The sequence below is a fragment of the Candidatus Margulisiibacteriota bacterium genome (assembly GCA_041650855.1).
In the GTDB taxonomy this organism is placed as follows: Bacteria; Margulisbacteria; WOR-1; order O2-12-FULL-45-9; family XYB2-FULL-48-7; genus JALOPZ01.
Map to the genome: position 1 here is coordinate 1 of JBAZKJ010000003.1, position 47,922 is coordinate 47,922.

45 protein-coding genes, 2 tRNA genes, 2 rRNA genes and 1 pseudogene are annotated in these 47,922 nt (G+C 58.5%); 34 read left to right on the forward strand and 16 right to left on the reverse strand.

From position 1 onward, the window contains the following. Window positions 1-112 (forward strand): 5S ribosomal RNA (rrf, locus tag WC529_08265); the annotation flags it as partial. A gap of 10 nt (window positions 113-122) precedes the next feature. Here rrf and WC529_08270 read toward each other — a convergent pair. Next, the gene (locus WC529_08270; protein MFA5114273.1) at window positions 123-2,738 is read right to left on the reverse strand and encodes a hypothetical protein; all 2,616 of its coding nucleotides are present in this window, start codon (window positions 2,736-2,738) and stop codon (window positions 123-125) included. A gap of 115 nt (window positions 2,739-2,853) precedes the next feature. On the opposite strand from WC529_08270, the gene WC529_08275 reads away from it, so the two are divergent. The 5 genes from WC529_08275 to WC529_08295 all read left to right on the forward strand — a co-directional run bounded on the left by WC529_08275 (window position 2,854) and on the right by WC529_08295 (window position 9,865). Then, window positions 2,854-4,224: a hypothetical protein gene (locus WC529_08275; GenBank protein ID MFA5114274.1), complete on the forward strand. Its 1,371-nt coding sequence runs from the start codon at window positions 2,854-2,856 to the stop codon at window positions 4,222-4,224. A 73-nt stretch (window positions 4,225-4,297) separates the two neighbouring features. Beyond that, window positions 4,298-5,614 (forward strand): hypothetical protein, encoded by a 1,317-nt coding sequence (locus WC529_08280; GenBank protein ID MFA5114275.1) that lies wholly within the window; start codon window positions 4,298-4,300, stop codon window positions 5,612-5,614. 65 nt (window positions 5,615-5,679) lie between these two features. After that, window positions 5,680-8,331, forward strand: coding sequence for a hypothetical protein (locus WC529_08285; GenBank protein MFA5114276.1), 2,652 nt, complete (start codon window positions 5,680-5,682; stop codon window positions 8,329-8,331). A gap of 80 nt (window positions 8,332-8,411) precedes the next feature. Beyond that, a complete protein-coding gene (locus tag WC529_08290) occupies window positions 8,412-9,761 on the forward strand; it encodes a TrpB-like pyridoxal phosphate-dependent enzyme (GenBank protein ID MFA5114277.1) in 1,350 nt (449 codons plus the stop codon). Between the two features lie 31 nt (window positions 9,762-9,792). After that, a tRNA-Ile gene (locus WC529_08295) sits at window positions 9,793-9,865 on the forward strand. Between the two features lie 3 nt (window positions 9,866-9,868). Here WC529_08295 and WC529_08300 read toward each other — a convergent pair. Together WC529_08300 and WC529_08305 are read right to left on the reverse strand one after the other, a co-directional pair. Then, complete coding sequence (locus WC529_08300; protein MFA5114278.1) at window positions 9,869-11,443, reverse strand: GAF domain-containing protein; 1,575 nt, start codon at window positions 11,441-11,443, stop codon at window positions 9,869-9,871. Window positions 11,444-11,450: 7 nt separating this feature from the next. Next, a complete protein-coding gene (locus tag WC529_08305) occupies window positions 11,451-13,010 on the reverse strand; it encodes a GAF domain-containing protein (GenBank protein ID MFA5114279.1) in 1,560 nt (519 codons plus the stop codon). 80 nt (window positions 13,011-13,090) lie between these two features. Between WC529_08305 and WC529_08310 the strand changes: the two genes are divergently transcribed. The 3 genes from WC529_08310 (at window position 13,091) to WC529_08320 (ending at window position 14,829) form a co-directional block, all read left to right on the forward strand. Next, window positions 13,091-13,163, forward strand: a tRNA-Ala gene (locus WC529_08310). A 48-nt stretch (window positions 13,164-13,211) separates the two neighbouring features. Next, a complete protein-coding gene (locus WC529_08315; protein MFA5114280.1) occupies window positions 13,212-13,838 on the forward strand; it encodes a DUF47 family protein in 627 nt (208 codons plus the stop codon). Between the two features lie 4 nt (window positions 13,839-13,842). Next, on the forward strand, window positions 13,843-14,829 hold the full coding sequence (locus WC529_08320; protein ID MFA5114281.1) for an inorganic phosphate transporter: 987 nt from the start codon (window positions 13,843-13,845) through the stop codon (window positions 14,827-14,829). Between the two features lie 12 nt (window positions 14,830-14,841). Here WC529_08320 and WC529_08325 read toward each other — a convergent pair. The 4 genes and pseudogenes from WC529_08325 to WC529_08340 form a co-directional block, all read right to left on the reverse strand. Further along, window positions 14,842-15,444, reverse strand: a pseudogene (locus WC529_08325) (DUF4130 domain-containing protein). Beyond that, window positions 15,432-16,601 carry a putative DNA modification/repair radical SAM protein gene (locus WC529_08330; protein ID MFA5114282.1) on the reverse strand — a complete coding sequence of 390 codons (1,170 nt, stop codon included), beginning with the start codon at window positions 16,599-16,601 and terminating at the stop codon, window positions 15,432-15,434. The pseudogene WC529_08325 and the gene WC529_08330 overlap by 13 nt, the downstream one beginning before the upstream one ends. A 7-nt stretch (window positions 16,602-16,608) precedes the next feature. Further along, on the reverse strand, window positions 16,609-17,196 hold the full coding sequence (gene lexA, locus WC529_08335; GenBank protein ID MFA5114283.1) for a transcriptional repressor LexA: 588 nt from the start codon (window positions 17,194-17,196) through the stop codon (window positions 16,609-16,611). Window positions 17,197-17,264: 68 nt separating this feature from the next. Continuing rightward, a complete protein-coding gene (locus WC529_08340; GenBank protein ID MFA5114284.1) occupies window positions 17,265-17,528 on the reverse strand; it encodes a hypothetical protein in 264 nt (87 codons plus the stop codon). 296 nt (window positions 17,529-17,824) lie between these two features. On the opposite strand from WC529_08340, the gene WC529_08345 reads away from it, so the two are divergent. After that, window positions 17,825-19,321 (forward strand): 16S ribosomal RNA (locus tag WC529_08345). Window positions 19,322-19,442: 121 nt separating this feature from the next. Here WC529_08345 and WC529_08350 read toward each other — a convergent pair. Then, on the reverse strand, window positions 19,443-20,204 hold the full coding sequence (locus tag WC529_08350; GenBank protein ID MFA5114285.1) for a nitrilase-related carbon-nitrogen hydrolase: 762 nt from the start codon (window positions 20,202-20,204) through the stop codon (window positions 19,443-19,445). A 57-nt stretch (window positions 20,205-20,261) separates the two neighbouring features. Here WC529_08350 and WC529_08355 point away from each other — a divergent pair, with 57 nt between their 5' ends. The 4 genes from WC529_08355 to WC529_08370 are packed head-to-tail and all read left to right on the forward strand — an operon-like array spanning window position 20,262 to window position 24,242. Then, window positions 20,262-21,083 carry a M23 family metallopeptidase gene (locus tag WC529_08355; GenBank protein MFA5114286.1) on the forward strand — a complete coding sequence of 274 codons (822 nt, stop codon included), beginning with the start codon at window positions 20,262-20,264 and terminating at the stop codon, window positions 21,081-21,083. Then, a complete protein-coding gene (locus WC529_08360; GenBank protein MFA5114287.1) occupies window positions 21,073-22,041 on the forward strand; it encodes a thiamine phosphate synthase in 969 nt (322 codons plus the stop codon). Before WC529_08355 ends, WC529_08360 begins: the two co-directional genes overlap by 11 nt. Window positions 22,042-22,088: 47 nt before the next feature. After that, a complete protein-coding gene (locus WC529_08365; protein ID MFA5114288.1) occupies window positions 22,089-23,147 on the forward strand; it encodes a 3-isopropylmalate dehydrogenase in 1,059 nt (352 codons plus the stop codon). Window positions 23,148-23,189: 42 nt separating this feature from the next. Further along, a complete protein-coding gene (locus WC529_08370; protein ID MFA5114289.1) occupies window positions 23,190-24,242 on the forward strand; it encodes a hypothetical protein in 1,053 nt (350 codons plus the stop codon). Here WC529_08370 and leuD read toward each other — a convergent pair. The 3 genes from leuD to rlmN are packed head-to-tail and all read right to left on the reverse strand — an operon-like array spanning window position 24,222 to window position 26,895. Then, window positions 24,222-24,707 carry a 3-isopropylmalate dehydratase small subunit gene (gene leuD / locus WC529_08375; protein ID MFA5114290.1) on the reverse strand — a complete coding sequence of 162 codons (486 nt, stop codon included), beginning with the start codon at window positions 24,705-24,707 and terminating at the stop codon, window positions 24,222-24,224. The genes WC529_08370 and leuD overlap by 21 nt on opposite strands. Further along, window positions 24,708-25,967 carry a 3-isopropylmalate dehydratase large subunit gene (leuC, locus tag WC529_08380; GenBank protein ID MFA5114291.1) on the reverse strand — a complete coding sequence of 420 codons (1,260 nt, stop codon included), beginning with the start codon at window positions 25,965-25,967 and terminating at the stop codon, window positions 24,708-24,710. It lies immediately after the preceding gene. Window positions 25,968-25,971: 4 nt separating this feature from the next. Continuing rightward, window positions 25,972-26,895, reverse strand: a complete 924-nt coding sequence (gene rlmN / locus WC529_08385; GenBank protein MFA5114292.1) for a 23S rRNA (adenine(2503)-C(2))-methyltransferase RlmN — start codon at window positions 26,893-26,895, stop codon at window positions 25,972-25,974. A 42-nt stretch (window positions 26,896-26,937) separates the two neighbouring features. Between rlmN and WC529_08390 the strand changes: the two genes are divergently transcribed. Continuing rightward, window positions 26,938-27,456 carry a TIGR00725 family protein gene (locus tag WC529_08390; GenBank protein ID MFA5114293.1) on the forward strand — a complete coding sequence of 173 codons (519 nt, stop codon included), beginning with the start codon at window positions 26,938-26,940 and terminating at the stop codon, window positions 27,454-27,456. Next, window positions 27,456-28,727 carry a phosphomethylpyrimidine synthase ThiC gene (thiC, locus tag WC529_08395; protein ID MFA5114294.1) on the forward strand — a complete coding sequence of 424 codons (1,272 nt, stop codon included), beginning with the start codon at window positions 27,456-27,458 and terminating at the stop codon, window positions 28,725-28,727. Before WC529_08390 ends, thiC begins: the two co-directional genes overlap by 1 nt. Here the strand turns inward: thiC and WC529_08400 are convergent, their stop codons facing one another. From WC529_08400 to WC529_08410, 3 genes are all read right to left on the reverse strand, one after another. Beyond that, window positions 28,728-29,747: a hypothetical protein gene (locus WC529_08400; protein MFA5114295.1), complete on the reverse strand. Its 1,020-nt coding sequence runs from the start codon at window positions 29,745-29,747 to the stop codon at window positions 28,728-28,730. It lies immediately after the preceding gene. 75 nt (window positions 29,748-29,822) lie between these two features. Continuing rightward, complete coding sequence (locus WC529_08405; GenBank protein MFA5114296.1) at window positions 29,823-30,119, reverse strand: 3D domain-containing protein; 297 nt, start codon at window positions 30,117-30,119, stop codon at window positions 29,823-29,825. Window positions 30,120-30,292: 173 nt separating this feature from the next. Further along, the gene (locus WC529_08410; protein MFA5114297.1) at window positions 30,293-31,546 is read right to left on the reverse strand and encodes a hypothetical protein; all 1,254 of its coding nucleotides are present in this window, start codon (window positions 31,544-31,546) and stop codon (window positions 30,293-30,295) included. 81 nt (window positions 31,547-31,627) lie between these two features. Between WC529_08410 and WC529_08415 the strand changes: the two genes are divergently transcribed. The 15 genes from WC529_08415 to WC529_08485 are packed head-to-tail and all read left to right on the forward strand — an operon-like array spanning window position 31,628 to window position 44,633. Then, window positions 31,628-32,239 (forward strand): hypothetical protein, encoded by a 612-nt coding sequence (locus tag WC529_08415; protein ID MFA5114298.1) that lies wholly within the window; start codon window positions 31,628-31,630, stop codon window positions 32,237-32,239. A 21-nt stretch (window positions 32,240-32,260) separates the two neighbouring features. After that, complete coding sequence (gene thiL / locus WC529_08420) at window positions 32,261-33,190, forward strand: thiamine-phosphate kinase (protein MFA5114299.1); 930 nt, start codon at window positions 32,261-32,263, stop codon at window positions 33,188-33,190. Then, window positions 33,187-34,290 carry a M20/M25/M40 family metallo-hydrolase gene (locus tag WC529_08425; GenBank protein MFA5114300.1) on the forward strand — a complete coding sequence of 368 codons (1,104 nt, stop codon included), beginning with the start codon at window positions 33,187-33,189 and terminating at the stop codon, window positions 34,288-34,290. Before thiL ends, WC529_08425 begins: the two co-directional genes overlap by 4 nt. Further along, a complete protein-coding gene (locus WC529_08430) occupies window positions 34,283-34,828 on the forward strand; it encodes an NUDIX hydrolase (GenBank protein ID MFA5114301.1) in 546 nt (181 codons plus the stop codon). The genes WC529_08425 and WC529_08430 overlap by 8 nt, the downstream gene beginning before the upstream one ends. Continuing rightward, window positions 34,829-35,704: a site-specific tyrosine recombinase XerD gene (xerD, locus tag WC529_08435; protein MFA5114302.1), complete on the forward strand. Its 876-nt coding sequence runs from the start codon at window positions 34,829-34,831 to the stop codon at window positions 35,702-35,704. Between the two features lie 14 nt (window positions 35,705-35,718). After that, window positions 35,719-36,303 carry a site-2 protease family protein gene (locus WC529_08440; protein ID MFA5114303.1) on the forward strand — a complete coding sequence of 195 codons (585 nt, stop codon included), beginning with the start codon at window positions 35,719-35,721 and terminating at the stop codon, window positions 36,301-36,303. Beyond that, window positions 36,303-37,439, forward strand: a complete 1,137-nt coding sequence (locus WC529_08445; protein ID MFA5114304.1) for a folylpolyglutamate synthase/dihydrofolate synthase family protein — start codon at window positions 36,303-36,305, stop codon at window positions 37,437-37,439. Before WC529_08440 ends, WC529_08445 begins: the two co-directional genes overlap by 1 nt. Window positions 37,440-37,454: 15 nt before the next feature. Then, complete coding sequence (locus WC529_08450; GenBank protein ID MFA5114305.1) at window positions 37,455-38,078, forward strand: SPOR domain-containing protein; 624 nt, start codon at window positions 37,455-37,457, stop codon at window positions 38,076-38,078. A gap of 21 nt (window positions 38,079-38,099) precedes the next feature. Further along, complete coding sequence (locus tag WC529_08455; protein ID MFA5114306.1) at window positions 38,100-39,143, forward strand: rod shape-determining protein; 1,044 nt, start codon at window positions 38,100-38,102, stop codon at window positions 39,141-39,143. Continuing rightward, window positions 39,140-39,952: a rod shape-determining protein MreC gene (gene mreC, locus WC529_08460; protein MFA5114307.1), complete on the forward strand. Its 813-nt coding sequence runs from the start codon at window positions 39,140-39,142 to the stop codon at window positions 39,950-39,952. Before WC529_08455 ends, mreC begins: the two co-directional genes overlap by 4 nt. A gap of 1 nt (window position 39,953) precedes the next feature. Beyond that, window positions 39,954-40,433, forward strand: coding sequence for a hypothetical protein (locus WC529_08465; protein ID MFA5114308.1), 480 nt, complete (start codon window positions 39,954-39,956; stop codon window positions 40,431-40,433). Further along, window positions 40,420-42,165 (forward strand): penicillin-binding protein 2, encoded by a 1,746-nt coding sequence (gene mrdA, locus WC529_08470; GenBank protein MFA5114309.1) that lies wholly within the window; start codon window positions 40,420-40,422, stop codon window positions 42,163-42,165. The genes WC529_08465 and mrdA overlap by 14 nt, the downstream gene beginning before the upstream one ends. Window positions 42,166-42,186: 21 nt before the next feature. Beyond that, the gene (locus tag WC529_08475; protein MFA5114310.1) at window positions 42,187-42,912 is read left to right on the forward strand and encodes a 50S ribosomal protein L25; all 726 of its coding nucleotides are present in this window, start codon (window positions 42,187-42,189) and stop codon (window positions 42,910-42,912) included. Between the two features lie 36 nt (window positions 42,913-42,948). Further along, window positions 42,949-44,238, forward strand: coding sequence for a hypothetical protein (locus tag WC529_08480; protein MFA5114311.1), 1,290 nt, complete (start codon window positions 42,949-42,951; stop codon window positions 44,236-44,238). A gap of 14 nt (window positions 44,239-44,252) precedes the next feature. After that, on the forward strand, window positions 44,253-44,633 hold the full coding sequence (locus WC529_08485) for an EscU/YscU/HrcU family type III secretion system export apparatus switch protein (GenBank protein MFA5114312.1): 381 nt from the start codon (window positions 44,253-44,255) through the stop codon (window positions 44,631-44,633). On the opposite strand, the gene WC529_08490 is transcribed toward WC529_08485, so the two are convergent. Together WC529_08490 and WC529_08495 are read right to left on the reverse strand one after the other, a co-directional pair. Next, window positions 44,630-45,151, reverse strand: coding sequence for a peptidylprolyl isomerase (locus tag WC529_08490; protein ID MFA5114313.1), 522 nt, complete (start codon window positions 45,149-45,151; stop codon window positions 44,630-44,632). The genes WC529_08485 and WC529_08490 overlap by 4 nt on opposite strands. An 80-nt stretch (window positions 45,152-45,231) precedes the next feature. Continuing rightward, the gene (locus WC529_08495; GenBank protein MFA5114314.1) at window positions 45,232-45,933 is read right to left on the reverse strand and encodes an SIMPL domain-containing protein; all 702 of its coding nucleotides are present in this window, start codon (window positions 45,931-45,933) and stop codon (window positions 45,232-45,234) included. 45 nt (window positions 45,934-45,978) lie between these two features. Between WC529_08495 and WC529_08500 the strand changes: the two genes are divergently transcribed. The 3 genes from WC529_08500 to WC529_08510 all read left to right on the forward strand — a co-directional run. Then, window positions 45,979-46,599: an NAD(P)H-hydrate epimerase gene (locus WC529_08500; GenBank protein MFA5114315.1), complete on the forward strand. Its 621-nt coding sequence runs from the start codon at window positions 45,979-45,981 to the stop codon at window positions 46,597-46,599. Window positions 46,600-46,634: 35 nt separating this feature from the next. After that, window positions 46,635-47,453: a hypothetical protein gene (locus WC529_08505; GenBank protein ID MFA5114316.1), complete on the forward strand. Its 819-nt coding sequence runs from the start codon at window positions 46,635-46,637 to the stop codon at window positions 47,451-47,453. An 83-nt stretch (window positions 47,454-47,536) separates the two neighbouring features. After that, window positions 47,537-47,922, forward strand: a 386-nt coding sequence (locus WC529_08510; protein MFA5114317.1) for a hypothetical protein, incomplete at its 3' end; no start/stop codon positions are given.

The window sequence follows — 47,922 nt, forward strand, 5'->3', positions numbered from 1 at the left end:
GGCCATACCGGAGGTGTCCCACCCGTTCCCATTCCGAACACGGTAGTGAAATCCTCCTGGGTCGATGGTACTTCCTTGCTTCGCTTGGAGGGAGAGTAGATCGCCGCCGGGTTTTTTATTGGCTAAATAGGGCCCGTCTTCGTGAATTGCGTGCCGGTCGCCGCGGCAGTACTCCCCAGGATATTAAAATAGGGATTATTGGGCGCGATCCGGACGCCGCCGCCGATGATCAATTCCCCCCGGACCGGATCAAAAGACAAAGCAGGATTCTCGGCTGCCGCCGGCTCGATCTGGTCCGGTATGCCGTTATCATTGCTGTCGGCGTGGAGCGAGTAGGCGGCGGCGCCGGCGGCTTGGGTCGGTTTGTAGACCGCGCCGGCGACCCGGGCGTACTGTGCTTCCGCTTTCTGCCGGAAAGCCTCCCGCACGCTATTATTGACATTGCCGCCGGTCAGGAACGCGTCCAGGCCTTGAAAGACCAGATAGGCGTCGGCCGAGGTTTGCGAATGCGAGCCGGTCGGGCTGTAGACCGAGCCGAACTGGGCGTTGATGAACGGCGTATCCTGGACGCTGAAACAGTGGATCGGCAGATAACCGACCGTTGTTCCCAGTGCCGCTTGTTCCGGCACGATCTGTTCTTCCATGTAGCGGTTACGCGGTCCGGAATGATAGGCGTGCGTCTGGAAAGCGACGATATTTTCCTCTTTGGCCGCCAGATGGCGGCCGACGGCCAGCGAAGCGTCATCGGTCGTCGAGAAAACCTCGATGGTCATCTGGAAGGGGATCCCGTTCTGCCGGTATTCGGCGCGTTGCTCCGCGGGCAGGTCGTTGTAGGCCTGGCGGGCCTCGCCGGTTAAAAGCTCCGGGCTGATGCGGCGCTCCACGCTGATCCGGAGCAGGGCGGGATCGCTCTCGTCCGGATAGGCGATGCCGGTCACGGAATATCCCTGGTCGCGCAAAGTCGCCAGCGGGCCGACCGGGCCGCCGATAAAACGGTCGCCCAGGCGGATGAAACGGAGCAATTCGCGCGGCGTCAGGTTGCGGCGCAAATAAGCCTGCGCGTCGGTTTCGCTTAATCCCTTCAGGTCCTTCTTGAGCTGGGCGGCACGCGCTGCGCCCTCCGGGGTGCTGGTCGCGAACACGTATTCCGGATGCTCGGTAAAACGGCTGATCAACCGGCCGGTTTCCGGCTGTTCGTCAAAGGAGCCGGGTGAATGGAAGCCGACGCCGGCGTCCCGGTCCGGCGCGACCGCGTAATAGCCGGTCAGCGGCTCTCCGGCGGCCAGGGTTGTTTGGAAGCGGCCGTAGAAATCGGCCGCGGAGGCCGGTTGGACGACCGCCTGGCCGACATTGCCGCTCAGGACCAGCTTGATCTGGCTCTGGCTGGTCGCCACTCCCCGGCCGCGCGAAGCGTCAAAGACCAGCGTTAACTTTTCTGTTTGCGTGCTGACCGAACGGGCGAAAACGTCAGCGCCGCGCACCGTTACCGCCCAGGAGCGGGTGGCCGGATCGTAATTGATGTCGGCCAGTACCCCCCGGTCTCCCAGCATAACCGTGACCGGCCGCCGGGTAACGCGCAGGGTCACGGACGAAGTCGGTGACAATTCGAGCTGGGCGGGCAGGGTGCCGATCGGCGCGTTGGACTGCCAGAGATAGCTTTCCAGTTGAGCGAAAAACGGTTGGTCTGCCGGTGCGGCGCCGGCCTTCTGGGCCAGAACCTGGCTGACCAGGAACGATCCTTTTTCGAACAACCGCCCGTTCTCCAGCGCTTCTTCGATAAAATTGATCCCGCTGACCGACGGATCGGCCGTTAGGCAGCGCCGGTAGAGCTCTTCGTAAAAGGGGAGCTGGCCGCGTTGCGCGTTCAAGCGGGCGTATTGGCCGCCCGGCACGATCCCGGTTTCCCGGGCAAAGCCGTCGTAGAGCGCCAGCGCGGCGCTGAAGTGGCCGGTGTTGATCGCCTGGGCGGCGTCGAGTTCGGTCAGGTACCATTGGGCGGCGGTAACGACGTCGGCGGGAAAACCGTTCTGCGGGTCGGCCGCCATTTGCAGGACCGAGCGATAACGGGCCAGCTCGGCGGCCGGGAGCGTGCCGTTCGGCAAGGTCTCCATGACCAGGGTGCGGAGCGGCGCGATCAGCTGGTATAACCGGAAAGGATCGCTCCCGCCGTTCTCCTGGAAGAGGTATTTACACGCTTCGGCCAGGTCGATCAGGCCGTTGCGGTCGAAATCGTACTTTTCCTGGTAGCCGCTCTCGGCCCCGCCGATCGCCCCGTCGCCGTTCTCGTCAACGGCGTTGAGCCGCTCGAAATAACCCTCGGTCGCCACTACGCTGCTCAGCTGCAGCCGGAACATCTGGAGATAATTCTCCCGTCCCTGGCCGCGGAAATAGCGGTAGCAGAAACGGCTGGCGCCGAGCGAGCCGGCCTGGTCGAGAATGATCCGGAGATATTCGGGGTTTTCCGGCAGGCATTTTTCCAGCAGAGCGGTCAGTGCGCCGTTGCGGCCGGCGCCGTCGCTCAGCGAATCGGCGTAGTTCACGACGGCGGTGGCGTAATCGATCGCCTGGTCCAGATCGCCGGCGAGCTTATGCTTGAGGAAGGTTTGCGCCTGCTGGTTGAACCCGTTCCGGTCCAGATACGCCCGGAATTCGGTGGGCGAAGCGTTAGGGCGCAGGCCGTTGCCGGCCGCTGACGCGCCGGATATCGTTTGATTATTGACGGGTAAAACGGAGCTCATCAGATGGCCCTCCCTTGCATATATATCGTGCCTGGCGGGCGGTAACTTGTGCCGGTAATTCGCCTGAAATTTTACCGCAAATATGCCGAGAATAATGAGCAGGGATATGGGAAATATGACTTTACCACCGATCACCATTAAAGGAAGAGTGGAGCTCGATCCAAATCCTTATGAAACGGCGCTTGACCGCCCCGTTGCCAAGCAGAACGACAGTACGCCGACGGAGGTCCGCCTGGACGGCCAAAAACCGGGTAAAACGCTGAAGCTCAGCCACGCCGATATCGGACGAAAACTGACGATCACCGGCACCCCGGGCCGCGAACTGGTCGTTTCCGTCGACAATGACCAATTCTACGCCACTCATCTTTTGACCATTCCTCAGAACGGTAAGCTGGAAATCGCCTTCGGCGAGATCATGCAGTATATCCCGATCGGACAGAAAGTCGAGGTCTCATTTTACGACGGGAATAAAACCGTGCTGGCATTCCGGGCGCAGCGCCTGGTCGCCGATTTTCTCCCCGATCCCAATAAACTGGAACGGGAGATCACCCCGTTTTACCAGGAGGTCGCAGCCGACTTGCGGGCCGGTAAGCCGTTGGTGATGGAGGCGCATGTCGTCCTTTGGGACTGGACTTTTACCGGCGCGGGCAAGGGCTCCAGTTGGGCCAACGGACGCAAACCGGAGACCAATCTTTACTGGGGGGCCGGCTACGGCCTTTACACCATGCTGAAAAAGGACAAGCAGTGGGAGCTGGTCAAGGATGAGCCGAGGCAGGCCGTTTTCCGCCGGGCAATCAAGCCGTCCGGCCAGTGGAAAAATCTCGGCGTGACCGAACCGTTCACCGCTTACGTCGTCCTGGACATGCACTATGCCAACGAGATCGTCGGCGGTTATCGCGCGTTTGCCGAAGACCTGGTCGGCAGCGAACCAGAGCCGATCGCCTTGCCTGACGGCAGCATGATCGAAGCGGGCGGGCAGAGCCGGGTGATCGGCCTGATCGGGCACCTGGATCTCGACGGGGGGAGGGTGGTCAAGCAGACGGTCAGCGCGCCGCCGGCGCAGAAAAAGGCGGTCTTCATGACCACCTGTCTCAGCGCCCAGCAGTTCGCCGACAGCGTCGTGACCGACAACGTTTATCCGCTGCTGTTCAACACGCAGTACATCGCCCCCGAAGGCTACACCTTCCTGCCGCTTTTCCAGGGGGTCGCCGAAGGGCGGTCGGCCAAGGAGATACTGAACGCCGCCCGCAGCGGCTATCAGCATTACCACCAGGACGTTGCGATCCCGGCGAACTTCTTCGTCAACGCCGCGCGCGGCCTGACCAAATACCTGTATGTTTACGAGGGCGACAGTGACGGCGATCAGGTCCAGGACCGGATCGATCCCGAGCCGTTCCATAAGAACAAGTCCGAATGGGCGGGCAAACGCCTGATCATTTACCCCTCGACCGGCGAACGGATCGAGATCAATACCTCTCCTTATTAACCCGATTGATTGAAATTTGCCCTGGCAACGCCCGAAACACTTGGGGACAGTTATGGGCGATATTATTAACAACTTGCCAGCGGTCGGACAATCGGGCAATAAGCCGGGGCCAGGCAAACCAAAGCTTGACGCTGATCTTGACGGTATTAAACTCTCCGGCCTGATCAAGGTCGATAATTCCGACCTGCGCCGCCAGCTCAACCTGTCCGGCCCTCCCGGTCAGGAGATCGTGGTCCTGATCGAGAACAACCAGTTGGACAAGGCGGTGCATTTCCGGCTTCCCACCAGCGGCCGCCTAACGGTCAATTTCGCCCAGATCATGCAGCACATTCCGCTTGGCACCAGGACGAAATTGTTTTTTTACGCTAATTTCCATCAATTCAAAAGTTTGACGGTTGAACGGAGCGCCATGGATTTGCCGGCCGATCCGGGAAAGGTCCGGCGCGATATCACGCCGCTGTATGAAGAGATAGCCGCCGACCTGAACAGCGGTAAACCGCTGGTGATCGCTACCCACGTTATTCTCTGGGATTGGTCGTTCACCGGCGCCGGCCGCGGCACGCAGTGGGCGATCGGCGATAAAGCGGACACCAACATCTACTGGGGGGCCAGGTACGGGGTTTACACGATGTTCAGGAAAGATCACGACTGGCAGCTGGTCGGAGAGAGCGACGGGCAGGCTGTCTTTAAGAGGAGTTTGAAGCCGAGTTTGGAATGGCGGACGCTCGGCGTGAACAAACCTTTTGACGTTTACGCCGTTTTCCATGTTCACCACGCGGCTGAACTCCGTGAAGGATACGCGGCCTATGCCAGGGACCTCTTCGGAACGGAGGCGGAAGCGATCACGCTGAATGACGGCACGGTCATTACCGCCGGCGGGCAGAGCCGGATCGTCGGTCTGATCGGCCACATGGACCGGCGGAGGGGGGAGGAAGCGATCCTGACGGAGCGCAGAGTCCCGTTGACCATGAAAAAAGGGACTTTCATGACGACCTGCCTGAGTGCGGAAAGCTTTGCCGATCTGGTAGTGGATAATGACATTTTTGGCCTGCTGTTCAACACCCAGTACATTGCCGCGGAAGGTTACACTTTCCCGCCGTTCTTTGATGCCACTGGCCAGGCGGCGCCCGGGAAAAAACTGGTCGCGGAGGCCCGTGCCGGCTACCAGCAATACCATCGCCAAACCGCGATCCCGGCCCGTTTTTTTGTCAATTCGTCGACCAGTTTAAACGAGCATTTATTCCCCTACGAAGGGGACCAGGATAATGATGGGTTGTCAAACCGGATCGATCCTGAACCATACGATGTTAATAAATACGATAAGAACGGCGAAAATATGATGATATTCTACACAGATGGTTCCCGGCTGGAGATCGCCCCGCAACCGTAGTCTTTTCCCCTAAAACAACGCAAGAAAGAGCCCTTCCAACCCGATAGTAATGTTAAGAGAGACCTATGAGCTCCACTGCAATTAACAAGACCAATGCCAGTGTGCCCCAACAGGCGGATGCCGTTCGGAAAGGCGTTTTGCCGCAGGGGGCATCGCTGCAATATTTTACCCGCTATTTGAAAGCTTACGGCGTCGATGGCAGTGTGACCGGCTTTGTTAACCAACTGCCGGAAGGCCAGGATTCCGAGCCTTATTTTGACGCGGTGATCGACGCCGCTACTTCAAGCCGAAAAGGCGATCCGGCCGAATTGCTGACCAGTGCGTTGCGGGCGACCAAGAATCTCTCATTGCTCCGTTACGCGTACGACCGGTTGAGCGACCAGGCGGCATACCGGCAAAAGTTCCAGGATGTTTTTGGTTTCTTCCCGATCAGCCAGACCGATCATTTCCGGCAGGCCGGCCTGACCGATACCGATCAGAACGGCGTGATCAGCCGCGACGAGCCGGGCTACAATCCAGGCGTCGACCGGAACCGCGATAATGTCCTGGATATCTCCGAACTCTTTGCCTCCCAGGGGGCGCTTAATGATCCGGCCTCTTTTGCCGCCGCGGTCAATCCGCAGCGGAGCGCGATCATGACCGGCCTCAGCCGGAGTTACGATGTTGCCGGGGAAGGGGTTAGGTACCGGAACATGCTGGTGCTGGTCGCGAACGGCAATTATCCGGAGCCGGTCAGGGAGAACGCGCAGTGGCTGATCGCCGAATACGACGCGGAGATCGCGATCGACAACGGCGATTTTACCGGCGCGCTGGCGATCTACCGGAATTATGCCGAAGAGACCGGCCAGGAGCCGGCCGGATATTATCGGGCGCTGGCGGACAATGAGCAGCAGCTCGGTTTCCTGCAATCGTACTATGCCTATGCCCAGGAACACGGCCAATCGAGTTGGGCCGGGGGGGAGATGGGCGGCGTAGAGTTCATATTGGGGACGGTTTACAATGGGAAGTTATTCGAGCTGGCAAATTTCAATCCGCTCGCGAAAGGTTTCTTGGACCAGCCGGGGACGCCGGCCGAGTATCGGCAGTATTTCTGGCACGAGGGGAGACAGGCCCACGTGAGCGGGTTATCTTCGACCGACTTGACCCCGAGCTCGGTCGTGCAGTTTACCATTGACCAATTGCCGAGCAATATTACCGTGAACGGCATCTCGATCTATCAATTGAACGGTTCCGATCCCAATCAGACGATGAGCGTCCGTTACAACTTGACGGAGCAGGCCTGGACGGTGACTTTGCCGGCGGCTGACCTCTACGCCCGGCCGAATGCCGGAACAGCAGAAGTGAAGTTCGGTTGGGGGGGTGGGCAATCAGTAGCAGTAGCTAACCTAACCTTAGAGTATCCGGACGGGGCGGCTCCTAGCCAGCCGGGCACCTTGCAGAACTGGTATGAAGATAACGCTTTCCCTGCCTTAAGGAACGGAGAGCCGATCAGCTGGAATTTTGTCGTCGCGCCCGATGGCGACGACCTTACCTCTTTTGAGGCCTTAAGCGATTTCCGGACGTCCGGAGTCTCTACGGGGTTGATCCTGCAGCGGTTTTTCCAGCATCCGGAGTTTGTCATTGATCCAAACTCTCCCCGCGGCCGGCAGATCGTCAGCGACTTAAGGGCCAAACGTAACGATCCCGACGCGGTTGAGGATTACGTGGATACGCAATTGACCGATCAAGAAAGGCTCCGTTTCCTCCGCCTGGGCGACCAGTTCATCGGCGGCGGGATGAGCGCACTCCAGTATCTGGAGGCGGAGGGTTTTACCTACGATCAGTCCGACATCCAATATCCGTCGGAAGATGACCCATGCCTGGTCAGGATCACGGCGACCAAGTACATCCCGATCGGCGAGCTGGAAGGCCCGATGAAAGAGTTCTTTGCGCAAAATCCGGAGCTGGCAGAGCAATATCCCGACGGCGTACCGGTCAGGATGACGGTCGAGTTCTATTCCACCACGAGAGATGCGGACCTGGCGGTGGGCAGACACCTGGCGGCGCGGGAAAATACCGCGTTCCAAACTCATGCTTATAAAAGCGACCTGAACAACCAGCACGACATTGACGCCGGTACGATCCCTAATGAGCCGGAACAAGAAACGGTCGGTTTTGTCCGCGGCGGCTGCCATGCCGGGATGTTCCCGATCAGCGATACCGCTCAATTCGGCGGCGGGATCTATTACGCGCCGTTGATCGATGCCCCTTACACGGGAACGGCCCACTTCCTGATCCCGGAAAGAGAAGTTTTGGCGATGGCGCGCGGGACAGATCCATATCAAGCAGCGGCCCAGGCCTACGAGACGGTGGGTTCGACCGGCCAGTACGGCCGCAACGATCCGAACCGGGTCTACACCGAAGTTACGGACAGGAACGGTTCCGCTTACCAGCGCTTCAGCGCCGATAATTCCGTGATCGCCACTTTAACCGCCGGGCGGCGGACAGTTTATAACCAATTGGACGGCAACGTCTACCTTGTCAGCCTGACAGACCAGTCTGACCGGGTCACGATCAACCCCGGGAATCCTTTCTACGGCTATTTTCTCAATCAGCTCGGAGCGGCTGGTGAGCGACCGGCAGCTGAACCGCAGACGACGGTTGCCCGGGATTCCCGGCCACAGGCGACCCCGGCGGTCGCCACGGTCAGCACCCCGACCGTTAACGCCGTATTTTAAGCGCCGGCCAATTCGGTTATTGTTAATACCCCCGGTTTTTGCTAAAATCAGTCTATCTTTCCCTAATTGGAGGAATGACTATGACCGACCGCAAGATATTGCTCAGCGAAAAGGAAATGCCCCAGAAATGGTACAACATCGCTCCGGACCTGAAGACGCCGCTCGCCCCGCCGCTGCACCCGGCCACGCATAAGCCGCTCGGCCCCGAGGACCTGGCGCCGCTCTTCCCGATGGGCCTGATCGCCCAGGAGATGTGTCTCGACCCGATGATCGAGATCCCGAACGAGATCGTCGATGTCCTGAAACTGTGGCGGCCGACGCCGCTGGTCCGCGCCCTGAGCCTGGAAAAAGCGCTCAAGACCAAAGCGCGCATTTATTACAAGAACGAAAGCGTCTCGCCGGCCGGTTCGCACAAGCCGAACACCTCGGTCGCTCAGGTCTATTACAACAAGCAGGAAGGGGTCAAGCGGATCGCCACCGAGACCGGGGCGGGGCAGTGGGGCTCGGCCCTCGCTTTTGCCTGCTCTTTGTTCGGCCTGGAATGCCAGGTCTACATGGTCCGCGTCAGCTTCGACCAGAAGCCGTACCGGAAGCTGTTGATGCAAACCTGGGGCGGCAAAGTTGACGCTTCCCCGAGCAAGTTGACCAAATACGGCCGGGCGGTGCTGGAAAAGGATCCGGGCAATCCCGGCAGCCTCGGACTGGCGATCTCGGAAGCGGTCGAGGACGCGGTCGGCCGCGACGACACCAAGTATTCGCTCGGTTCGGTCTTGAACCATGTGCTGCTCCACCAGACGATCATCGGCCTGGAAGCGATCGAGCAGTTGAAGCTGATCGGCGAAAAGAACCCGGACGTGGTGATCGGCTGCGTCGGCGGCGGCAGCAACTTTGCCGGCCTGGCGTTCCCGTTCCTCAAGGACAAGCTAAAGGGGAAAACGAACCCCAAAGTGCTCGCCGTCGAGCCGATGTCGTGCCCGACGCTGACCAAAGGGCTTTACGAGTACGATTTCGGCGACATGGCCGGCATGACCCCGCTGGTCAAAATGTACACCCTCGGCCACGATTTCATGCCGCCGGCGATCCACGCCGGCGGTTTGCGCTACCACGGCATGGCGCCGCTGGTCAGCAATTTGGCCAAGGACAAGGTGATCGAGGCGCGCGCTTACCACCAGAACGAGTGCTTTGCCTCGGCCGTCTTGTTCGCCCGGACCGAGGGGATCGTCCCCGCGCCGGAAAGCTCGCACGCCATCCACTGCGCGATCGACGAGGCGAAGAAGGCGAAAGAGGGCGAGGTCATCATCTTTAACTTAAGCGGCCACGGCCACTTTGACATGGCTTCCTACGATAAGTTCTTCTCCGGCCAGCTGGAGGATTACGAGTACCCCATGGAGCTGATCAAGGAAGCGTTGAAGAAGGTCCCCAAAGTCTGATAGAATAGAAAATCCCAAAGTTCGCTGCCGAGGGCGGTTAGCTCAGTTGGTAGAGCACGCGACTGATAATCGCGAGGTGGCTGGTTCGATCCCAGCACCGCCCATTCTTATTTCGCCTGTTTCCGGAACCGCTCGATTTCTTTTTCCAGCTCGGCCATTCTTATCTCGCGGCCTTCGATCGCTTTGCAGAAATCTTCCAGCTCTTTGACTTTTTTATTCAGCTCCGTTTCGGCCTGCGCGCGGCTGGTGACGTCGATGACCGTGATCAATTCGGCTTTTTTCCCTGCCCAGCTGGTCTCAACGATATTAAGCACGCCGGTCCCGGTCCGGCCGTTAGCTAATTTGATCGCGATCTCCGGCAGGTGCTTGTCGGCCAGGGGCGGAACAAAGAGCTGGCCGAGGAAATCTTCCCTTTGCCGGCCCAGCAGCTTTTCGCCCTGAGCGTTGATAAAACAAACTTTTTTCTCCTGGTCCAGGACGAGCAAGCCGATCGGGCTTTTTTCCACGATGTTGTAAAAAGCTTCACGGCTGGCAAGCAGGGCGGTTTCCGCATTCCGGCGCTGTAGAATAACAGCCGCCCCTTTGACAAAAGCTTCGATTGCCGGACCGTTCTTTAATGTTGCGCCGTTGGGCAAGAGGATCGCTACGTCGCCCAGTAATTTTCCCTGCCAGGTGATACCGATGACATAAAGCGCCCCGATGTTCAGCAGTTTTTTAATAGAGAGCCAGACCGGCGGCGGGATATCGACGGAAAGCTCCTCGATGCCGCCGGTGATTTCCGTCAACTTGCCGGCCTTCAGTATCTCTAGAATTTCTTCCTTGCCTTGGAACGGCATTTTATAGGGATCTCGGCCGAACAGATCGATGGCCGGCTGGAGCGACTTGCCCAGACCGACGATTGACCGGGCGAACAGACAACCGGAAGCTTCATCGTATTCAGCGGTCCCGATGATCGAGTCACGGATGAATTGTCTGAGATTGTTGGCGATAAAAGCGAATAGATCGGCCTCCGTGGGCAGATCCATCAGCTGTTCGGCGGTGCGGGAGAGGAACAGCAGCCGTTGTTCCGATTCTTTCAGCTCGCCTTCGATCCGTTCATGAGCGTTCAAGGCGGTTTGCAGTTCCCCGGTCCGCTTCGTAACCTGTTGTTCGAGGGTGGAGGCCAAGAGAAGATTCTCCAGCAGCAGCCGGCTCTCATTGGCAAAGGTGTTCATTAATTTGAGATCGGCCGGAGCGATCTTCTCCTTTTGCGAAATAAATACGGCTATCCCTTCTACTTGCCCGTTGATGATCAGGGGCATACTGGCGATCTGTTTGAGCTTCAGGAAAAATTGCACGGCCTGAAACGCCGGTTTAGGCAGGATATTTTCAATCGCCGAATCAATATCAGAGATTGATAAAACCCGGCCCTCAACGATCGTTCTAATGTATTTATTAATATCGGGCTTATGCTTGAACGAGAAAAGGTCTCGACCGGCGACCAGTTCGCCGGCTTTGATCGCTGATCTTAGCAAAGGTTTGTTCATGCCCCCCATTGCCCGGAAATGGAAGTAACCGGTTTCCCGGTCAAGTAGGGACAAAAGAACGAGCGGAACGTTGCACAGGTCGGTGGCATCGTCGACGAGCTGCTGTAATTGCCGCAGAACAGACTGATCCTTTGTTTCGCCCGTGAAAAATATCATGCCGTTATTATTCCGCCTGTTTCCGGAGCCGCTCGATCTCTTTCTCCAAGCTGGCCATTTTTATCTCGCGGCCTTCGATCGCTTTGCAGAAATCTTCCAGCTCTTTGACTTTTTTATTTAGTTCCGTTTCGGCCTGCGCGCGGCTGGTGACGTCGCTGATCGCGATCAATTCGGCCTGTTTCCCTTCCCAACCGGTCTCAACGATATTGAGCGTGCCGATGCCGGTCGAGCCGTTGTCCAGCTTGATCGCGATCTCCGGCAGGTGCTTGTCGGCCAGGGGCGGGACAAAAAGCTGGCCGAGGAAATCTTCCCTTTTCCGGCCCAGCAGCTTTTCGCCCTGAGCGTTGATAAAACGGACTTTTTTCTCCTGGTCCAGGACGAGCAAACCGATCGGGCTTTTTTCCACGATGTTGTAAAAAGCTTCGCGGCCGGCAATCAGCGATTCTTCCGCTTTTTTGCGCTGCAGGACGACCGCTGCCTGTTTCACGAACGCTTCGATGACCGGCGCGTTCTTCAGCTCCGCGTCCCGGGGCAGCAGGATCAGCACGTCGCCCAGTAATTTGCCCTGCCAGGTCAAGCCGATCGCGTGGACCGACCCGATATTGATCAGGTTTTTGATAGTGTTCCAGACCATGGGCGGGATATCGACCGAGAGCTTGGTCATGCCATCTTCGACCTCGACCAGTTTGCCGGTCAGCAACATTTGCCGGGTGGCTTCATCCCCTTTATAGGCCATTTTGCTGGGGTCGCTGCCGAGCAGATTGATGACCGGCTGCAGGTACTTGCCCAGCCCGGCGATGGAGCGGGCGAACAGGCACTGCGACTCGGGATCGTATTCCGCGACCCCGACGATCGCTTCGCCGGCCAACTGTTTGATATTCTCAACGATATAGGCGAACGGATCGGCCTCCGCCGGCAAATTCAACAGCTGCTCGGCGGTGCGGGAAAGGAACCGCAGCCGCTGTTCCGATTCTTTCAGCGCGCTTTCGGTCCGCTCATGGGCGGCCAAAGTGGCTTGCAGTTCCCGGGTCCGTTCCGCGACCTTTTGTTCGAGAGTGGAGGCCAAGAGAAGATTCTCCAGCAGCAGGCGGATCTCGTTCGCAAAAGCGTTCATCAGTTTCAGGTCCTGGGGCGTGATCTCCTTCTGTGAAATAAAACCGGCCATGCCCGCCATTTGCCCGTTAACAACGATCGGCAGGCTGGCGATCTGTTTGATCTTCAGGAAAAATTGGGCGGCCTCGATGGCCGGTCGGGGCAGGAGGTTCTCGGTCGCCGAGTAAATGTCGGTGATCATCAGGGTCTGGCGCTCAACGATCTTTTTCACGTAAGCGTTAACGTCGGCCGTATGCTGGTAGGTCAGAAGCTTGCGCCCGGCGATCAGTTCGCCAGCCTTGATCGCGGTTTGGATGAACGGGTTGCTAATGCCGCCCAGCGCCCGGAAATGGAAATAACCGGATTCTTTGTCGAATAATGAGATGAGGACGAGCGGAACGTGGCATAAGTCGGTGGCGTCATCGACGATCTGCTGTAACTGCCGCAAGACCAACTGGTTCATTGTCTCGCTCATGAAGCATATCATAGCAATTGCCTGGGGGGAGAACAAGCTTGTTTGTGGCCGGCCCCGGATGCTACAATGATGAGGAGCGGGGGGCCGTAGCTCAGCTGGGAGAGCGCTAGATTTGCATTCTAGAGGTCAGGGGTTCGATCCCCCTCGGCTCCATATCTCGACTTCGCTCGATATAAATAGGCCTAAAGAAAGGAATAAACAATGATCTTGCAGATCTTCCCCAAGAAAGTCGATTTTTTCGCCCTGTTTGAAAAACAAGCCGCCTGCGCGGCCGAGGCCGCGCGGTATTTTAAGGAAGTCGTCTCGGCCGGCGTTATGGGGGAGACCGAGGTGCAAACGATCCACGCGATCGAGCAGCGGGCCGACGACGCCGCCCACGCCATCATCAACCAGCTGAACAAGACTTTTATCACCCCGTTCGACCGGGAAGACATCCATTCGCTGGCGATCGAGCTCGACGACGTGGTCGACATGCTTTACACCATCGTCAGCCGCCTCAAGGTCTATAAGTTGGACGGAGTTAATCCCAATCTGGTGAAGTTCGCGGCGGTGATCGAGGAGTCGGTCGTGGCGGTGGAAAAAGCGATCAGGGGGATGCGCGACCTCAAGCACCTGCAGGCGGTATCCGAGACCTGCGTCGAGATCAACCGGCTGGAGAACATCGGCGACGCGATGCGCGACGATATGCTGACCGACCTTTTTGAGAACGAAAAGGACTTTATCGCCGTCCTGAAGTGGAAAGAGATCTACCAGGAGTCGGAGACGGTCCTGGACATTTGCGAAGACGTTGCCCACATGGTCCAATCGCTGCTTTTAAAGCAGGCTTAAGATCATGACACTGGCCATCATCCTGCTTATCGCCCTGGCGCTGCTCTTTGATTTTCTCAACGGCTTCCACGATTCGGCCAATTCGATTGCCACGATCGTCTCGACCCGGGTCCTGTCGCCGCGGCGAGCGGTGGTCTGGGCCGCTTTTTTTAATTTTCTGGCTTTCTTCTTTTTCGGCCTGCACGTGGCCGACACGATCGGCAAGGGGATCATCGACATCAACATCATCGATAAGCAGATCATTTTCGGCACGCTGATGGGCGCCTGCGGCTGGAACATCATCACCTGGTATTTTGGCCTGCCGACCAGCTCGTCGCACGCCCTGATCGGCGGCATGATCGGCGCCGCGCTGGTCAAGTCCGGCCCGCAAGCCCTGGTCTGGCAGGGGATCACCAAAGCGGTAGCCTTTATCTTTATCTCGCCGGTCGTCGGTTTGATCCTCGGTTCGTTGCTGGGAGGGATCGTCTACTGGCTGTTCCGGGACAGTTCCCCGTTCAAGGTCGACCATCTATTCCGTAAAGGACAGCTGGTCTCGGCCGCGCTGTACAGCATGGGGCACGGCAGCAATGACGCGCAGAAGACGATGGGGGTCATTGCCAGCTTGCTGTTCAGCGCCGGCTTGCTTGGCGGCCGATATCACATCCCGGGCTGGGTAGTGATCGCCTGCTATGCCGCGATCTCTTTCGGCACGATGTTCGGCGGCTGGCGGATCGTCAAGACGATGGGGCAGAAGATCTCCAAGCTGAAACCGGTCGACGGATTTTGCGCCGAGACCGGGGCGGCAATAACGCTCTTTTTCTCTTCAGCGATGGGTATCCCGGTCAGCACCACGCACACGATCACCGGGGCGATTATGGGGGTCGGCTCGATCAAGCGCTTCAGCGCGGTCAAGTGGGACATGGCCGGGAAGATCGCCTGGGCCTGGGTCATCACCATCCCGGCGGCGGCCGCCATTTCCGCCGTTTCTTATTTCCTCGTCAAACTCCTGTAATTCCGTCACATAGTGCCAGTATTTCTGCGGGATCATCCTTTTCAGATATTTGATGTTCCTTCTTTCCGGTATGTATTGGGAACGATAGAACGCCAGCCAATAGCGCTCGAAATCGTCTTTGGCTGTGGGCAATTCGACTTCCCGGGGCTTTGCCTTCTCCCGGAAGATCTCTTTATTGCGGCCGATATACACTTCATCGTTAAAGACGATCATGATGTTGTAGCGCGGGAAGCGCTTCATGAAGTGAAGCATGATCAGCTCCGCCGTTTGGTGCTCAATGGCGAACTCGCCGTACAGGACGCGGTGCTGGTCAATGGGTTGCAAACGCAGAAAAGCAGTCGCCCGGTATTTTTCAAAAGCGACTGCCCGGGCTAACTTCAGGAACTTCCTGGCTTCGTTGGAAACCTTGCAAAGCACGTAGCTAACGCCTTTCTCTTTGGCTTGCTTGATCGCCTGATCGATCACGGCATATTTGGCCGGGTCCCGGTGGAGGAGGGCATAAGCGACCTCCCGCCGGAACATCTCCTTTGCCTCCGGGTCGCTGCCCAGGCCGGAAACCCGCGAATAAACTTCGCGGTTTCCTCCAGCCACTTCGATCAATTTCAATTGTTCCATAGTTCGAGCTGTTTTACGGGCATGATGCTGCTAATGCTTCCTTGCTTGCGACCGTTGAGCAAGATGAATGGTTTGGCCCGTTTGACGACGACGCCGACGTTCTTCAGCTCGTTAATGTCAGTGAAACGATGTTCTTTGCGGACGCGCCAGATCCGTTTGGCGGCTGTTGGCCCAATGCCGGGGATCCGGAGGAGCGCCTTGAACGACGCGGTGTTAACTTCGATCGGGAACTGTTCGCGGTTCTGCAGCGCGGCGACCAGCTTTGGGTCAAGCTCAAGGCTTAAGTTCGCGTCCTGCTGGAGCACCAGGTCTTCCAGTTTGAACTCGTAAAAGCGCATTAGCCAGTCGGCCTGGTATAGTCGGTGCTCACGGACCAAAGGGACTCGGGAACTGAGGGACTGGGAACTAGGGACTGGGGGGACAAACGCACTGAAGTACGCTCTTTTTAGCCCCTTAGTCTTATACAGCCAATTGGTCGTTTTCAGGAGCTCCAGGTCGGTTTCGCCGGCGGCGCCGACGACGAACTGGGTAGTCTGCCCGGCTTTAAGCCGTCCTTGCTGGATCTGCTTCTGGATCGCGTCGATCGGCGCGATCAGGTCGAGCATAAAATTCTTTTCGCCGGCGATCAGCTTTAACCGGTCCGGGTTTGGGCTTTCCAGGTTGACCGACATCCGGTCCGCCAGCTGGGCGCCCCGTTCAATCAGGTGGGGAGAGGTGTGGGGGAGCGCTTTGAGATGGATATAGCCGCGGTAGTTGAACCGGTGGCGGAGGATCTCCGCGGTTTGGACCATCCGTTCCATCGTGTAGTCGGAGCTTTTTTGGATGCCGGAGCTCAAAAATATCCCTTCCAGGTAATTGCGGCGATAGAGCTCGAGGAATAACCTGGCCAGTTCTTCCGGCTCAAAACTGGACCGCTCAAAATCATTGCTGACCCGGTTGACGCAGTACTGGCAGTCATTGCGGCACGAATTGGTCATCAGGACCTTTAAGAGCGAAACGCAGCGGCCGTCGGGGGTATAGCTGTGGCAGATGCCGGCGGGGGCGTGCGAGCCGATCGTGTCGCGGCCCGTTGGCCGGGCCGACTTGACCGAGGTCGACGCGCAGATGTCGTACTTGGCGGCGGCGCCCAGGACTTCCAGTTTTTGTTCAGTGTCCACGATCGCCTTAGAACTTCCTGAACAATCCTCTGACCTTCCCTTGGATGGCGATATCTTTTACATATATAGGCTTCATGGCGGAATTGGCCGGCTCGAGACGGACCTGATCCTTCTCGCGGTACAGCCGCTTGAGCGTGGCGGCGGAGCGGTCGATCAGCGCGACCACGACCTCGCCGTCGTCCGCGGTCTCGCACCGCTCGACCACGATCAGGTCGCCGTTCAAGATATGGTCCTCGATCATGCTGTTCCCCTTGACTTGGAGAATATAGCAGGGACGCCGCCCGACCAGCGTGGCCGGCACCTCGACCTCTTCTGTCTGCTCACAGACCTCGATCGGCGCCCCTGCGGCGATGTAACCAAAGAAGGGGAGGGAAACACCTTTGACCGTCGCGCCGGCCAGCAGTTTTATCCCGCGCGGTTTGTTTTCCCGCTGAATGTAGCCTTGTTGTTCCAGCGACTCGAGATATTTTTGTCCGGCGCGGGGGGAAGAGAAGCCGGCCGCCCGGCAGACTTCGCGGATCGACGGAGGAAAGCCCCGGTCGTTAATGTATTGCCGAACGTAGTTGAATATCTCCTGTTGTTTCTGGTTTAACATGGCCAACCCCCTTTAGCCTTATGGTATACAATTGTATACCAGGCCGGGAGTTTGTCAAGGGGTAATTTTTAAGGCTTTTCGGTCAAGCGGTAATAAGTGTAGACCACCAGGCCGGTGCCGAAGATGGTCAGCAGGATCCGGTAATTACCGAAAATAAAAGCGAGCGCTTCCCACTCTTTGTTCCGGTGCAGGAGGGAGAGTAGGGTCGTCCCCATCAGGTAAGAGAGCGACCAGCCCATCAGCTCGACCAGCAGGATAAAGCAGAAGCCGACCACCAGGGAGTAAAGGATCAGGGAGGCGGCGTCGACCAAGGCGTCAAAAGCGCTTCTCATGATAAACGAGTATAAGCTCGGCGGCCGGACCAGTCAAGGGAAAAAAGCCCTTGACAGCCGGGACGGGGGTCATGTATACTGGTACCACGCTGAAAGAAAGGGGGGCCGCTTGGGAACTTCAGCGCCCGTTAACGGGATCGAACCTTCGTCTTTTTCCCCTCCTTTTTGCTTGCCAAAGACACGAAACGGTTTTGCACTTTGAAAATCAGGCAGCGAGTATGATGCGAGTTCTCGTATCAGATTCTTTTATATGTAATCAATTGGATGAATAATCGAGTCAATTAATTAAGCTTTCATTTATTGAGAGTTTGATCTTGGCTCAGGACGAACGCTGGCGGCGTGCCTAACACATGCAAGTCGAACGCCCCGCAAGGGGAGTGGCAAACGGGTGAGTAACACGTAAGCAACCTACCTCAAAGACCGGCACAACTAGTCGAAAGATTGGCTAATTCCGGATGTGTTCGGAGGGTCGAATGGCCTTCCGAGTAAACCCAGCAATGGGCTTTGAGACGGGCTTGCGTCCTATCAGCTAGTTGGCGGGGTAACGGCCCACCAAGGCGATGACGGGTAGCTGGTCTGAGAGGACGACCAGTCACAAGGGAACTGAGACACGGTCCCTACTCCTACGGGAGGCAGCAGTGAGGAATTTTCCACAATGGACGAAAGTCTGATGGAGCGACGCCGTGTGTATGATGAAGTCCTTCGGGATGTAAAGTACTGTCAGTGGGGACGATATTGACTGTACCCACAGAGGAAGGCCCGGCTAACTACGTGCCAGCAGCCGCGGTAATACGTAGGGGCCAAGCGTTGTCCGGAATTATTGGGCGTAAAGGGCGCGTAGGCGGCTTTATAAGTCAGATGTTAAATCTACAGGCTCAACCTGTAGCCGCATCTGATACTGTTTTGCTAGAGAGTGGTAGAGGAAAGCGGAACTTCCGGTGTAGCGGTGAAATGCGTAGATATCGGAAGGAACACCAGTGGCGAAGGCGGCTTTCTGGACCATTTCTGACGCTGAGGCGCGAAAGCCAGGGGAGCAAACGGGATTAGATACCCCGGTAGTCCTGGCCCTAAACTATGTTCATTGGGTGTTAGAGGTATCGACCCCTCTAGTGCCGTAGCTAACGCGTTAAATGAACCGCCTGGGGATTACGACCGCAAGGTTAAAACTCAAAAGAATTGACGGGGGCCCGCACAAGCGGTGGAGCATGTGGTTTAATTCGATGCTACGCGAACAACCTTACCTGGGCTTGACATGCTAGTAGTAGCGAACCGAAAGGGGAGCGATCCATAGCAATATGGAAGCTAGCACAGGTGCTGCATGGCTGTCGTCAGTTCGTGTCGTGAGATGTTTGGTTAAGTCCAACAACGAACGCAACCCCCATCTCTAGTTGACAACGTAAAGTCGGTCACTCTAGCGAAACTGCCCCTGATGAAGGGGAGGAAGGTGGGGATGAGGTCAAGTCATCATGGCCTTTATGCCCAGGGCTACACACGTGCTACAATGCAGTGTACAAAGGGATGCGAATCCGTAAGGAAGAGCAAATCTCAAAAAACACTGCTCAGTTCAGATTGAAGGCTGCAATTTGCCTTCATGAAGCTGGAATCGCTAGTAACCGCAGATCAGCGTGCTGCGGTGAATACGTTCTCGGGCCTTGTACACACCGCCCGTCACACCATGGAAGCCAGAAACACCTGAAGTCTCCGGTTCGCCGGGGCCTAGGGTGGTGCTGGTGACTGGGGTGAAGTCGTAACAAGGTAGCCGTACCGGAAGGTGTGGCTGGATCACCTCCTTTCTAAGGAGTATTTGTCACTTAAATGGGACATTATTCCAGGTCGGTCTCGCATCTACTCCAACTGCCTGACTTTCAACAAATCAAGCCCTCGCGGGTAATACCGCGGGGGCTTTTTGTTTGCCTAGATGACGGCGACCAGGGCTTCTTCGCCCAGTTCCGAAAGGCTGTGGACGTCGACCCGCGCGGCGACCGGGTCGGAACCGGGCCAATAGTTGAGGAAAGCCGAGCCGCCGGCGCCGGCCTCGGCAAAATTCACGGCCAGCAGATCGGCCCGGTATTTCCTGACATGATAGGTCAGGTTGCGCGCCGGAAAAGAGAACTGGGGACAGACGATCAGGTCGGGCTTCATGCGCATTATGCCGCGGTAGGTCAGGGGGTGGAAAAGATCGCGGCAGATCGTGACCCCGACCTTGAGCTCGCCGAGCGTGAAGCTCTTCAGGGCGTTCGGATTGGGTTCCGGGGCCGAATAATCCCGTGATTTATCGGTCACCGTCATGTTGCCTTGCGGATCAACGATAATGAAAGAGTTTAAATATTGGTCCCGGTCCGCGACCCTGATCAGCCTGATCAACCCGAACCCGATCGCGCAATCCAGCGACTGCGCCGCCTGGCGGAAGAGCTCGCCGACCTCGCCGTTAAGGCCTTCGGCCAGCCGGGGAACGCACTCGGCAATGTAATTGTTGATCGGTCCCAGGCCGACGGTCGACAGTTCGGGAAAGACCGCCAGGTCGATCTTGCCGCGCAGCGGGGCGATCGCCTGGATGTGCCGCTGGGCCAGTTCGATCTGCTCGCTTTTCCGGCGGGCGATGACGTTCTCCACCTGGGCGGCGACGACCCGGTAACGGCCGCGGCCGCAAAGCGCGGTGATCTGGGTAAAGTTCATGACAATAAGTTATCGCCAGCGCTTTAACCGGATTTCACGCTATGATAGAATTGGAGCGTGAAAAGATTTTACCTCCTCTTCGCTATCTGCCTGATCACGGCCGGGATCGCCGCCGCCTCCACAGCCCGGCAGGGCGGTTCGTTCGAACTGGTGCTTTCTTCCGCCGAAGGGGTAGCGGCTGGCCAGGTCCGCTTTTTGCAGAAAAACATCAGCTTTTTTCCCGCCGGACCGGCGCAAAAAGCGATCGTCGGGATACCTTGCGAGTTAAAACCGGGGAATTATCCCCTAATTTTGCACCTGACCAAACAAGACGGCTCGACCGAAGAGCGGCGGGGGTCGGTCAAAGTAGCCAGGACCAAATTCCCGACGGTCTCGTTCTGGCTGAAGCCGGCCAAGAAAAAACTGCTGGCCCGGGACATTATCGGCGAAGAATGGGCGCTGATCGAACGGGTCCTGGTCAGAGAAGATCCGGCCCAACACTGGGTCGGGAAATTCATCCGCCCGACATCCGGCGAGGTTTCCATGGTCTTTGGGACACAGGAATACATAAACCGGAAAAAACGGGGCCAGCACCGCGGGTTTGATATCGCCGTGCCGATCGGGACCCGGGTCAAAGCCGCCAATAACGGCAAAGTCGTCTTTGCGCAAAAGCTGACCGCTTTCGGCGGGACGATCGTTGTCGACCACGGGCAGGGGGTCCATACCTTATATTTCCATCTCTCTAAATTCCTGGCGCCCGTTGGCCAGACGATCAGCAAGGGAGACATTATCGCTTTATCGGGCAATTCAGGGATTTCCTCCGGACCACATCTGCACTGGGGGATGTCCGTCCATAACCTGCGCGTTGACCCGAACCAATGGACCAAATATGCGTTCTAACATCAGCCGCATTATCGATGTGAACTTGAACCGGGCGACGGAAGGGCTGCGCGTAGTTGAGGAAATATGTCGGTTTGTGCTGGAAGACCAACGCTTGACCGTTACCGCCAAGAAGCTGCGCGGTCAGTTGAGCAGAGTTGTGCCGCATTCATTACTGGCCAGTCGTGATTCGGCTGGTGACGTTGGCCGCGAGCCGTATACCAGGGATGAGGGGCGAAGGGCGAAAGTCGAGGACATATTTAAGGCGAACATGAAGCGAGCGCAGGAAGCGGTCCGCGTTCTGGAAGAGTTCGCCAAGCTGTTGAGTCCGGTTTATGGACGGAAATTCAAGGCGATCCGCTTCAAGTTATACGAACTGGAAAAAGAGCTGGCTCCGCGCGTCAGTAAGGCGGAAAAACTCGATTTTTCTTCTTACCTGATCATTGATCCGTCCGTGCATAAAGAGCCGTTAAAATTGCTCCGCTCGGGGGTCAAGATCGTCCAGCTCCGGGCCAAGGATCTCAATACGACCGATTATTTGCGGTTAGCGCAAAAGATCGGCCGGGCGGCCAGGGCGAAAGGGATCACGTTCCTGCTTAACGATCACTGGCGGCTGGTTAAGCAGGCGGGGGCGGACGGCGTCCATCTCGGTTGGGAAGATCTAAAAGGACGGTCGATGGCCGGCATTAAAAAAGCCCTGGGCAGGGATAAGATCATCGGGTTGTCAGCCCAGAGCCTGAGCGAAGCTGGCAAAGCCGCCCGGTTGGGCCCGGATTACATCGGTTTCGGTCCGGTCTTCGCGACGCCGCTCAAGGGGCAGGTCAAACCGACCGGCCTTAAAGCCCTGGGCCGGGCGGTCAAACTGGTCAGGAACCCGATCGTGGCGATCGGCGGGATCAATAAACAGAACTACCGGCAGGTCCTGGCGACCGGTTGTTCCCGCTACGCGGTCATCAGGGCGGCCGGCGCATTCCTCTAAGACGATTTTTCTGCTATAATTAGGTCATTCAGAAAGGGGTAAATACCATGGCAAAAAAACATAAGATCGCGGTTATCGGCGGGGACGGGACAGGGCCGGAGGTCGTGGCCGAAGGATTAAAGGTCCTTAAAGCGGTCGCCAAAAAGCACAACTTCGAGTACGAACTGAAAGAGTTCGACTTTACCGGCCAGCGGTACCTCAAGACCGGCAAGCTGGTCGAAGACAAGGACGTTGAGGAGCTCAAGACCTACGAGGCGATCTACCTTGGTGCGGTCGGCGATCCGGCGGTAAAGCCGGGGATCATCGAACATGGTGTCCTCTTAAAGCTCCGGTTCGCGCTCGACCAGTATATTAACCTCCGCCCGGTCATTCTCTATCCGAACGTCTGGACCCCGGTCAAGGATAAAGGGCCGGAACAGATCGATTTTGTCGTTGTCCGCGAGAACACCGAAGGGCTCTATGTCGGCACCGGCGGGTACCTGAAAAAGGGGAGCCCGGACGAAGTCGCTACCCAGGTTTCGGTCAACACCCGCAAAGGAGTAGAACGCTGCCTCCGCTACGCGTTCGAATACACCAAGAAGCGGAACAAGCGGAAACAGTTGACCCTGGTCGGCAAGACCAACGTCCTGACTTATGCCTGGGACCTCTGGGAGCGGGCGTTCCACGAGATCGGCAAAAAAGATTTCGCCGATATCAAGCGGGAGTACTCGCATGTTGACGCCACCTGCATGTGGTTCGTCAAGAACCCGGAATGGTTCGACGTTATCGTGACCGACAACATGTTCGGCGACATCATCACCGACCTGGGTGCCATGATCCAGGGGGGGATGGGGATCGCGGCCGGCGGCAATATCAACCCGGCAGGCGTTTCCATGTTCGAGCCGATCGGCGGCTCGGCGCCCAAGTACACCGGCCAGAACGTCATCAACCCGCTGGCAGCAATCGGCGCCCTGCAGATGCTCCTCGAGAACGTCGGGGAAGATAAAGCGGCGGCGGATGTGGAAAAAGGGATCCGCTACGCCTGCACCCAGATGAAATCGATGTCGGCCGGCAAGATGGGGATGTCGACCACCGAGGTCGGCGACACTGTCGCGGCTCATATCTGATAATCCGCTGAAATAATTCGGCCTTTTGACCGATAAAAAGGCATGGAGACCGTCCAATTTTTCCGCCAGGTGGAACGGCGCGTTCTGCCGAAGTTATACGGCCGAATCGCTGAGAGCCGGATCGGCCACATCCGTTCCGTTAACCACGCTTTCCAAGCCATTATCGACCGGCGCTTTGCCGCGCTGCACGAAGCCTTGCCGGCCGATCTGCAAAAGGTCACCAACCCCGATGAATACGGCCGCCGGCTGGAATGGGTCAGGCGGCAGTACGCCGCGCTGCCGGAAAAAGAGCAGCGGAACCTGGCGGCCGCGGTCGCGCTCCATGATATCGGTTATCTGCTTGATCGGGGCGTAGCGCATAATAATTTGGGCGCTCAGCTGACCGCCGGTTTCCTGATGGAGACGGGGACCCGGGGGGTCGATTCCGCCGTTGTCGCGGAGCTGGTCGGGGCGCACGGGTTTTTTCAGGATATGACCTCCCATTTGCTGCCGAGCGACGCAGGGCAAAATTCCGAGGACAGAAAGACCCAGCTCTTGCTGATCAATCTTGTCGACGTGATCGGCAAGAGCGGCGGCAATCGGCTCTCGCAGTACGCCCTGGAAACGATGATCGCGATGAGGCAGGGGCGGTTCAACGAGCCAAAACAGTATTTTGCGCTGAGAATGCGGACCTTGCTGGGGCCGATCTGCTACTCTTACCTGGCCGATAACTTGGCCCACCTGACTCTGCTGGATACCATTGAGCAGGACATCCCTTATGAAGATAAGAAAGCGCTGTACCGCAACGTCTGTTTCCGTTTCCGCAACCTGTCGTGGCCGGTCTTCCAGGAATTGGTCATGAAACACCAGGGGATCAGGACATTTTTACGCCTTTTGATCAGGTTATCCACCCTGGCCGAAGAAAAACTGCCGCAGGAAAAAGATGTCTTGCTGGTGTTCAAGCCGGATTTCTTAGGTCTGGAAACGGCGGCGCGCCCTCCTTACCTTGAGGCGTTAAAAAGAAGTCCCAACGCTAATTTCCTGAGGGCGAAAAGCGTGGGCGAACACGGGATCATTGAGATCGACCTGCAGAAATTACTTGGCGCGCGCCCGTAGGTAGTGGATCAGCCCGCCGTGGTCGATGATCTGCTGCATGAAAGGGGGGAACGGTTGCGCTTTGTAGCTTTTACCGGTTGTTAAGTCCCTGATCTCCCCGGCCACAATGTTAACCTCGATCTCATCGCCTTCCCTGATCTCCTCCGCCGCCTGAGCGGATTCCAGGATCGGCAGGCCGATATTGATCGCGTTCCGGTAAAAGATCCGGGCGAACGACTTGGCGATGACGGCCGAGATACCGGCCGCCTTAAGGGCGATGGGAGCGTGTTCGCGGGACGAACCGCAGCCGAAGTTCTCGCCGGCGACGATAAAATCCCCCTTGTTCATCTTGTCGGTCCACTCCGGGTCGGCATCCTCCATGGCGTACTTGGCCAGTTCCGCCGGGTCCGAGGTGTTCAGATACCGGGCCGGGATGATCAGGTCGGTGTCGATATTATTGCCGAATTTCCAGGCTTTGCCTTTCATTTAGAGGTCCTCCGGGCTGATAATATGTCCAGCGACCGCCGAAGCCGCCGCCACCGCCACGTTGGAGAGATAAACTTCAGACTTGGGATGGCCCATCCGGCCGACGAAGTTACGATTGGTAGTCGCGATCGCCCGTTCACCTTCCGCCAGGATCCCCATGTGACCACCAAGGCAGGGACCGCAGGTTGGGGTAGAGACAGCCGCGCCAGCTTTAATGAACAACTCCGTCAATCCTTCTTTGATCATCTGCAGTTCGATCTTTTGCGTGGCCGGTAAAATGATCAGGCGAACGTTGGGATTGACCTTTTTCCCCTTTAAGATCTTAGCGGCGACCCGCATGTCCTCGATCCGGCCGTTGGTGCACGAGCCGATGACCGACTGGTCGATCTTGACGTGCGAGCACTTGCTGACCGGCTTGGTGTTGCTCGGCAGGTGCGGGAAGGATATCTGCGGTTCGATCTGGGAGATGTCCCATTCGTAGACCTCTTTATATTCCGCTTCAGGGTCGGACTTATAAACGAGTCCTTTACCTGCTTTAACTTTCTTTAGGTACGCTTCGGTCTTGGCGTCAACGGCAAAGATCCCGTTCTTGCCGCCGGCTTCGATCGCCATGTTGGCCATTGTCAGCCGACCTTCGACGGTCAGGGCGTTAATGGCCGGGCCGGTGAATTCCATCGACATGTAGCGGGCGCCGTCGACCCCGATCTGGCCGATCGTGTAGAGGATCAGGTCCTTGGCTTCTACCCACTTAGGGAGCTTGCCGTGGTAGACGAACTTGAGCTGCTCCGGCGCCTTGAACCAGACCTCGCCGGTCGCCATGCCGGCCGCCATGTCGGTCGAGCCGATGCCGGTCGAAAAAGCGCCGAGCGCCCCGTAGGTGCAGGTGTGGGAATCGGCGCCGATAATGAGCATGCCCGGGCTGATCGCGCCCATTTCCGGGAGGAGGGCGTGTTCCACCCCCATGCAGCCGATCTCGAAGAAATTGACGATCCCGTACTTTTTGGCGAAATGGCGCATCATCTTCACCTGCTCGGCCGATTTGATATCCTTGGCCGGGGTGAAGTGGTCGGGAACCAGGAAGATCTTCTTTTTGTCGAAGACTTTCGTGACCCCGATCTTTTCGAATTCCTTGATCGCCGGCGGGGCGGTGATGTCGTTGCCGAGGACCAGGTCGACTTTACAGTTGATCAGTTGGCCCGGCTCAACGAACTTGAGTCCGGCATGTTTGGCCAATATTTTTTGGGAAATAGTCTGCTGCATGACCTTATTTTATCATAACTGAGCCGAGCTGGCCACAGGCGGCGGCGATCTCCTTGCCCAGACTGCGGCGGACCGTGACGTTGGCTTTGCGCTTTTTCAGGAGCAAGCGGGCCCGGTCGACATCGCCGGCCGCGAAGTCGAGCCCCGGTGATGGGTTGTATTCGATCAAATTGATATGGCTGTCGATCGTTCTGGCCAGCCGGTCAAGTTCTGTTAACTGTTCCGGGCTGTTGTTAACCCCCTTTAAGAGGACGTATTCTATTGTCACCCGCTGTTTGGTCTTCTGCTGGTAGTCATTAATGGCGTTGATCGTTTCTGCAATGCTGGGTAAGGTGGGATAGGGGACGAGCTGACGGCGAAGCTTGTCATCCGGTGCGGCCAGCGACCAAGCGAGCTTTAGTTTCTGCAGTTCGGAACCGAACTGTTTGATGCCGGTGACGATTCCGATAGTAGAGACGACGATCTTGCGGGCGGCGATATTCTGGCCGAGCTCGCTGTTGAGCAGGCCGATCGCTTTTAGCACCTGCCCATAATTAAGAAATGGTTCGCCCATCCCCATGAAAACGAGATTGGATATCTTCTCCTCTTTAGCAAAATGATAAACCTGGGCGACGATCTCGCTAACCGTCAAATTGCGCTTGAAGCCCATCCGGCCGGTGGCGCAAAAGCGGCAGCCGATCGGGCAGCCGACCTGCGAAGAGACGCAAACGAATTTCTTGTCCGGCCCCTGGTCCATGTAGACCGACTCGCCGGCTAAGCCGTCGGCCAGGCGGAAGCGGACTTTTTTGACCTTAGCTTCAGCTTCGACTTGTTCGATCGTTAATGGGGAGGGGAAGTCGAACAGTTGGTGGCAGGAACGGAACAGCGTTTTAGCTTTGACCGGCTTGAGGCCGGCAGCGATCAATTCAGCTAAGGAAAGTTCGATCATGGTGGCATTATACACCTCGCTCCGGTGTGTTATAATAAACCCATGGACAAAAAAATATTTATCGCGGTTATCGGCGAAAGCCACGCTTCCCCGGAGATCGCCAAACTGGCTGAAGAGGTCGGGGTGGAGATCGCCAAAGCGGGCGCCGTGCTGGTGAGCGGCGGCTTAAAAGGGGTGATGGAATCGTCATGCAAAGGGGCCAAGAGCGCCGGCGGCACGACGATCGGCATCCTGCCGGGGAGCCGGCGGGAAGACGGTAATCCGTACATCGATTACCCGATCATCACCGGCATCGGCTACGCGCGGAACAAACTGGTCGTGAAGAGCGGGCACGCGGTGATCGCGGTCGGCGGCCATTACGGAACCCTGTCGGAGATCGGTTTCGCCCTCGGCTATAAGATCCCGGTCGTCGGACTAAATACCTGGCAGATGATCAATCATAACGGCCAGATGGACAAAGAGGTCCACCGCGTTAACACCGCCAAGGAAGCGGTCGTCCTGGCCTTGAAGCTGGCCCGCGAAGCCAAGCCGCTGGAAGAGCCGAGCGAATTCAGGAAGTAATGACCACCCAGCGCCAGTCAGCCCTCAAGGGGAGCGTTACCCCGCAAATGGCCAAGGTCGCGCGCGACGAAGGGCGCAAACCGGCGGAGATCCGCGCGGGAGTCGCCCGCGGCACGATCGCCATCCCCTTTAATCCCCGGCATAAAAATGTCAGAGCGGTCGGCATCGGCCAGGGCCTGAAGACCAAAGTTAACGCCAACATCGGCACCTCCGCCGATTATCCCCGCGTCAAGGAAGAACTAAAGAAACTCAAGGCCGCGCTCGACGCCAAAACCGACGCCGTGATGGACCTGTCGACCGGCGGCGATATCAGGGCGATCAGGAAACAGATACTTAAGGCCTGTCCGGTCCCGCTCGGCACCGTGCCGATCTACCAGGCGATGGTCGATCGGCGGATGACCGCGGGCGGAATGTTCGCGGTCGTGGAGGAGCAGGCCAAAGAAGGGGTCGACTTCATGACGATCCACTGCGGCGTGACCAAACGGTCGATCGAACAGCTGCGGAAAAAGCCGCGGTTGATGGAGGTCGTTAGCCGGGGCGGGGCGGCAATGATGAAATGGATCGTGGAAACGGGCGAGGAAAATCCCTTTTATGAAGATTACGACTGGCTGCTCGAGATCGCCCGCGAATATGACATTACCCTGTCGCTCGGCGACGGGATGCGGCCCGGCTCGATCATTGACGCGGGCGACGCGGCCCAGATCGAGGAACTCAAGATCCTGGGCGACTTAACAAAACGGGCGTGGAAAGCCGGGGTGCAAGTAATTATCGAAGGGCCCGGCCATGTTCCTTACGACCAGATCGCCGGCCAGATGAAGCTGGAAAAAAAGCTCTGCCATGGTGCGCCGTTCTACGTCCTGGGGCCGCTGCCGACCGACGTTGCCCCCGGCTACGATCATATTACCGCGGCGATCGGCGGGACGCTGGCGGCCGTGTCCGGGGCAGACTTCCTCTGTTACGTTACCCCGACCGAGCATCTCGGCCTGCCGACCCCGGCCGATGTTAAAGAAGGGGTCATCGCTTCGCGCATCGCCGGCCATTGCGCCGATATAGTGAAAAAGGTGCCAGGTGCTAGGGAGTGGGATAGAAAGATGTCGCAGGCGCGGAAAGCGTTGAACTGGGGAAAGCAGATCGCGCTGGCGATCGATCCGGTTAAAGCGAAAGCGATCCACGGTAAAAGGACCCGTAACTCGCGACACGCGACCGGCGACACTTGCACGATGTGCGGCGAATTCTGCGCGATGAAGATCTCCTCGGCGGCGCTGAAGTAGTTAAGGCTTTTCCAGGGAAAAACCTTCGTTTCTCGGGCAACCTTCGTGGAGCGAGAGATTTTTCCGGCCATGCAACTGGCTGTATTCCGGATCGAGATAGCATTCGATCGTCAAACAAGAACCATCCCTGGTGAACCGAAAATAGTACATCTGTTTGTCTTCCAGGACGACCAGGGAATGCCGGGCAAAAAACCTGAGCCCGTCAACCTCGCAAAAATCAAGACAATGCCTGCCCGCCCGTTTGGAACATTCATAGGTCGTAATGAGCGGCCGGAGGCCGAACAAACCGCGGAAAGTGGCACGGTTAAAGTCTCCGACCGGGCCGTTCTTGATGAACTTGACGCAACTGATGGAGGTCATTTGATCGCGGCCGGTTGCCGGGTCGAAAACCAATTCATAAATATTGGTGGTCCCGTTGCCGTGGTCGAGGAGGGCGCGCTTGACCGGGCCGAATTGCTCAAAGCGGACGCCGTATCGTCCGGTGCGGTTGGCGTTGTTCATGGTCGCCATGCCGGTCAAGCCCGGCAGAATGACGCATTTCCGGAAGGGGATATGCCATTGGCCGATCTCGCTGATCTCCGGCAGGCCGTTCCGGTCGGCGATCCACCCCAGGAGCGCGTCCTGCCAGGCGGGATCGCAAAGTTCTTGCCAGCGCGGCGACAGGGTCAGTTCTTTTCTCTTGCTGAAGACGCCTTTTTCCTTGCCGGTGAAAAAAGCGCCGCGAACCACATTGGCCGGCAGTTGAAAATGGTCGGCGAGCGCGTCGAGCTCCGAAGGGGCGATGAAAACTTTCAGCGTTACCGCCTGTTGACTGCGGAGAAAAATGTGCGGCGGCACGGTGCTCCGGTTCTCATGCTGCACGCCTTTCCAGTTGACGTCAAAGATCCGGGCGGGTGCTTGTGCCACGGCCCGGCTGCTGATCAAGGTTCTGGCCTCGCTCCCGGCGTGCAGCGGGTTCAGGACCAGCCGGAACGGCCGTCTGATCCGGCGGTTGCCGCCGAGGTATAACGCGGTGTTCATACCACATCATATCGCCGGCCGGCGTCTAGGATTTCAGGGGTTTTGCGCTTGTTCGCCGCAGGCGGGCGATGAAGATTATGCTGACTTAAGGACGGAGTACTTGACTTTGCGGACGCCGAAATTGACCGCGTCGTCGTAATCGCGGAACCAGATATCGATCTTCTTGCCGTATCTTTTGTTCATCCGGTCTTCCACGACAAAGACTTTTCCTTTATAACCTTCGATCAGCAGCTTGGTGCCGATCGGGAAGTGGTTAGAAGCAATGACCCCCTCGCGGCAACGGGTCCCGGAAGCGGTGATCCAAGGGCTGCTGTCGGTTTGGCCGGGGAGTGAATTATAAGCCGAAGCGACGATTATTCCCCTGCTAACCACCTTATAACCCAGGGGTACTCCTCTGGGCCTGATGAGAGCGCTAATAGAAAATAAGCATAATATCAGTAAAAAAGAGATCAACGCTGTACTGTATATGGTACGATCCTTATAGAGTTTCCTCATACCTATATATCGAGATAACTAGGCAAAATAATGCGTAAAAATGACAAAAACTAGGTTAAGAGAATGTCACAGAGGAAGCGACCTTCGCGAATTTTCCCCAGATGGACCAAGGAGCCGAGCCACTCCGGTTTGATCCCCCCGGTATCCAGCTTTGCCCAGGGCTGCTGATTATAGTCAAGCGAATAGCGGATCGTGACCAGTTGCCGGCCGTTCTGGAACTCATCTGCCAGGATAGCTGGTAGATGGCGAAAATGAGCGAAGGAAAACTCATTCCCGCTGGCAACGTGTTTGGTTTGGTCGCCAAGGTTCCTGGTAAAGATCGCCAACTCCCGGGGGGTCAAGTTGGTGTAGACCAGCATCTTGTTGCTGCCGATCGCCGTTCGCAGTGCGGGCGGTAATTCGGCGGGAGAGAGTTGCCGCGGCGCCCGCCGCATGCTCTCCGGCGAATAACCCCAGTCCAGCATGGTTTGAAAGACCTGGCCGTAGCGGGCGTGGCCGAGCAACATTTTTATATCCTGGCTTGTCCGGTCGAGACTGCCGGCGTAATCCGCCAGCTGGCTTAGCTCGGCGAAAGACCCGGGCCCGTGCACCAGGTCGAAAGGTGCGCTGATGATCGCCGGGTCGTTACGAAAATAGGCGTCGCTAAGCGTTCTCCCTCCCAATTGAGAAGCCAGGATCTCGGCCGCGTCAAAAAGTTCGCGGTACAGGCCTATGGGCGGAACCCCGCCGGTCTGGACCCGCAGGTATTCGGTTATCCCTTCGTTCAAGTACCGGTGTTCGTTCGTTTGCCGGCTGTTCTCTAGGCGGGTCTTCATTATCCCGCTTTTGACGACCGTCAACCCCGGGCCGGATTCTCTGATCACGGTCGAGTAACCATGCAGCAGCTCGTGAACGAGCAGGCTGGCATTGCCGGCAGCCAAGTTCTTTTCCACCGTACTCTCTTCCAGTAACACGGCGTTATAGAATGGTTCATAGACACCCTCCGGTAAAAGAGACGTGGTCAGTTCCGGGGAGGCGTAATCGTAGTTGCGCGGATTTCTTTCCCGAACATAACCCAACTGCCTTAGGTCGGACTTGGTCACGACCCAGATCTGGACCTGTTTGGTTTTCAAGTAAGAGTAATAAGGGGTCTTGCCCAGGGCGGCGGCCATCAGGCCGAGCATTTTTTCTACCTTGGCCAGAGGAACGCTTGCCCGGGGAGAGATCAGAACGGAAAAAGGGAGCCCGCCGTTAATTCCGGTCTTGCCCCTGACCTGGTAGACGGTCGAGCCAAATTGGATAGCGTTAAGTCGTGATAGTGGCATTCTCTCTATATTATCGGCAAAAAAAGGAAGATATTTCAAAAATTATTGAAATCTGCAGGAGAAAATCAAGAAAAAGAAACGATGGTCGTTAGAACAACGCCCAAAGTCAATACCGGCCGGTTGGTCCTGGCCTCGATCCACGCCAATACCCGCTGCCGGCCGCCGGAACAGGAGCGGATCGCCCAGATCAGGGATTCACAGCTGCCGGTCAGTACCTGGTGGTCCTTCCTGCATACGGCCGACATGCAGCGCCCGGAACCGTACGCCCCGGACAAGATCCAGCGCCACGTTTACGATCCCGAGCATCAGGTCGATTTCCAGGCGACGCCGCTCGGCAACCGGTTCATTCTGGTGGGCGGCAGCATCAATAACCAGCTGCCTAATCTTTTTGCCCAGATCTGCCGGTTCAATACCCGGCGGTTTGTCGACCTGGAGTTCCACCTGCCGCTGGACGCGATCGGCATTTCCGGGTTCGACCTCGATAAATACCAGTACGCGATCAACCCCTATAACCGGTTTTGCGACGCTTTGCGGCAAATGGCCGTTGAACGCCAGTATAATTCGGCGCTCTATTTTGACGGCGAGCCGCTCGGCAAGTTCAACGGCCGGAGCAAATTGAACGTCTTCCTGCAGTGGCATATGTCGGTCGACAGCCTGATCGCTTCCCTGCTTCCCGGAAATACCGTCCACTAATTCTGTGCTATAATCAAGGGCGTGAAACTAACGCAACTTGGTGAATTCGGCCTCATTGAACGCCTCGCTAAACACGAACCAAAACTGCCCGGCACTATTGTCGGCATTGGCGATGATTGTGCCGTATTACAACTTCAAACATCCAACCTCAAACTTCCAAATAAAAACAAAAAAGACAAATACCAACTCATTACCACGGATGCGCTTGTTGAGGGCGTTCATTTCCAGAGAAAAGGGCTCTCTTTCTTTGCCCTGGGCCAAAAGGCGCTGGCGGCCAATATCTCCGACATCGCGGCGATGGGGGGATGGCCGACGCATGCGCTGGTCACGGTCGGATTGCCGCCGACCATGAACGTTAAAGCGGTCGACGATCTTTACCGCGGGCTTAACTCGCTGGCCAGGAAAAACCGGATCGACATTGTCGGCGGCGACACGGTCGCTTCACCGAAAGCCCTTGTTATCTCAATAACTCTGCTTGGCGAGGTGGAAAAGAATAAACTGATCCTGCGTTCGACCGCCAAGGTTGGGGACCTTATTTGCGTGACTGGTAAATTCGGCGGTCCGGCTTCCAAGGGATACTCCATCCGGCGCCCGGTACCCGGTACCCGGTACCGGGAAGCTGGAGCGATCGCCAAAGCGAAACTAGCTACGTCAATGATCGACAGCTCCGACGGGCTGGTCCGTTCGGTGCTGGAGATCTGCAAGGCAAGTAAGGTCGGCGCGCGGATCTTTACGGCCCAGGTGCCGATCGCGCCGGGGGCGACCCTGGACCAGGCGCTCTACGGCGGGGAAGAGTACGAATTGGTATTTACCGTCAAACCAAAAACTAAAAAACTGCAATATAAAGTGGTCGGCGAGATCGTCGGCCGGCGGGCAGGGGTCAAGTTGGTCGACCGGCGTGGTAAAATAAAAGAGCCGCGTTCCGGCGGTTACGAGCACTTCGGCCAATGATCAACAAAAAACGGCTGGTCAAGACCTTTAATAAACTGGTCCGGATCGACAGCTTGTCGCTGCGCGAAGCGAACGTCGTCCGTTACGTCCAGCGGGAATTGCGGCGGCTGGGGATCAGGTCTACCCAGGTCGGCAGACCCAGCGGCGGCGATACCGGCAGTCTACTGGCGTCCCTGCCTGGTCGGGGGCCGACGATCATGCTCAATGCCCACCTTGACACCGTTTCGCCCGGCAAGAACATTAAGCCGCGCGAGCGGAACGGCGTTATCCGCTCCGACGGCACGACCGTACTGGGAGCGGACAATAAAGCCGGGGTCGCGGCGATCCTGGAAGTGCTCCGGACCATTAAGCGGAAAAAGCTGGCACACCCGCCGCTGCAGATCATTTTTACGGTTGCCGAAGAGATCGGGCTGGTCGGAGCGAAAGCTTTGCCGGTCAAAGCGCTTAAGGCCGACTATGGGTTCGCTTTGGACGGCGGAGCGATCAATAAGATCTTGAACCAAGCTCCCTCCCAGGTCAATTTGACCGCGCTGATCATCGGCCAGGCCGCTCACGCCGGCGTCCATCCGGAAGCGGGGGTCAACGCGATCAGGGTCGCCAGCGAAGCGATCGCCAAAATGAAGATCGGCCGGATCGACCGCGAGACGACGGCGAACATCGGCGTGATCAAGGGGGGCAAGGCGACCAACATCATCCCGGACGAGGTGGAGATCAGGGGCGAGGCCCGGAGCCATGATCCGGCCAAACTGCGCCGCCAGGTCAAGCAGATGACCGGGCAGCTCCGGCAGGCTTGCCGCCGGCACGGCGCCCGGCTCAAGCTGAAGACCGAACGGCTGTACCGCTCTTTTGCCGTTAAACCGGACAGCCCGGTAGTGCAGGCCGTATTGGCCGGGATGAAAAAGCAGCGTTTAACGCCGCTGATCAAACCGAGCGGGGGCGGCTCCGACGCCAATATATTTAACGCGGTCGGGGTGCCGACCGTCGTCCTGGGGGTCGGCGCGCGGCATTTGCACACGACCCAGGAAGAACTGGTCGTCCGCGCTTTTGTCCGCGGGACCGAGCTCCTCTTGGCCATTATCACCGGAGCGCACCATGGATAAATTAGCGGAAAAGAAGATCGGGACGAAACGGGTCTTTGACGGCCGCTTGCTCGGCGTCCGGGTCGACACGGTGCAGGTGCCGAGCGGTTTGGAAACGACCCGCGAGATCGTGGAACATCCCGGGGCGGTCGCGATCGTCGCCGTGACGGAGAACAAAGAGCTGGTCCTGGTCCGGCAGTTCCGGACGCCGACCGGTGAAGTCCTTTTGGAGATCCCGGCCGGGGTCCCGCATAAGGGGGAAAAGCGCGCAGAGTCGGCCCGCCGCGAACTGGCGGAAGAGACCGGTTACCATGCCAAAAACGTCCGCAAGGTCTGGGAGGGATATTCCTCGCCCGGCTATTCCAACGAGCTGATCGAATTCTTTCTGGCGACCGGCTTTGAGCGGCGGCCGCCGGCGCCCGACGAAGACGAGTTCGTCGAGCCGGAGCTGATCAAGGTCTCTTCCTGCCTTGACCTGCTCAAGGCCGGCAAGGTCCGGGACAACAAGACGATCATCGGCATCGTGATCGCCGATCGTTTCCTCAAAGGGGAGTTGTAAATGAAAGAGGCAGCCAAGGCGTTCCTCGATTACCTGCAGATCGAACGGGGGTACTCCAAAAATACGACCGATTCCTACCGTCTCGATCTGGAGCAATTCGCCAAATTTGTCAAAAGGAAGAGACCGGACCAGATCGCGCGGGCGGACGTCAAGAATTATATCGATCACCTCAATGCCGAAGCTTTTTCGGCCGCCACGATCGAGCGGAAAATGGCCAGCCTGAAGTCGTTCTTCCACTTTGCCCAGGGGGAGGGCCTGTCCAAAGAAGACCCGACGATCGACTTCAGCTTGCCCAAGAAAGCGAAGCGACTCCCCAAAGCGCTGAGCATGGGCGATACGGTCAAAATGCTGATGGCGGCCAGAGGGAAGACGCCGCTCAATATGCGCAACGCCGCCTTGCTCGAGCTGCTCTACGCGACCGGGATGCGCGCTTCGGAGATCATCGCGCTCAACCTGTCCGATATTAATTTTGACGTTTCGTTCGTCCGCTGTTTCGGCAAAGGGTCGAAAGAACGGGTGGTCCCGGTCGGTCGGGCGGCGCTCGGTTCCTTGAAAGAATATCTGGAGAACGGCCGGCCCAAGTTGCCGCAAAAGGACAAGGAAGCGCTGTTCCTGGATAAAAATGGGCAACGCCTGAGCCGCTCCGGCCTCTGGGGGGTCGTCAAGAAGATCGTCCACGCGCTCGGTTTGAAAGAGCAGACCTCGCCGCACACCTTGCGCCATTCTTTTGCCACGCATCTCTTGGAGAAGGGGGCGGACCTGCGCTCGGTCCAGGAGATGCTCGGCCATTCCGACATCGCCACGACGCAGATCTACACGTCGGTTTCGCGCGAACGGCTGAAAAAAATGTACGCGAAAGCTCACCCGCGGGCTTAGGAAATGGGGGAAACATGTTAGACCTGACATTCTTGCTGTTCTCATTGCCGATCTTGCTGGTGGTGATCACGGTCCACGAATTTGCGCACGCGTTCGTGGCCGACCGCTTGGGTGACCCGACGCCGCGGCTGGCCGGCCGGTTGACCCTGAACCCGATCGCCCATCTCGACCCGATCGGCCTGCTCATGCTGGTCATCGTCCGTTTCGGCTGGGCGAAGCCGGTGCCGATCAACCCTTATAATTTCCGCGATCCCCGGCAGGGAAGTCTGTTGGTCAGTTTAGCCGGCCCGGCGTCCAACTTTTTGTTTGCCTGGGTCCTGGCGATCATCATGAGGAGCCTGCCGTTCCCAGCGACCGGTTTGCTAGCCTACCTGCTTAGTTACGCGATCTGGATCAACCTGGCGCTGGCCGTTTTTAACCTGATCCCGGTCCCGCCGCTCGACGGTTCGCACGTGCTGGAATACTTCCTGCCGCCTTACCAGCTGGAGTCGTATTACCGGCTGCAGCAGTACGGGTTCCTTTTGCTCGTTGCCATTATTTTCTTCGGTTCGCCGCTGTTGATCGCGATCGTCGAATTCCTTTACCGGCTGCTGGTCTGATGGATAAATATCTCGCCGCGCTGGAGAAGTTCGGGATCAACCTCGGCCTGGAACGGATCGAGCGGCTGCTCGACCGGTTGGACAACCCGCAACGGACATTAAAAACTATTCATGTCGCCGGGACGAACGGCAAGGGGTCGACCTGCGCGATGATCGCTTCCATCCTGCAGGCCGCCGGCCATAAGGTCGGACTGTACACTTCGCCGCACCTGATAAAATATAACGAGCGGATCAAGGTCAACGGCAAAGACATCCCGGGCAAAGACTTTAAAAAAGGATTATCCCTCGTCGAGCAGGCGGAAGAGGGGATGGGAGAACGGCCGACGGTCTTCGAGGCGTTGACCGCGCTGGCGTTCTGGTATTTCGCCCAGGAAAAAGTCGATTACGCGGTAGTGGAGGTCGGCATGGGGGGGCGGCTCGACGCGACCAACGTGGTGACGCCGCTGATCTGCGTCATTACCAACATCGACCTGGAGCATACCGCGGTGCTGGGGAAGACACTGGCGAAGATCGCCGTGGAAAAAGCGGCGATCATCAAGCCCGGCGTGCCGGTCATTACCGCCGAGACCAAGCCGGAAGCGCTGAAAGTGATCAAGCACCAGGCGGAAAAGAAGCACAGTCTGCTGATCCAGGTCGGCAGCCAGCAGGCGGGATTGCGCAGCGCCCTGATCGGCGAACACCAGAAGACCAACGCCGCCTGCGCGGTGGTCGCGGTCCGTCTGGCCGGGATCAATGTCGGCAAAGAGGCGGTCGGGCGCGGCCTGGAGAGCGTTGTTTGGCCGGCCCGGTTCCAGGTGGTCAGCAAGAAGCCGCTGACGATCGTCGACGGCGCCCACAATCCGGCCGGAGTGGCGACCCTGGTCGCCACTTTGCAGGCGCAATATCCGGGGCGCAAATTCACTTTTATCATCGGCACGCAGTCGGACAAGGACGCGGCCTCGATGCTCAGCTTGCTTAAGCCGGTCGCCGGCCGGATCGTACAGACGCACTCCTCGCACCAGAACGCGGCCAATCAGGGCTCGGTCAAATTGGCCCAGGCGCTGCGGCAGACCGCCGGCCGCGACCGGGTCATTGCCGGGTCGCTTTTCCTGGCGGGTGACGCCTTAAAGCTCCTTGACCGTAAGGGTGGGGCATAGTAGAATAATTCCGAGATGGCCGAGGAATATCTGAACATCAATCCTGTCCCGCAACCGCCCAGGGAAGAGCCAACACCGGAGAGCGAACCGCCAAGAGAGGGCGGCCTGGCCGGCCTGCTCAAGAACGCTTTAACTTTCCTGCTGCTCTTGCTGGTCGTGCTCGCCAGTTTTTGGGTCAGCTTCCAGCTCGGCCGGCGGATCCTGATGCCGGTCAAGAAAATGCCGGGCCCGCCGAAGATCGCGGCGCCGGTCCCGGAAACGCCCGATTCAATCAAGGCGCTGCAGCGGCTGCAGGCGGCCGTTTCCGCCGAAGCGCGGAAGAAAACAACGGGCAAAGCGAAACCGCCGGCCAAAAAAACGACGGTCGCTTGCCGCCCGGCCAGGGCGGTTAAACCTGTCCCGGCCCGGAGTACCGCCGGCCAAGGTTACTACAAGGTCCAGGCCGGCTGGTTCGTCGATAAGGCCCTGGCCGGCGACCTGGCCGAACGGGTCAGGGCGGCCGGTTGCGACGTTTTTGTCCGCAAGGCGAACGGGGGCTGGCGGGTCCAGGCCGGCGCGTTCCGGTTAAAAAAACAGGCCGAAGCGCTGCGTCAGCAGCTTATTACTAAGGGCTTCAAGCCGCAAGTGATCTTCGAGTAACGTTAAAGGGGGAAATTTTTCATGTCGCTTTATGACCTGATTTTCGGACAATTTTCGCGTGATCTGGGGATCGACCTTGGCACCGCCACGACGCTGGTCTTCGCGCGGGGCGAGGGGATCATCCTGTGCGAACCGTCGGTCGTCGCCATCAACAAAGATAACAACCGCCCGCTGGCTTTCGGCAACGAAGCCAAAGGGATGCTCGGCCGCACGCCGGCCAACATCGTCGCCGTCCGGCCGATGCGCGACGGCGTGATCGCCGATTTCGAGATCACCGAAATGATGCTCCGCCACTTCATCAACAAGAGCCACAACCGCTCGGCCTTTGTCCGACCGCGGATCGTGGTCGGCGTCCCGTCCGGCATTACCGGCGTGGAGAAGCGGGCCGTGCTCGACGCGGCGATGCACGCCGGCGCGCGCGAAGCTTACCTGGTGGAAGAGCCGATGGCGGCGGCGATCGGGGCGAACCTGCCGGTCTCCGAAGCGCAGGGCAGCATGATCGTCGACATCGGCGGCGGCACCACCGAGGTCGCCGTCCTGGCGCTCGGCGGGATCGTCGTCTCCAAGTCGATCCGGGTCGCCGGCGACGAGATGGACGAAGCGATCGTCGCCCACTGCCGCAAGAACTATAACCTCCTGATCGGCGAACGGACCGCCGAGCAGATCAAGATCGATATCGGCTCCGCTTATCCGCTCCCCGAAGAAAAGACGATCGAGGTCCGCGGCCGCGACCTGGTGACCGGCCTGCCCAAGACCTTGACGCTGACCTCGTCCGAGATCCGGGACGCGCTGGCCGAACCGGTGGCGACGGTGGTCGACGCCGTCCGCATGACGCTGGAAAAGACGCCGCCGGAGCTGGCGGCCGACATCATGGACCGCGGCATCGTGATGGCCGGCGGCGGCTCGCTGCTGCGCGGCCTGGACAAATATCTCGCCCAGGAAACCGACATGTCGGTCTACGTGGTCGATGACCCGATCTCTTGCGTCGCTTACGGTACCGGAAAGATCCTGGAAGAGATCGACATCTTGAAAAAGGTGCTGATCATGCCGAAAAGCAGTCTGTGACCAGATACCGGCCTTTTCGCCAGAAACGTTCTTACGGGCTCGCCGCGGCGCTGATCATCCTGGCGCTGGGGCTCACCTATCTGTCGCTTCCCAGGGTGCAAACCGCCCGTTCGCTTTTTTCTGCCGCGCTTTATCCTTTCCAATATTCGGCCAGCGCGGTCTGGCATTTCGGCGTCGGTTTGCCGGGCGAGCTGTTGAACCTGCGCCGCCTGGCGGCGGAGAATACCGGCTTAAAAGAGCGGGTGGCGCGGCAAGAAGCCCAGTTGGGGGTCCTGGCCGAGTTACAGGGCGAGAACGACCGTTTAAGGGACGAGCTGGGGCTGGTCCGGAGCGCCCGGTTCGGCGGCAAACTGCTGGCTGTGCCGGTCGTCGGCCGGAGCGGCTCTCCGTGGCCGGGCGTGCTCGAGATCGGGCGGGGACGCCGGTCGGGCGTTCGGGTGAACATGCCGGTCGTGGCCCAGGCCGGGCTGGTCGGCCGGGTCAGTGAAGTGGCCGAACTGAGCGCCAAAGTCCTGTTGATCAGCGACCCGCTCAGCGCGGTGGCGGCCGTTGACCAGCGCAGCCGCGATCTGGGCGTGATCGAAGGATATTCGCCCGACACCCTCTACCTGAGATATATCGGCACCGGCGGCGACGTTCAGGCCGGCGACCGGATCGTGACCGCCGCTGTCTCTAGTATTTTTCCGGCCGGTATCCCGCTCGGGACCGTGACCAGCGCTACCAAAGCCGATGCCGATCTTTTCTACCGGATCGCGGTCAAACCGGCGGTCGAACTCGGTCGTTTGGACACCGTCTTTCTGGTCTTCTAAGATGCGCGGCCTGAAATACCTCGTTCTGGTCCTGGGCATCCTGATCGCCCAGCACGTTATCCTGCCGCGGTTGAGCTTTCTCGGCGTCACGCCCGACCTGGTGTTGGTGGCGGTCATCATTTATTCCGTGCTGGGGCAGGAGACGCCGGCGACCGTGTTCGCCGCCGTTCTGGCTTTTGGCCAGGACCTGTACGCCCGCGGCGGATACTGGAACATGGTCCTGAAGATCCTGATCAGCGCCGTGATCTCCAATTTCAAGGCGGAATTCATGGGCGACGAGTACGCGCTGGCCGCTCTCCTGGTCATGGTGATCTCCCCTTTGTACCTGCTGGCGGAACTGCTGGTCATGACGCTGCTGCTTGACCGGCAGGTCAGCCTGGCTTACGCGGCGATCAAACTGGTTGCCGGCACGATCTACAACCTCTTGCTGGTGCCGCTGCTTTTCCCGCTGCTCAAGGAGCTGGCCAATGCCGACCGGTAAATGGCATCCGCTGGCCCTGGCCTTTGGCCTGATCTTTATTCTGCTGGTCGGGCGGCTGCTCCAGCTGCAGGTCATCGAAGGCGATAAGTACCGCAAGATCGCCGACGAGAACGCGGCCCGCAATATCCCGGCGCCGGCCGCCCGCGGCGTGATCTACGACCGGAGCGGTGCGGTCCTGGTCGAGAACCGCCCGGTCTTTTCCGTCCAGGTCATGCCGCAGCTCCTGGCCTCGAAAGACCAGGCCAAGAAGCAGGCGGTCCTGGCGAAGCTGGGCGCGCTGCTCGGCGAAAAGCTGGAGCTCAAGGTCACTTCCGACAAGCCGATCATCATCAAGGACAACATCAAGCCCGAGACCGCCTGCCGGATCGAAGAGAACAAGCAGGCGCTGGAGGGGGTAGTGGTCAGCGTCCGGCCGGTCCGTTTTTATCCCTACGGCGAACTGGCCGCCCATTTGCTCGGCTATGTCGGGGAGATCGAGAGCGCCGAGCTGAACCGGCTCAAGGCGGAAGGCTACCGGCTTGGCGACTGGCTCGGCAAGGACGGAGTGGAAAGAGAGTACGACCGGCTGATCCGCGGCCGCGACGGCGGCAAGAAGATCGAGGTCGACGTGTACGGCACGCCGACCCGTCTGCTGGAAGTGTCGGACCCGGTCCCCGGCGCCGACGTGAAATTGACCATCGACCTGGAGCTGCAGCAGGCGGCGGAAGAGGCGCTGCGCGGCCGGGTCGGCGCGGTGGTCGTGCTCGATCCGCGCAGCGGCGAAGTGCTGGCGCTGGCCAGCCGCCCCGGTTACGATCCGAACATCTTTCTGGAGCCGATCGGCCAGGCCCGCTGGCGGCAGCTGTCCGGCGGCCGCCAGCCGTTCATGAACCGGGCGCTGGCGATCTATCCCCCCGGCTCGACGTTCAAGGTCGTGACCCTGACGGCCGCCTTGCAGGAAGGTTTGGTCAAGCCGCAAGAGACGTTTTACTGCCCCGGTTATTACCGGGTCAACAACCGGATCGCCCGCTGCTGGAAAGCCAGCGGCCATGGCCGGCTCACGGCGATAGAAGGCCTGACCCAATCGTGCGACGTCGTTTTTTACCAGTTGGGGCAGCGTTTAGGCCCGGATCGTTTGGCGGATTATGCCCGGCGTTATGGTTTGGGTGAAAGGAGCGGGATCGACCTTCCGCAGGAAAAGAAGGGGCTGGTCCCGGATTCGGCGTGGAAGAAGCAGGTCTGGGGCGAGCAGTGGTATGAAGGCGATTCCCTCAATTACGGGATCGGCCAGGGATTTTTACAGGTCACGCCGCTGCAAATGGCGCTGATCTACGGTGAGGTCGCGACCGGGAAAAGGCTGCGGCCTTACGTGGTGTCGCAGATCGTCGACCGCCAGGGCGAGGTCCTGCACCGGGCCGAGCCGGTAGAGGAGGGGACGGTCCCGTTGGTCCCGGTCAATCTGGCCCTGGTCCGCAAAGCGCTGGAGGCGGTAGTGGACCGGGCGACCGGCATCGCCGTCAAGATCCCCGGCCTAAAAGCGGCCGGCAAGACCGGTACGGCGGAAAATCCCGGCCTGCCGCACGCCTGGTTCGTCTGCTACGCGCCGGTCGACGACCCGCAGATCGCGATCGCCGCCTTTGTCGAGCACGGGGAGCACGGCGACCGCTCCGCGGCTTACGTCGCCCGCGACATCCTGACCTGGTACCGGGATAACCGGATAGCGACCGAAGAAAGTTTTGACACAACGGAATAAATCTGATAAAATTACCCTGTTATGGAAAAGATCGAACTGGAAGGCAAAAAACGCGAAACGGCCGGTAAAGAGCTGAAAAAGCTGCGCGCCGCGGGGCAGATCCCGGCGGTCGTTTACGGCAAAAAGATCAAGCCGCTCAATATCGTGGTCGACCGGAAACTGTTCGTCAAGAACATTCTCCGTTCCGAAGCGGGGATGAACGCCATCGTCACCCTGAAGCTGACGGGGGAGAAGGGGAAGGACTTAGCCGTTCTGACCCATCAGATCCAGCGCAACCCGCTCAACGACGACATTATCCACATCGATTTTCGCCACATCGTCATGGACGAGGCGATCAAGACCCGGGTCCGGGTGGAGCTGACCGGCAACCCGATCGGGGTCAAGGAGAGCGGCGGTGTGCTGGTCCACGGCCTGCGCGAGGTCGAGGTCGAGTGCTTGCCGACCGACATCCCGGACAATTTTACGGTCGACGTGTCCGACTTGAAGATCAACGATTCGCTGCACGTTGCCGATCTGGCCAAGACCGCCAAGGTCAAGATCCTGACCACTCTGTCCGAAATGATCGCCAATTGCTCGCCGCCGACCAAGGAAGAAGAGATTGCCGCGCCGGTCCCGACCCCTGAAGAGGTCGCCGCCGCGGGTGACGCGACCAAGGCCGTGGCGGAAGAACAGGTCAAGGACAAGGCCGCGCCTGGCGCGGCCCCGGCCAAGGAAAAGGCCGAAGCCCCTAAAGCCGAGAAAAAATAGCAAGATTTTCTCGGCAAAATCCGATAAAATAGTAGTATGTCTGAATTTTCAGCTGAAGGCGGCGGTGTTCATCCCGGCAAACCGATAATCTGGCCTACCGGGAAATCCTCTTCGACCCCGGTTTCCAGCAGCCAGCAAACCCAAACCCCCGGCAGCGTCAAGAACGTACCGACCCAGACGGCGCCAACCCGGACCAGTGAAGCCGCGCCCGCCCAAACCGCGTCGGCGACCACCGGCACCGGCGCCCCGGCCAAAGGTGCTCCGACGGTCGCCCGGCCCCTGACCGTGGAGGATATCCGCTCCCACCTGCTGCAGCAGCAGATCGAACCGACCGATTTCAACACCAAGCTCGCCTCCTTGATGCTGCGCAACGGCGTCGAGATCTCCCGCACCAATTTTGTGAAGGTCCTGACCATGCTCCAGGGGACCGATAAGTCGCAGCCGATGCAGGAAGCGGCGCTGATGCTCCTGATGAAAGGGATCGATTCGCCCCAGGCCGTTAAGGTCCTGGGGCAATATTTTGCCGAGAACCCGGCGCTGGCCTCGCAATTCGCCGCGCTCAAGGAGGGGATGGGCAATCTTTCTTCCGCGCTGGGAGCGGGCAAGACGCTGCTTAATTCCACCCTGGTCGCCCAGCTGGCCTCGATCATTTCGCAATTCGACGAAACTTTCCAGACGATCTCGGAAAAATCGCTGAGCGGCGGCAAGAAGATCTTCAACCAGGCCAACACGATCAACGACGTGCGCGCCCTCAAAGCGCTCCTCCAGGGGATCCAGCAGAAATCAGCGTCGGCCGGCGGCGCGGAAGCCAAGGCGCTGGCCCAAACGATCAGCGAGCTGGGCGGCAAGCTCGACGGCATCCTGCAAAACCTGGTCGCCCAGGCGATCCTGTCGCAGGGCGGCCGGCAAGAGGTCAATTACCATTACCAGCAGATCCCCAACGTTATGACCACGCCGGAAAAGAACTTTGAGATCGTGATCCAGAAAGAGGGGGAAGGCAAGGGGTCGCCCGTCGACCCGCGCAACACCCAGGTCGTGATGGCGATGGACACCCAGAACATGGGGAAAATGGTCATCACCATGATCGTTAAAGACAACAAGGTCTACATTATTTTCATTTTCAACGAAAAAGAGTACGGCGAAGAAGGCCGTTCGATGATCGCCAAAGAGTACGGCATGTTCCAGGATAAACTGGCCAACAAGAACTACCAGATCACCGGTTATCAGGTGAAGGTCGACCCGGCGATGTGCAACGTCAAACCGTACCTGATCCCGATGCTGCCGCAGCTGGAGAGCATCCTGAAGAGGATCGACCTTGAAGCTTAAGAAGGAGCAACCGCATGGCTGAAGAACGGATCATGGGCCCCGGCGAAGAGTTGCCGGACGATCAGGCTAAGACAAAGCCGTCGCGCAAGACCGCGGTGGCGATCCGCTATGACGTCGACAAGGACAAGGCGCCGCTGGTGATCGCTTCCGGCCGGGGGGTAGTGGCCGACGAGATCTTGCGCATCGCCGATGAGAACAAGATCCCGATGTACGAGGACCCGGAACTGGCGGGGTTGCTCGCCAAACTGGAACTCGATGTGGAGATCCCGCCGGAGCTTTATACCCTGGTCGCGGAGGTCTTATTTTTTGTCTACAAGCTGGACCGGATGGCGGCCAAGCGGGAACAGATGGTCGCCAAGATCCGCGAAACCGAAAAAGAGACCCGCCGCCCTTAGAGCGCTTCTTTGATCGTCAGCTGCTGCAGGGCCACCGGTTCGACCGGCCGGTCGCGCTGGTCCCTTTTGACCCGGGTGATCGCTTCCACGACTTCCTGTCCCTCTATGACCTGGCCGAAGATCGTGTGATTGCCGTTCAGCCACTCGGTCGGCCCCACGGTGATAAAGAACTGGGAACCGTTGGTGCCCGGGCCGGAGTTCGCCATGGCCAAACGGCCGGGGCGGTCAAAACGGAGGTCGGGAGCGATCTCGTCGGCAAATTTGTAGCCCGGTCCGCCGATCCCCAAGCCGAGCGGGTCGCCGCCCTGGACCATGAAATCAGGGATGACCCGGTGAAAGATCGTCCCGTCGTAAAGCGGCTTTTTGACATTTTCCCCGGTGCGCGGATCGGTCCACTCTTTTTCCCCTTTGGCCAGCTCAACGAAGTTGGCGACGGTCTCCGGCGCCTGCCGCGGGTAGAGCAGGCAGGTGATCTGGCCTTGACTGGTCGTGAAGACGGCGTACAGTTTTTCCGGCATTTTTGGTTTACCTCCCATGGCGATGATCGGGCCGGTCAGGACGAGCAGCGCGGCGGCGCACAGTAAAGCTTTTTTCGTCATTATTCCACTTTGTAGGTCAGCGTGACGTTGCCGCGGACCTCCAGCAGGCCGGGGTTGACCGGCGTTTCGCCGGCCCCGCCGGCGCCGCCCAGGGCGCGCAGGCCGGCGTAATCGTTACCCGCCGGCAGCACCGCGCCGCTTTCAATGATGTTCCTGATCCGTTTCAGCTTCAGCCCGGCGGCGGCGGCGACCGCCTGCGCTTTGGCGGCCGCGTCCTTGACCGCCTTGTCGAGCGCCTGCCGCTTGAATTCCTCGTCGTTCTTCCGGGCGAACTGGATGCCGCGCACGCTGTTGGCCCCGGCGCCGATGCTGGCGTCGATCACGCGGGAGACTTTGGCCATGTCCTCGACCGTGACGCTCAGTTCATTGGTGCAGCGGTAGCCGACCAGTTTCGGCGGCTGGTTCTGTTCGTATTTGGTCTCCGGCCAGATATAGTAGCCGGCGGTCTGGACCTTATCGCTCGCGATCCCCAGCTTGACGATGGCGGCCGCGATCCGGCCCATGGTCGCTGCGTTGTCGCTTTGGGCTTCCTGCGCGGTCTTCTTGACCACTTCCACCGCCAGTTTAACGTAGGCCGTGTCGGGCGCGACCTGGACGACGCCGGTGCCGGTCACCGACAGGGTCTGATCGTCAGGCGCTAAAGCCGCGGCAGCGGTGAGGCACAAACAGCAACCGATAGCGACGAGGACGATCTTTTTCATTTTCTTTCCCTCCTGACAAGACCAGAAGTATAGTATAATTTTCCCATGAAAGCAATTTCCGTGCGGGAGGCCCGGGAGTTCGACCGCCGCGCGCAGGAACAGTACGGGATCCCGTCGCTGCTGCTGATGGAGAATGCCGGCCGGAGCGTGGCGGCAGAAGCCGTTAAGCTGCTGGGGCAGGGGAGCCAAGCGGTGGTGGTGTGCGGTATCGGCAACAACGGCGGCGACGGCCTGGTCGCCGCCCGGCATTTATTGAACGCCGGCAAAAGCGTGGCCGTACTAATTGTCGGCGATCAAACGAAAATGAAAAATGATGCCCGGACCAATCTGGCAATATTGCGGGCAATGGCGCCGGTGGACTGGACAAAGCAGCTGCCTGATGGCTGCGACCTGATCATTGACGCGCTCTTGGGGATCGGTTTAAACGCTCCGGTCGCCGGGGCTTATCTGGCAATGATCGAAGCGATCAACCGCGCGGGCAAGCCGGTCCTCTCGGTCGACGTCCCGTCCGGCTTGAACGCCGATACCGGCGAGATCCTGGGGGCGGCGGTCAGGGCGGACAAGACGGTGACCTTCGCGGCGGTGAAAAACGGCCTGCTGATTAACGCCGGACCGGCCTGTTGCGGAGCAGTGGTTGTCAGGGATATCGGCCTGGCCTATTGCTGACAAAAAATGGTATTATATTGGTCCAGGGTAGGATAATGAACAGAAAGATCGTTGTATTGTTGTTAATCTGTCTGTTGGGCGGCGGCGCCGTTTTGGCGCAGCCGTTGACGAAAAAAGAGATCGTCCGGCAGAAGAAAGAGCTGGCCAAGCTGGAAAAGGAAGTTAACCGGCTCCAGAACAAGCTCAAGGTCGCCAAGAATAAGCGGTTGCGGGTCGACATCCAGGACAAGCTCGATCTGGACCGGCAAAAGATCAAACAGATCAAGAATAAACTTTACCCCAAGAAAGCCAAGCCCCCGGTCAAGGCCGCCGTCCCCCCGGTCGCGCCGGGTTCGCTGGAAACTTTCGCTTCGCTCGAGGCGGGGCTTGAAGAGAGCGTTTCTTCGCTGGAAGCCGGCGAGACCGGCAAGATCAAGATCGGCGGCCTGCGGCACGAAGTGGGAGGGTACGGCGGATTTTTTGCCGGGACCACGGCGTTCTTCGGCGAACTGCGCGTTCCGTTCCGTTTCATTTTCGGGCCGGCGACCACCTCGTTAAGGTTGTCCGCCGGATTGGCCCAGAGCCGGGAGACCGACCGCCGCTTCCTGCCGGTGAACGGCGACCTGATGTTCAATTTTCCGCCCGGCTGGTTCACGGGGGTGGAGAACTACCTGGCGGTCGGCCTGAACTATGTGGCCATGACGACCGGCCGCAAAGCGGGAACGGTCGGCGGCCAAGTCTCTTACGGCATTGTCAGCGACGGCTTTGGCGGGATCGTTTTCGGCGAGCTCGGTTACGCCATTTTACGGACCGGTTTTTCCCCCAGTCACAAGGGGGCGTCGGTCCTGGTCGGCTACCGCAAGGCCCTGTTCTAAAATAGGCAGCAAAATAGGCAAAATGCCCATTGACAAAAACGACCAGACTGCTACAATTTCAGCAAAAGGAGGTGAAAAATATAATGAAGAAATTTATTGCTATGTTAGTGGTTATCGCTTTCGTGCTCGGTCTCGGGATCACGGCTGACGCAGCTACGGCGAAGAAGGTTGTGGCCAAGAAGAAAGTCGCCAAGAAGAAAGTTGCGAAGAAAGTCGTGAAGAAACCGGTGAAAAAGGCTATGCCTGCGCCGGCTCCCGTTGCACCGGCTCCGCCACCGCCACCGCCAGTAGCGCCCGCCCCGGCTCCAGTTGTGGCTCCGGCCAACGCTGGTCTGTTCGGGATGGGGATGAACACCTTGTTAACCGGTTCGTATATCAATACCGGCAAGGGTTCGATCTCCGGTTCCATCGGTGCGATGTACAGCTTGGTGTTGGATGACTTCGTGGGCCTCGGCTCAATGGTTGGTCT

What these genes read in the sequence shown, in the direction of transcription:
- leuC (MFA5114291.1), bottom strand. Translation starts at nt 25,967, where the DNA reads ATGCAGCAGACTATTTCCCAAAAAATATTGGCCAAACATGCCGGACTC.
- WC529_08285 (MFA5114276.1), top strand. Translation starts at nt 5,680, where the DNA reads ATGAGCTCCACTGCAATTAACAAGACCAATGCCAGTGTGCCCCAACAG.
- WC529_08425 (MFA5114300.1), top strand. Translation starts at nt 33,187, where the DNA reads ATGATCAACAAAAAACGGCTGGTCAAGACCTTTAATAAACTGGTCCGG.
- lexA (MFA5114283.1), bottom strand. Translation starts at nt 17,196, where the DNA reads ATGTTAAACCAGAAACAACAGGAGATATTCAACTACGTTCGGCAATAC.
- WC529_08500 (MFA5114315.1), top strand. Translation starts at nt 45,979, where the DNA reads ATGAAAGCAATTTCCGTGCGGGAGGCCCGGGAGTTCGACCGCCGCGCG.
- leuD (MFA5114290.1), bottom strand. Translation starts at nt 24,707, where the DNA reads ATGAAAGGCAAAGCCTGGAAATTCGGCAATAATATCGACACCGACCTG.
- WC529_08315 (MFA5114280.1), top strand. Translation starts at nt 13,212, where the DNA reads ATGATCTTGCAGATCTTCCCCAAGAAAGTCGATTTTTTCGCCCTGTTT.
- WC529_08410 (MFA5114297.1), bottom strand. Translation starts at nt 31,546, where the DNA reads ATGCCACTATCACGACTTAACGCTATCCAATTTGGCTCGACCGTCTAC.
- WC529_08485 (MFA5114312.1), top strand. Translation starts at nt 44,253, where the DNA reads ATGGCTGAAGAACGGATCATGGGCCCCGGCGAAGAGTTGCCGGACGAT.
- WC529_08465 (MFA5114308.1), top strand. Translation starts at nt 39,954, where the DNA reads ATGCGCGGCCTGAAATACCTCGTTCTGGTCCTGGGCATCCTGATCGCC.
- WC529_08450 (MFA5114305.1), top strand. Translation starts at nt 37,455, where the DNA reads ATGGCCGAGGAATATCTGAACATCAATCCTGTCCCGCAACCGCCCAGG.
- WC529_08415 (MFA5114298.1), top strand. Translation starts at nt 31,628, where the DNA reads ATGGTCGTTAGAACAACGCCCAAAGTCAATACCGGCCGGTTGGTCCTG.
- WC529_08430 (MFA5114301.1), top strand. Translation starts at nt 34,283, where the DNA reads ATGGATAAATTAGCGGAAAAGAAGATCGGGACGAAACGGGTCTTTGAC.
- WC529_08490 (MFA5114313.1), bottom strand. Translation starts at nt 45,151, where the DNA reads ATGCCGGAAAAACTGTACGCCGTCTTCACGACCAGTCAAGGCCAGATC.
- WC529_08320 (MFA5114281.1), top strand. Translation starts at nt 13,843, where the DNA reads ATGACACTGGCCATCATCCTGCTTATCGCCCTGGCGCTGCTCTTTGAT.
- xerD (MFA5114302.1), top strand. Translation starts at nt 34,829, where the DNA reads ATGAAAGAGGCAGCCAAGGCGTTCCTCGATTACCTGCAGATCGAACGG.
- WC529_08455 (MFA5114306.1), top strand. Translation starts at nt 38,100, where the DNA reads ATGTCGCTTTATGACCTGATTTTCGGACAATTTTCGCGTGATCTGGGG.
- WC529_08370 (MFA5114289.1), top strand. Translation starts at nt 23,190, where the DNA reads ATGGAGACCGTCCAATTTTTCCGCCAGGTGGAACGGCGCGTTCTGCCG.
- rlmN (MFA5114292.1), bottom strand. Translation starts at nt 26,895, where the DNA reads ATGATCGAACTTTCCTTAGCTGAATTGATCGCTGCCGGCCTCAAGCCG.
- WC529_08390 (MFA5114293.1), top strand. Translation starts at nt 26,938, where the DNA reads ATGGACAAAAAAATATTTATCGCGGTTATCGGCGAAAGCCACGCTTCC.
- WC529_08365 (MFA5114288.1), top strand. Translation starts at nt 22,089, where the DNA reads ATGGCAAAAAAACATAAGATCGCGGTTATCGGCGGGGACGGGACAGGG.
- WC529_08505 (MFA5114316.1), top strand. Translation starts at nt 46,635, where the DNA reads ATGAACAGAAAGATCGTTGTATTGTTGTTAATCTGTCTGTTGGGCGGC.
- thiC (MFA5114294.1), top strand. Translation starts at nt 27,456, where the DNA reads ATGACCACCCAGCGCCAGTCAGCCCTCAAGGGGAGCGTTACCCCGCAA.
- WC529_08400 (MFA5114295.1), bottom strand. Translation starts at nt 29,747, where the DNA reads ATGAACACCGCGTTATACCTCGGCGGCAACCGCCGGATCAGACGGCCG.
- WC529_08350 (MFA5114285.1), bottom strand. Translation starts at nt 20,204, where the DNA reads ATGAACTTTACCCAGATCACCGCGCTTTGCGGCCGCGGCCGTTACCGG.
- WC529_08290 (MFA5114277.1), top strand. Translation starts at nt 8,412, where the DNA reads ATGACCGACCGCAAGATATTGCTCAGCGAAAAGGAAATGCCCCAGAAA.
- WC529_08480 (MFA5114311.1), top strand. Translation starts at nt 42,949, where the DNA reads ATGTCTGAATTTTCAGCTGAAGGCGGCGGTGTTCATCCCGGCAAACCG.
- WC529_08445 (MFA5114304.1), top strand. Translation starts at nt 36,303, where the DNA reads ATGGATAAATATCTCGCCGCGCTGGAGAAGTTCGGGATCAACCTCGGC.
- WC529_08440 (MFA5114303.1), top strand. Translation starts at nt 35,719, where the DNA reads ATGTTAGACCTGACATTCTTGCTGTTCTCATTGCCGATCTTGCTGGTG.
- WC529_08475 (MFA5114310.1), top strand. Translation starts at nt 42,187, where the DNA reads ATGGAAAAGATCGAACTGGAAGGCAAAAAACGCGAAACGGCCGGTAAA.
- WC529_08360 (MFA5114287.1), top strand. Translation starts at nt 21,073, where the DNA reads ATGCGTTCTAACATCAGCCGCATTATCGATGTGAACTTGAACCGGGCG.
- WC529_08340 (MFA5114284.1), bottom strand. Translation starts at nt 17,528, where the DNA reads ATGAGAAGCGCTTTTGACGCCTTGGTCGACGCCGCCTCCCTGATCCTT.
- WC529_08270 (MFA5114273.1), bottom strand. Translation starts at nt 2,738, where the DNA reads ATGAGCTCCGTTTTACCCGTCAATAATCAAACGATATCCGGCGCGTCA.
- WC529_08495 (MFA5114314.1), bottom strand. Translation starts at nt 45,933, where the DNA reads ATGAAAAAGATCGTCCTCGTCGCTATCGGTTGCTGTTTGTGCCTCACC.
- WC529_08305 (MFA5114279.1), bottom strand. Translation starts at nt 13,010, where the DNA reads ATGAGCGAGACAATGAACCAGTTGGTCTTGCGGCAGTTACAGCAGATC.
- WC529_08275 (MFA5114274.1), top strand. Translation starts at nt 2,854, where the DNA reads ATGACTTTACCACCGATCACCATTAAAGGAAGAGTGGAGCTCGATCCA.
- WC529_08300 (MFA5114278.1), bottom strand. Translation starts at nt 11,443, where the DNA reads ATGATATTTTTCACGGGCGAAACAAAGGATCAGTCTGTTCTGCGGCAA.
- mrdA (MFA5114309.1), top strand. Translation starts at nt 40,420, where the DNA reads ATGCCGACCGGTAAATGGCATCCGCTGGCCCTGGCCTTTGGCCTGATC.